This window comes from Lederbergia sp. B243.17 (genome assembly GCF_057657925.1).
This window is the reverse complement of record NZ_JBWBKF010000073.1, coordinates 1-56,946: the sequence shown is the minus strand read 5'-3', so window position 1 is coordinate 56,946 and position 56,946 is coordinate 1. Positions and strand designations below refer to the sequence as shown.

The window sequence follows — 56,946 nt, the reverse complement described above, 5'->3', positions numbered from 1 at the left end:
GAATGTCCGGATGGATCCGTATACCGTGGAGATGGTAAATCGGACGCTATTCACAAGAGAGCCGATCGGCGATATCCAGCCTGCGAAGGAATGGACAAGTGAGTTCCTCGAATGGGCTGAGGAAAACAAAGACCAGAAGCGGAAAATGCAGCCGAATTCGGGATACGAACTCTTACAAGGGTCAGGCATTGTTAAAGGCCGGTTGATCGGCGGCTGCATCGAAGTATTGGAATTCCTGAAAGGGACCGAACTTTGGCCGTCAATGGAGCATTGGGAAAACAGCATTCTTTTCTTTGAAACATCTGAGGAAAAGCCGGATCCGAGCATGATCCGATACTGGCTGAGAAATTACGCAGCACAGGGAATTCTGGAAAAGACAAATGGGATCATCTTCGGCAAACCTCAGGATGAGAAATATTACGAGGAATACAAAACTGAAATCAGAAAGGTCATGAAGGAGTACGGCTTAGAGGAGCTGCCGATCCTGTACAACCTGAATTTCGGCCATACCGAACCGAAGTTTATTTTACCGTACGGCGCGATGGCTGAGATTGACTGCGATAGAAAGGCGTTTGCGATTTTGGAGAGCGGAGTGGAGTGACAAAGCTTCTAATTTGCCATTCGAGTGCGTAAGGATGAAGGGAGCGGTCGTAATCTAAAAACCAACTTGGACGAAAGGATGGCATATACTGGTGAAAATTATCATGAATGCGAGCAGATTGGTGCTTGGAGTCATTTTTTTCGTAGCCGGTATAAATGGATATTTTGTCATCTTCGGACTTGAGCCCTTCATTGCGACAAGTCCGGATGCGATGGCTCTGTTTGAGTTCAAGCATCTGCTGGTGGCTGTAAAAACTTTAGAGGTGATTGGTGGATTTCTCCTGATTATCAATCAATTTATCGCTTTGGCTGCCGCCTTCCTATCTCCGATCGCGGCGAATATATTCATGCTGCATGTGTTCGTTGACCACTCCCTTCTTCCGCTTGCCATCTTACTCGTCTTAGCACATGGGTGTTTATTGTACGGGTTGCTGGATAGTTACCAAGCCCTTTTCCGCAGAAAACCGGACATCAGATCATCGAATATCAAAAGGTGAGAGTGGGCCTCTGTCCCACTCTTTTTTATGTCATCTTTCAACTGATTGGTATACTAATTTTAATATGAAAGAGGGGACGCACATGCCGGTTAAAATCAAGCGCATTTACGAAAAAGCGGAAGCTGCGGACGGACTGCGCATTCTTGTCGATCGTGTCTGGCCGCGGGGGATGAGCAAGAAAGAGACAGCGTTGGATGAATGGCTCAAGGAAGTGGGGCCGAGCAAGGAGCTTCGCAAATGGTTCGGCCACGACCCTGTTAAGTTTGAGCAGTTCAAGAAGAAGTATATGGAGGAACTGGAGACGAACGAAGAGCAGAAACAGGCGCTTGCCAAGCTGATAAGCTGGACAAGCTGTGAGAGCGGAAATGTGACCCTCCTTTTCGGGGCGAAGGATGAAAAACATAATCAGGCAGTAGTGCTCAAGGAATTATTGGAGCACAGCTCGAATGAAAGAGGCAATCCCGACTGAAGCGGAGACGTGAACATTAGGAACGAGTACGTATACAAGTCTGAGGTCCTCAATTGCAGAGGCGATACTATGAAGTTGTTGAAGCTGTTCATGCAGTACGATCTCGATGGGGACCTAGTAGATGTCCCGATTGTTTCCGCTAATCATGTGGTGAACGATAGATTGATTGCCATTTTGCTAAGGAAATGGCTTTATTAAACGAAAAATGAATAAAAGTCCCTATCGTGATTTTGGTTGAGGTGAAGAGAGAAAAGCATATGTCGATGACAAGGGAAGCAAGGGCGGCAAGAATGGCAAAGATAGCAATAACACCAGCACCAGTAAGGGAGGCAAGGAACAGAACGGCGGGGGGAATAATAATGATGGTGACAAAGGCAAGAACTCTGGGAAGGATTTTTCTGACGAGAAGAAGGATGGGGATAAGGGAACTAGTAATACTCTTGCAAAATATGATGTGAAATTTGCCACCAGTAATATGATTAAAAAAGGAAAAATTTCAGTAAATGATTTAAAATCTATGATACCAAAGAATACACCTAATACTTTTAAACCAAGTGAAACCATAAAGAGCGGGCATAAATACAAATTTGAAATTAATGGTCAAAAAGTAGAAGTAAAATGGCATTCACCAGATTTAAATGCAAAACAACTATACCCTAATAGCAACTCAGGTAATACCTGAACTGCCCAGATAAAAATAGGAAAGAAACTTCTAGGAAGTGACGGTAAACTCTACAAAAAACCAAATAATTTAACACATATTCCAATAAAACAGGAGAATGAAAGATGAATTTTTCTCAATTTGAAGAGTTACCCGATTATTTGCCAGTAGATATATTGAAGAAGTATTTCATACAGGTTATTGAATATTACGAAGGGGCGGGGAATGTAAGTAAAATCGATTTATCGGAGGTTATATATCAACTCTCGGAAAGACAGTGGCACACGTACAAATCTTTAGATGAACCTATTAAACAGCAGTTGGATTCAATAATCAAAAATATTATAGATCCACATTCTTATGAAGTAATGGATAATATCACATCAATAATTGCATATTTAGGACTCCCAGAGAGCTTTCAAACATTAAAAGAAATAAATACCACAAATCTAACAGTTGATGTTAAAAAATTGATAGAAGGAACAATAAATGAACTAGATGAAAACATTGATAATCCATATTCGGGTTTAGAGTAATATCTTTTTATCCTTGATTGGCTATAGGCCTTTCAAGGATTCTTCCTGAATTTCTTCTTGATTAATCAATACCAAAAACCCTTGATTGGTTAATGTATAAAGTTAATACTGATGGTTAAAAGAACTCAGATCATATATATAAGACATCGCTGGCAAACTTATCTTATAAGCCACAAAACATAGCGTCCGCTGAATAACAGGCGGACGCTATTTGACGATTAAAGGATAGCTTTTTAATTTGGTTAAAAGGATAATATAGAATGATTTTGGTATAAATAAAAAAATTTTAAAGTTTTTGTAACGAATCATCAAATTCCTGGATATATAAGTGATTCATCCTCATGAGAAAGGAGGTCAACCGTGGATAAAGAAAAGATATATCAAGAACATGGGAACTTTATTTTTAGGTATTTACTAACCCTTACAAAAGATGGTCCATCTGCTGAAGATTTAACACAAGAGACGTTCTATCAAGCCATTAAGTCGATTGACAACTATCAGCATAACGGAAACGCAAAATTTTCAACCTGGTTATGTTCCATCGCCAAGAACGTTTGGTTACAAGAAATGAATCGTGAAAAAAACAAGCGCAAGTTGGTGAACTCATTAAGCGATGAAACCCCTGTTTCCTATAATTTAGAAGATGAGTATTTTAAAAATGAAGAGAAAATTAGTTTTTATAAAAAAGCTCAACAACTAAGTGAGATCAACCGAGAAATTCTTTATCTCAGATTATTAGGTGATCTATCCTTCAAAGAGATTGGCTCCATTTTGGGCGGCACAGAAAACTGGGCAAGAGTAACCTTTTATCGTGCAAAACAGCAAATCAGAAAAGGTGGGAAAAATAATGAATCATAGCGTTTTTAGAGATTTAATTCCGGGTTACATAGAAAATTTAACAAGCGAAGAGACGAATAAACATATAGAAAAACATATGGAACAGTGTGAGGATTGCCGACAATATGTGAAAGACATGCAAGACGACTTGCTGGAAGAACATGTTCGTGAGGAAAAAGTGGAAAAGAAAAATATCGACTTTTTAAAGAAGGTGAGGTCAAAAACCAGGAAAAAGATTTTTATTATTGTGGGATCCATTCTAGCCATTTTCATCGCTGGTTTCTTTTTCTTTACCGATATGTGGATTGCAGATGAAAAGAACATACAAACAACGGTCCAACAACAAGGTACAACGGTTACGTTGTCTTTTAAAACGAAAAACAACAACCGTTTTGTTTTGCCGATGACAATATGGCATCAAAATTCTATCCATGAAATCATTATTTATGAAAAGTGGAATGACTTTTCAGAGGCATCCAAACTCTTGAAAGCGAAAGATGGAAGTCCGGTCACGTTACTGTTTTTAGATGAAAACACTTTATTAGTGGATGGGAAAGAAAAGAAACTGACAGATGAAGACAAAATAACGATCCGATACAAAAATAGTACAGAAGAAATCCGCCTAAAGGGTTTATACAAACCAGAAAATAAGACAAAATGATGTAAATAAGAAAGAACGAGTGGCTGCATTACTTGTTCCAAATCCGTCCCTTTATACATAAGGGACTTTTTTATTGTTTGGTATGTAAAAATGTTACGACTTAGAGATGTTGGAAATTTAGATTAGAAGTTTCGATTGAAAAAGAAGGATGCTGGATAAGAACTTGGAAGTAGCAAGGCTGAGAATGTTTGGTGTGGGGAGGAGTTCTTATGGCATTATAGTAATTAACAATGGCGGAGAATTTTTAAAATTTTTGTTAAATACTTTTGAGAGCTAGGGAGGCAATCAAATGGTTACAGTGGATTTATATACGATGTGTATCGTGCAAGACGGAGATAAAATTTTATTATTAAATCGTCCAAGTAAAATGGGTTTTCCAGGGTACATCGGGGCAGGTGGGAAAGTTGATTTTCCTGAAAGCCTGACAGAAGGTGCAATTCGAGAGGTATGGGAAGAAACTGGACTGAAGGTAAGCGATTTAGTTTACAAAGGTTTAGATGAATATGTTGATCCAAAAAGAAATTATCGATATATGGTTTTCAATTACTTGGCTCAATCATTTGAAGGCCAACTATTAAGCGACCCGCCTGAAGGTGAGTTGCTATGGGTGCCCATTAAAGATGCACTAAATCTTCCGATGCAGTCATGGTTTAAAAGAAGACTGCCTTTATTTTTCGAAGAAGGCACCTTTGAGATATACGAAGTTTGGGATGAGGATGAGCAAATAACCATTAAGGAATCGATTAAGCAGATTTAGTTAGAGGAAAATATAGGGTTTTCTAGAAATGGTGGAGCATGATTATCGCCTTCCGTATAAAGTCCTTTTTTGACGAACCCCTCTTATGTTTTCATATCCTTATTTTATTGGCTGTTTTCTTAAAGGTTATTTATTTTTTCCATAGAAAATATCTGCTATATTCAATTCCTTATAGAATCCGTTAATTTAGAAACCGGATGAGGGTGTTGTCCGTATAAGAATTACTGGTGGTGATACAATGGCATTTCCTTCGAGTAAGGGTATATGTATGGGGATTGTAATTTGGGCTTCGATCGGTTTTTTTCTGTGGGTGTTATATCGCTCACTTTTTGTTCAACTTGATCTATGGGGTATCGTTGCAATGGTACTTCTAACATACTTTTTGGGAACCGTTTGGTTCAATACTAAATATAAAATAGAAAAAGGCAATCTCAAGGTATCGTGTGGTCACTTTAAAAAGTCTATTGATATACAAGAAATCAAATCGATTCGTCATACAAAAAATATGTTTACTGCCCCATCCCTTTCCTTTAATCGCATTGAAATACGTTACGGAAAGTATGAATCAATTCAGGTTTCCCCGAAAGACCAACAAGCATTTATAAGTGAGTTGATCAAGGTGAACCCCAACATTCAACTTGATAGTGAACTCAATAAATGTCTATAAGTCTTTCCCTTTATATGGGGTTTTTTATGCACTTTGAACATTTCAGTTGCTGCAGAATTGGTCTTTACCCTGGAATAAGCATTTGCTCCGCTGGGCTTTAATTGCTATCGAGTGTCGATTGCCTGGTTCCGCATTTTTCCTTAAGGAGACCAGCAAGATCCGAATGAAAAGGGACTGGTTTTCTACGATTGAGTATGTGACAAGTTGCTTAAGCATGGGATTGTGCCGACAGTGATCTATTGGTAAAAAGATGTCATAACGCCAGGCCATCGGCTACCAGCAGGTAAAGCAGAAGAGCGGTTGAATAGGGAGAAGGGTGCCGAATGATTGGTTTCGGCAGCTTTTTCTGTATAAACAATAAAGCCCGTCTGGAAAAATCAGCTCGCTGACTTCCCGGACAGGCCGCTTGGTGATAACTGTTTTGTGCTTAGATAATGACAGCTTCTTCGGATAGTTTTCTCGCTACTTCATCCTTGATCGTAATTCCGGATGCCTCTAATTCTGCAATTTTATCGGCGAATTGAGGTAGGTGATATTTGTGCGCAATCAAGAGCTCATCCAGCACACGTTTTGCCGTTTCGCCGCTTGGGATAAGCGGGTTGATGATGAACGCTTGCAGCGCCAATCCGTAATCTCCGGTCACGGCCGCTTCTTCAACGCATCTTTCCATATTCTTCATGACTTGCAGCCAGCCTTTTTCCGCCGGAGGGAGGGATCCGAACCCGATTGTCCTTGCGCCTGCAGCACCGATATAAGCAGATACTTCTACGACATCGTCCGGCGCCAGGTCAGGGATGGCCCCGTTGTTTTTTGCCGAGACGACCATCTGGGTGTTTTTATTGCCATAGATGGAGGCAATGCTTTCGCATGCTGCGTCCGAGTAGTAGGCGCCGCCGCGTTTGGCCAGCTGTTCCGGCTTATGATCGAGAGCGGGATCTTTATACAGCTCGAACAATTCCGCTTCTGTTTGCTTTACTTGCTGGGCTCTGGTGCCGACTTCGGGATCATTGTATTCCTCAAGCATATGCTTGAGCATTTCCTCATAGCGGTAGTAGTAGCGATGGTAGCCGCATGGAATCAAGTTCATTTGTTTCAGCTGCTCTTTAAAAAACGGGATATCGAATATATTTGCAGGAAGTCCGTTTTCTTCCTCATACAGTTTGTCGATAATTTGCGAAGTGACATCGTTCCCCGCCAGGTCTTGCACCCTGTGCCAGTGGAAATGGTTGATGCCGGCAAATGAATAAACGAGCTCATCGGTCGTTTTTCCGATTAACTGTGGTTCATGCATCATCGCAGTGACAGGAACATTGCATAAACCGATCACTTTTTCCCATTTACCATAGCGGATGATTGCATCGGTCACCATGCCGCTTGGATTGGCAAAATTGATCAGCCACGCATCCGGGCATAGTTCTTTCATATCCTCGACGATGCTTAATATAACTGGAATCGTCCGAAACGCTTTGAAAATTCCCCCTGCACCGTTAGTCTCCTGGCCCACCATTCCATAAGACAAAGGGATTCTTTCATCCTTCACCCTTGCGTCCAGCAAACCGACCCTGAATTGGGTTGTTACAAAATCGGCATCCTTCAATGCTTCACGGCGATCCAATGTTAAATGCACTTTAACATCATATGGTGAAGCGTCCCACATTCTTTGAGCCATTTTCCCTACAATTTGCAGCTTTTCTTTTCCTTCCTCAATATCAACAAGCCACATTTCCCGGATTGGCAATTCTTCATATCTTTTGATAAACCCTTCCATCAACTCAGGAGTGTAGCTGCTGCCACCGCCAATGGTTACAATTTTTACACCTTTTGTCATGTTGGTTTCCTCCTCGTTTTTACAACTGGTAGTGAAAATTTGTAAATGTTTTATTTAAGCCGGAAAGGCTTTTACATTCGCTTCCCTTACTTGTAGTATAAGTTTGTAAGGAAGATAATCAATGGAGTGAAGGAATAATCATTCGATATTCGCACTTTTGTTCACAAGAAACGTTATAATTTGTAAACAGTATTTACAAAATAGGGGGAATGTAAGATGTTGCTGACTGAGAAGATGAAAGACGATATTTTCTCACCGTCGGAAAGAATCATCATCAACTACTTGTTTGAACAAAGAGAGAATGTGAAAGACAAGACGACGAAAGAGATTTCCAAAGAGACGTTTACACATCCGTCTACGCTTGTCCGGATTGCGAAGAAGCTCGGATATGGCGGCTGGGTGGAATTGAAAGAGAAGTTTCTTGCTGAGATGGACTATCTGAATCGCCATTTCACTTCAATCGATGCCAATACCCCTTTTGAAGAGAATGATAGTTTGATGACCGTCGCCAGTAAAATGGCTCTCCTAAACCAGACGACAATCAGTGATACATTGTCTCTTTTGGAACATGAGGAGTTGCAAAAGGCAGCGAATATGCTGGATGAAGCAACAGTGATCAAGGTGTTTGCCGTGCGTCATAATCTGCTCATTTGCCATGATTTTCAAATGAATATGAACCGGATTGGTAAACCTGTCCGCCTCTGCACGGTCGATCCCCATTTTGAAGCGGTCCATTCTGATTCCAATACATGTGCCATTGTGATTTCCTACAGCGGGGAGAGCGAGAATATCGCCGGCTTGCTTCCGCTTTTGAAGAAAAGGAAGGTTCCGATATTAGCCATCACAAGCATCGGGGAAAATACGCTGACAAATGAAGCGGATTGCATATTGCGGATTACGACCCGAGAAAGACTTTATTCCAAAATCGGCAGTTTCAGCTCAATCGATTCGATCTGTTTCCTTCTCGATGTTCTCTATGCCTGTGTTTTTTCAAAAAACTATCAGCATAATCTTGAGTTGAAAACGCATATATCCGAGTACTTTGACCACCGGAAAAGTTCTAATGAAGTGATGCGGGAAACCAAGAAGGAAAAGGGAGTAGTGCAGAGAGAATAATTGTAGAAACCCTTTGATAGCATGAAAGAGGGGAGGGGACTTTGTGCTTCTCAAATTTTGCCTCTTCAGAAAACCCGCTGAACCTAGAGATGGCTGCGATCGTCGGGACTGTCGTAATAAGTGGATACTTATGCGCCATCCCGCTCCCCATCGACTTTGTCTGCGACAGGGAACGTCTCAGCTTTAGTGTAATTTCTTCATGTTTGCTCCTGTCTATTTAGCTATCGAAAACTTTGCTCAATAGTTCACAAAGTTTTCGGTTATGGACCGTTTTTCCAATGATCCGGCTGTTATACTGAACACATAAGGAATTGTATTAAAAATTATAAAAACATGAGGGTGGTCCGTTATGGAAAAAGTGTTCATTTTAGGGGGAACCGGGTTATTGGGGTATCATACGGTCAGAGAATTGCTAAGGAAAGGGTATGAAGTTTCAACCGTATCCCTGCCACCGATGCCGACTGCCGATTTATTGCCTAGGGACGTGGAGTGCAGGCTTGGAAACATTAATGAGATGACAGACGAACAAGTGATGGAACTGCTGCAGGGAAAAGACATGTTCATCTATGCTGCGGGTGCTGATGAACGAGCGCTTCCGGATGCGCCTGCCGTCAAGTTTTTCTATGAGGCGAACGTATTGCCTACACAAAGATTGGCACGCCTAGCTCGGAAAGCCGGCATCAAAAGGTTTGTTGTGCTCGGTTCATATTTTGCCCACTTTGCAGAAAAATGGGCGGATCTCCCCTTAAAGGACGAGCCTTATCCGCGGACACGGCTGTTGCAGGAGCAGGTCGCCATACTGGAAGGGGAGGGCGAAATGGATGTGATGTCAATCCGACTCCCTTATATTTTCGGCACAATGCCAGGCAGGACTCCGCTTTGGAGCATGTTCTTGCCGCAAATTCATGACAAGGATTTTGTGCCGGTGTTGGGCGGAGGAACGACGATGGTCACGGTCAAGCAGGTTGCTCAAGCTACGGTCGGGGCACTGGAACACGGAAAACATGGAGAAACCTATGCAATCGGTGATCTGAATATGAAACACGCTGATTTCTTCCGGTTGATCGCCGAGTTGCTCGGACAGAAAGACACCGTCATCCAGGTCGTTCCGCTGGAGCAAATGAAGCCAGCCTATGCAGAAGCGGATATGCAAACCGCAGAAGCGGGAAAAGAACATGGCATCCATATCGCCATGACAGCTGAGATCCAGAATCGTGATGCCTATATCGATCCGGAGGAAACGATGGCTGCCCTGCATTACGAGAAAGATGACGTAATCGCCGAAATCAAAAAAACAATCGCTTGCTGTATCGAGGCAATGGAGAATTAAGCTTGCCGTTTATCCAGGCACCTTCCATCTGAGAAGGTGCTTTTTATATGGGATAGGCAAACCCTTTCCAACTTAAACTTGTGATAATATAGAATAAAAATCTCAATATACATAAAGTTCGGAGGAGTGGCAGATGAATAGGGTTGGTCTGAAGGAAAAGCTGATACAGGGGTATGACAGAAGGCTGGACAAAGACGGAGTGAGCGGTAACCGGCTTGCGGAGCGGCTGGCAATCCTGGCTGAGATCGGCAGTACGGAGGATGGTGGTGTCAATCGGCCGGGTTATTCGCGTGAGGAGAAGCAGGCAAAGCGACAGGTGATGGAGTGGATGGAGCAGGCCGGGTTTTCTGTACAGGAAGACGGGGCCGGGAATGTGATCGGGCGGTTTACCGGAAAAACGGCTGGGCCGGCATTTGCTTCCGGTTCCCATCTTGACACCGTTCCGAGCGGCGGGAATTTTGACGGAGTGCTTGGTGTCTTGTCCGCTCTTGAAGTGGCCGAGGCTTGGAAACAGGCCGGTTACATCCCGCCCGTTCCATATGAGATGTTCATCTTTTCCGAGGAAGAAGGCTCCAGATTTGGCGCCGGGATTTTGGGCAGTGAGGCGATGATGGGCGAGGTGGACCGGAAAGCTGCTGAAGGGCTTACGGATAAAAACGGGGTGAAGTTTGCCGATGTGCTGGAAGCGTACGGAAGTTCAGTTGAGGCGTTTTTTGAAGCTGCCCGTCCGTTGAATGAAATCGGCTTTTTTGCGGAAGTTCATATTGAGCAGGGGAAACTGCTTGAAGCGGCCGATCTTCCAGCAGGAATCGTGAAGGGGATTGCCGGGCCGTCCGGACTCGAAATCGTTTTTCATGGAGAAGCCGGACATGCCGGGAATACACCGATGGCCGGGCGCCGCGACCCGCTCGTTGCGGCTGGGCGTTTCGTTCACGAAGTAAGTGCGCTGCCACCGCAATTCAGCGATACTGCTGTTGCGACAGTCGGCAGGCTCTATGTATCGCCGAACGGAACAAATGTCATTCCGGGCAAGGTTGAACTGACGGTCGATATCCGTGACATTGATAAAGGACCGCGAGATGCCCTGATCGAAAAGGTCCGGGAAACGGCGGAACGCTGTGCCGAGGATCAGGATGTACAAGCGGATATTTTGCTGTCTTACTCGCTCGATCCTGCTCCAGTGGCGGATGAAGTGCGCAACGAACTCCGGGAAGTGTTCAACGACATGGAGCTCGAACCGATGGAACTTATGAGCGGAGCCGGGCATGATGCAATGTTGCTTGGACGGCATATTCCGATGGCGATGATTTTTGTCCGCAGCAAAGACGGTATCAGCCACAACCCGGCCGAATGGTCGGAACTTGCCGATTGCCTGTATGGCATCCATCTGTTGAAAAAGTTCGCTGAACGCCGGATGGAGAGGATGGCTCGGGAGTAAGCGGCATTTACCCAGGCACAATGAGGAGTAGGTGTTGAATTGGAATTCATAACTGAAAAATTACTATATATCGCTTTGTTCATTTTCATCATCCACTCAATCGAAACACTGGCATATGCTGTTCGATTATCGGGGGCAAGGGTGAAATTGATTGCCTCAGCCCTGTCCCTTTTCAACATCATGGTAATGGTATCGAGATTGGCGAACATGATGCAGCAGCCTTTTACCGGAAGTTTGATTGATAACGCTCCAAATCAGGGTGCGCATGAGTTTGTGGAGATGCAGTTCCGTTTCCTGATTGGGGCATCAACGATCGGAACCTTTTTCGGCATCCTGCTATTGCCGACTTTTATCGCCCTCTTTTCCAGGGCCATCGTTCATTTGTCCGAGGAAAAGGGGTCTGTACCGTCACTGCTGAAAAGGCTGTTCTCCCTGCATTATATAAAGCGGGGCGTTATACATTTCGGTTTGCCGAAGTTTTCCTATCTCCGAGGCACAAAGATAAAAGACATCCCTCTCCGGTTGTTTTTCATCAATATGATCATCACCGCCATCTATACAATTGGTGTTTTCGCGGCATTGTATGCGGCTTTGCTCGTACCTGGCCGTGCTTCAACAGCGATCATGGCATCAGGATTGATCAATGGCATCGCCACGATATTGCTTGTCATCTTTGTGGATCCGAAGGTGTCTGTAGTGGCGGATGACGTCGTGAACGGGAGAGGGAGTTACCAGTCGCTTAAAAATCTCTCCATCATGATGGTCGCTTCCAGGTTTCTAGGCACACTGTTGGCGCAGCTGTTCTTAATTCCGGGGGCCATGTATATTGCCTGGTTTACCAAGTTCATTGCGTAGAGGGATGCTTATTATTACCGAAAAGGAGCTCGAGGCCATTGAACAAACAACTTAGCAGAGGTTCACTGATTGTGATGTTTCTGGGCTTGCTGGTAATGATGTTTGGCCGGGTACGAGGAGATTTGAATGAGCCGATGGTTCTAATTGCTTTTTCACTTTTATTGCTTGGGGTTGTCTTGAGTTTTATTGCGCTATTCAATGGAGAGAAGGGCATCACAAAAGCCATACCGGCATTACTTTTTTTCACTGTATTATTTTATTTTGTTTGGACCGAGCCTTATTCGTTTTTGTATATGATGACTTGGCTGAAAAATATTTTTTAATTATCGGCTTTTTGATGCCGAAGGGCTCGAATTAGGAGAATTGGATTGAAACAAGGAAACACTGAATTTGAGAGGTGGCGCAGGTATATGATCGAATCTCGGTCGATTTCTTTAACAGCGGTTGCAGACCTGCATGATGACATGCAAGGCTACATGCCTGTCTCGATAGCAATCGGTCCCAATTATGAACTATGCTTGTTGTTGACGAAGGAGCGGCCTCCGTTGATACAGGGCATGTTTCCCCAAACGGTTACGGATACTCCGTATGATTACAAAGTAATTATTTTGCAAAAAGGCGGAAAACGGGTTCTTCATTTTCCCGATGAGAGATGGAATTATCATTTCGTCCAGCCGATTGATGAGGGGCATGTTCTGCTTGCCGGTGCTCGTTCGGTTTATCGGAGTGAGGATGATATCGAGCGGAATGGGCGGGTGTTTTCTATGGATAACAAGTGTATCCGCTCTTTTTGCCTGGGGGATGGAATTCAGGACCTATATGTGGCTCGGGATCGTACAATTTGGACGAGTTATTTTGATGAAGGGGTCTATGGCAATTTCGGTTGGGTAGAGCCGATCGGCAGCAAAGGCTTGATTCGATGGGATGCAGACGGCCGCCAGTTGGAGTGGCACGATGGTTCGACCGGATATTTCATCGATGATTGTTATGCGTTGAATGTTATTTCAGCTGATGAAGTATGGTTCTATTTTTATATGGATTTCAAAATAGGAGTACGGAAGAATGGAAAGACCGACTACTACACGCCCGATATAGAAGGATCCAGCATGTTTGCAGTTTATGGGGATACTCTGCTGATGAATGGCGGCTACGGAGACCGGGACAGATTTTATGAGTTGGAACGGGACGGGTTGTCATATAAAACGGTACGTTCAGTAGAGTTTCTGAAGCCGGACGGCAAGCGTTTAACCCCACAGGCAACGAGCAACCGCGGGAGCAGGATGTTGTTCTTGGATGGCAGTGAACTGTTTCTATTTAATATGGCAGAGCATGGCTTCCATTCGAGCTGAAGCCAGGTGTAAAAACGTTGTATGGCTTTACTCTGTTGCTGTGCTATATTGGCAAAATAATAATAGTAAGAGTTAACTATTAAACTAGCGGCCAATGCTGCAGATTGGATGGTAAATGAATGAGACGGAGAATTGTTTGTTTTGGTGATTCCAATACGTGGGGATTTGATGCTGAAACGCTTGGAAGGTTCCCTGAAGATGTGCGATGGACCGGACTTTTGCAGGAAATGCTTGGGGTTGAATATGCAGTGATTGAAGAAGGGCTTTGCGGGAGAACAAGCGTGTTGGATGATCCATTGTTTGAAGGGCTGAGTGGTTTATAATACATACATCCATGCTTAATGAGCCACTCTCCGCTTGAACTGGCAGTCATCATGGTCGGAACGAACGATACGAAGGAGCGTTTTCGTTTAACGCCTTATAATATTGCCCAAGGCATTGCCAGGTTGTCGCTGAAGGCAAAAAACACAGCTGCTGGACTTAATGGCAACCCGCCTAAAGTGCTGGTCGTCGCGCCTCCTTGCATTGGCCAGGAGTACGTGGATACAGATGTCGCTATGTCGATGGGGACAGGGTGTGCAGAAAAGTCGCGTGATTTCCCTGCCTATTTGAGGGAGATGTTATCGGGCACAGGCATTGATTTCCTTGATGCAAGCAGTCTTGTTCAGATGAATCGGATTGATTATATGCACTTGGATAAAGAAGGGCATGCGCAGATGGCGAAGCTGATCGCGCAGAAGATCAGGGAGATTTTTTGATGTTTTTTTATGAGCTGCCAAGGCTGCAATGCCGTGGCGGTTTTTTTGTTTGTAGATCCATTGGGCAGTTTTAAAAGAATAATTGAACGTTTGGTGTATCAGAAAATCCTGTTGGCTGCCGGGTAGACGAAAGGCATTTGGTTGCAGGGAAGTCAACAACCAAATAAAATTATTATGTTAACAAGTTCGGCAAGCGGAGAGAATAATGGGCTCTAATCGAATTACGAATTGTGAGGAATGGGTATGATACAGGCGAATAATTGAAAAGGAAGAGGTGGAACGGACTTGACGAATTCATGGCATGAGCGGTTTTCGGCAGATGAATATGTCTATGGGAAAGAGCCAAATCCTTTTTTGGCGGAGGCTGCTGCGGCTTTGCCAATCGGCGATGTGTTATGCATAGCGGAAGGGGAGGGGCGGAATGCCGTCCATTTGGCCACGCTCGGACACCAGGTGACAACGTGGGATTTTGCACAGGCTGGCTTGGACAAGACGAAGAAACTGGCGGAAGAGAAATCGGTGCATGTGACGACAGAGCTCCGCGATTTATCGACAGTTGTCTGGGAAGAGAGGAAGTGGGATGCCATCGTCCATATTTTCGGACATGTCCCGCCAGAAATTATGCAGAGGACTTGGGAAGGGATCCGTCTTGCTCTGAAACCCGGCGGCTATTATATCAGTGAGCTGTACACGATAGAACAGCTCAGCTATGGTACCGGTGGACCAAAAGAGAAGGCATTGCTCGTCAATCCTGTCGATGAGTTGAATGCATTTGAAGGCTTCTTCATCAAGCATTTCTTTGTCGGTGAAGTTTTCAGGCAAGAAGGGCTGCTTCATACCGGTGAGGCTCATGTCGTTCAAGCTTTGCTTGAGAAAAAATAATCATACTCCATATGTTTGAGCTGCAAATGGAAGGAAAGACTGTTGACAAACAGGCTGATCTGCCCCTATAATGGGGCTAATCAAATACGAGCGTACTTGGAGGAGTCTGTCACCAAGGGATATTTATGTCCTTTGGTTGCAGGCTCTTTTTGTTTTCTTTGCGATGGTATTGATTTCATAGACTATTCTTTACCTATCAATGAGTGGAAGAAAGAGTAGGAGGAGGAGTTGTTTTGTCTGTTTTGCATGTTGTGATTTTGGCGCCACTGTTTCTGGCGTTATTCGTCCCTTTCTTTTATAGGAAAGTAGGCCGTCTTCATACGGGATGGTTTGTGCTCGGGCTTCCGGCCATTTTGTTCATTTATTTTATCCGGCTTCTCCCTGTACTGAAGGATCAAGGGCCGATTCATGAAAGTTTGGATTGGATCCCTTCACTCGGCATCAATTTTACCGCCTATGTGGACGGTCTCGGGCTGTTATTCGCCCTGCTGATTACGGGAATTGGCGCATTGGTCGTGCTGTATTCCATTTTCTATTTGTCGAAGAAGAAGGAGAACCTCGGCACTTTTTATGTCTATTTGCTGATGTTCATGGGAGCGATGCTCGGCGTTGTGCTGTCGGACAATTTGATCGTCTTGTATGCGTTTTGGGAACTGACTTCGTTCTCATCGTTCCTGTTGATCGGGTTTTGGAATGAGCGTGTACGGTCGCGTTACGGTGCACAAAAGTCGATGCTCATCACTGTTTTCGGCGGCCTTGCTATGCTCGGGGGCTTCCTGCTGCTTCATGTAATGACAGATTCGTTCAGCATCCGGGAAATTATCTCGATGGCGGGCGGCATCTCGTCGGAACCTTTATACATAACTGCACTTGTTCTTGTATTGCTCGGTGCTTTTACAAAATCGGCGCAATTCCCTTTTCACATCTGGCTTCCCGACGCGATGGAGGCGCCGACGCCTGTCAGTGCTTATTTGCACTCAGCGACGATGGTCAAAGCGGGGATTTACCTTGTTGCCCGGATGAGTCCGGTGTTTGCCGAACAGGGTTTATGGCTGTGGCTCGTTGGCGGAATCGGACTTTTGACTCTCTTATGGGGTTCGGTCAATGCAGTGAAACAGACCGACCTGAAGGGAATACTCGCTTTCTCCACGATCAGCCAGCTTGGGCTGATCATGTCCCTGCTCGGCGTTGGTGCGGCAGCCCTGCATTTTACCGAGCTCGATGAAAATCTTTACATGGCGGCAACGTTCGCAGCTGTCTTCCACCTGATTAACCATGCGACATTCAAGGGCAGCTTGTTCATGGTTGCCGGCATCGTCGATCATGAAACGGGCACGAGGGATATCCGCAAACTTGGCGGCCTCCTGCATCTGATGCCGATTACAGCGACGATTGCGTTGATCGGAACCTTTTCGATGGCCGGATTGCCGCCTTTCAACGGTTTCTTGAGCAAGGAGATGTTCCTTGAAAGTATGGTTGATATCATGTCTTTGAAACTGTTCAAGCTTGAAACATTGGGTGTCGTTTTCCCTGTGCTCGCATGGGTGGCAAGTGTCTTCACGTTTATTTACAGCATGCTCCTGTTCTTTAAGACATTTGCCGGCAAATACGTTCCTGAGAAATTGAATGCGAAACCTCATGAAGCACCGGCTGGCATGCTTGTTTCTCCGATCATCCTTGCATTGCTCGTTATCGGATTTGGACTGTTTCCGAATGTGCTTTCTGCTTCCCTTATCCAGCCGGCTGCGGAAGCGATTATGCCGGGAGTTGTGGAAGCGGGTCAATCTTTTGACACCCATATTTCCTTCTGGCACGGTTTTACGCCTGCGCTGTATATGACACTTGGCATCATTGCGGTCGGCATTTTGCTGTACCGGACGTTGCCGAAATGGAAAAAGATCTATGGCACTCTGCCGGAAAAGTTTACGCTGAACTCTCTGTATGACAATGGGCTTGCTTCTGTCGTAAAAGGGTCCAATCGGGTGACGAACCTGTATATGACTGGTTCGATCAGAACGTATATGATCTATATTTTCGTCGGCTTCATCGGCATACTCAGTTTTTCGCTTCTGAAAAAGGATGCTTTTGCTTTGGATGCTTCGAATGTGGCACCAATCGGACTCTATGAAATTCTGCTAACCGTCATCATGGTCAGCGCACTGCTGATCATTATTATGGCGAAATCAAGGCTTACCGCCATCATTGCGCTCGGTGCCGTCGGATATACCGTTGCTTTGTTCTTCCTGCTCTTCCGCGCTCCTGACCTTGTGTTGACACAGTTGGTGATTGAAACGATCTCTGTGGCGCTGTTCCTGCTCTGTTTCCGTTATTTGCCCGATCAGAAAAGGAAAGCGGAAAGGACCGGTTTCAACTTGGTAAACGGGGTGATTGCACTTGGAGTCGGTGTTGTAGTGACACTGATTTCGCTCTCCGCGCACAGCACGAAGCTATTCGATTCGATCGCCCATTACTATGTCGAAAATACGGCGGACAAAGCAGCCGGAGGAAATATGGTCAATGTAATTCTCGTTGACTTCCGCGGCTTTGATACGATGTTCGAAATCGCCGTATTGGGGATTGCTGCACTCGGCATATTTGGCATGATTAAACTAAGGCTTGCGGGGAGGAAGAGTGAATGAAATCAAATGATCTTGTTTTACAAACGGCAACGAAGGTGATTTCCTTCATCATTCTGCTGTTTTCCCTCCATATCTTTTTCGCCGGCCATTACAATCCGGGAGGCGGGTTTGTCGGCGGTTTGCTGACTTCGGGGGCGATCGTGCTCTTGCTGCTCGCCTACGATATCAAAACGGTGGCGGACAGCCTGCCGTTTGATTTCCGGATCATGATAGCGGTCGGGCTGTTGTTTGCCATTGGAACGGGGGCAGGCTCACTGCTTTTCAATGTGCCTTTTCTGACGCATGCCTTCGGCGATGTTACGCTGCCGATCATCGGACAAACTTCCCTTCATACGGCATTGCTGTTTGATATCGGGGTATACCTTGTTGTCGTTGGTGCGACGATGACCATTATTCAGACGATAGGGGAGAGTGAATAATGGAGATTTTAATGTCAATTTTAATCGGCCTGCTGTTTGCGAGTGCCGTCTACTTAATGCTTTCAAAGAATATTCTCCGGATCATCATCGGCACAGGATTGCTCAGTCACGGCGCCCACTTGATGCTAATGACGATGGCTGGATTGAAAAGGGGAGCCGTGCCGCTGCTCGGAGAAAAGGCGGCTGCCTATACGGACCCGATTCCCCAAGCGTTGGTTCTGACAGCGATTGTCATCAGCTTTGGAGTCACGGCCTTTTTCCTCGTCATCGCCTATCGGGCTTATCAGGAGCTGGGGACGGACAACTTGGAAAAGATGAGAGGAACGGATGCAAATGAATAATTTACTGATTCTGCCGATACTCATCCCGCTGGTGACCGCGGTGATCCTGATGTTTTTTGCAAAGAATATCGGCATTCAACGGTGGATTTCCGCCATTTCCATGGCTGGGACCTTCATCGTTTCATTGATTTTAATTAACAAAATTGATCATGCCGGCATCCAAACACTCGATCTTGGAAGCTGGCCGGCGCCTTTCGGGATTACGCTTGTATCGGATATGCTGTCTGCGATGCTTGTGGCAACCGGCTCATTCATCGCCCTTTGCTGCATCTTGTATTCCTTCCGTTCAATCGGGGTGGAGCGCGAGAAGTTTTACTACTATTCTATCGTTCAATTTTTGATGGTCGGGGTGAACGGTGCCTTCACGACAGGTGATATTTTCAACATGTTCGTCTTTTTTGAAGTGATGCTCATGTCTTCGTACGTATTGATTGTCATCGGCGGGACGAAGATCCAGCTTCGGGAATCGATCAAGTACCTGCTTGTGAATGTAACCTCCTCAGCATTGTTCGTCATCGCAGTCGCATTCCTGTATTCGATGGTAGGGACGCTGAACATGGCCCATATTTCGGAAAGGATTGCCGAGGCGGGACAGCCGGGGCTGATGACGGTCGTCGCCGTACTCTTTTTGATCGTATTCGGATTAAAAGGTGGGATCTTCCCGCTCTTTTTCTGGCTGCCGGGTTCGTATTCCGCGCCGCCTGCACCAATTATCGCCTTGTTCGGGGCGTTGTTGACGAAGGTGGGGGTCTATTCGATCCTGCGGACGTATACGCTGTTTTTCTATCATGATCAAGGGTTTACCCATGAGCTGCTTGTTGTGTTGTCGCTTATTACGATAGTGCTTGGATCGGTCGCAGCAATTGCGTACAGAGATATGAAAAAGATCATCATTTACAATATTGTCGTTGCGATCGGGGTGATTGCGTACGGCATCGGTACGATGAATGCCGATTCGTTGAGCGGCTCCGTCTTTTACCTGATTCATGACATGATCATTAAGGCGGCGCTGTTCATGATTGCCGGTGTGATCATTGCCGTGACAGGGACCGGAGATTACCGGAATTTCAGCGGGCTGCTGCGTCATTACCCGCTGCTTGGCTGGACGTTCTTCCTATCCATCCTGGCACTTGCGGGGATTCCTCCACTGAGCGGGTTTGTCGGGAAGCTTCTGATTGCCGGCGGCGGTTTTGCGGCGGGGGATGCTGTTGGCGCACTGATTGTCCTCTTCTCCAGTTTGTTTGTCCTGTACTCGCTTATGCGGGTATTCATTAACGGGTTTTGGGGGGATCCGGAGGGGAGCAGAGTGAAGGCGGAAGTGCCGGTCGGGAAACTGCTCATCCCGGTTCTCCTGTTGATGGCCGCCTCCGTAGGTTACGGAGTGTTTTCCGAGTTTGTTCATGGATACGTCTCCCAGGCGGTGGAGGTACTAATCGATCCGGCTCTATACATTGAAGCGGTGTTACGCAAATAAAGGGGGAATGCACAATGGCGTTTCAAATCCTGTTGAATGTATTCCTGGCGTGTTTATGGATGTTTTTTGAGAGCTCTGTTAAGCTGTCCACGTTTTTGACCGGCTATCTGCTCGGGCTGCTCATTATCTTTATCATGCGCAGGTTTCTCTCCTCAAGATTGTATATTTACCGGGTGTTCGCGGTGATCTGGCTAGTTCTATTGTTTTTGAAAGAACTCGTACTTTCGAACATCGCCGTGCTGAAAATTGTCCTGAATCCCAAACTGGATATCCGTCCGGGGATATTTGCCCTGGAAACGCAACTTGAAAAGGATTGGGAAATTACCCTTCTGGCCAATTTGATCACGTTGACCCCCGGTACACTCGTTGTCGATTTGTCGAAAGACAATAAGACACTTTATATTCATTCTGTCGATATTGAAGATGCGGATGAGGCAGCAGAGAGCATCCGGCAATCTTTTGAAAAAGCGATCATGGAGGTGAGCCGCTGATGCTCGATATCGTATTGAAAATCGCCCTTGTCGGCTTCGCACTGTCTTCCGTTATCATTCTCGTTCGGATGGTCAAAGGCCCATCGACGCCGGACCGGATTGTCGCACTGGATGCGATGGGCATCAATTTGGCGGCGATCACCGGCCTCATGTCGATGATTTTCCACACGAAGGCTTTCCTGGACGTAATTCTGCTTTTCGGCATCCTGTCGTTTATCGGCACGGTCGCCTTCTCAAAATTCCTGGAAAAAGGAGTGATCATCGAAAATGAGCGCCGCAGCTGAATGGGCGATTGCCATTTGCGTCCTGATCGGCACATTCCTGAGCCTCGTATCTGCATTCGGCATGTACCGGCTCCCGGATGTGTATACAAGAAATCACGCAGCATCCAAATCAACGACCCTTGGGGTATTGTTCACCTTGCTGGGAACATTGATTTACTTCTATGCTTTTGACGGGGAATTCAACGCAAGAGTCGTCCTTGGGATCATTTTCATCTTTATCACTGCTCCGGTTGCCGGGCAATTGATCAGCCGGGCTGCATATTATACAGGAGTGAAAATGTCGGAACGGAGTGTAAGGGACGATTTAAAATTGAAAAGATAAGAGAGAGCTGTCTGGATCTATGCCGGACAGCTTTTCAAAATTCTTCGCGGGGAGGGCAAAGGATGAAACAAGCTGATGATAAAGGGATCTCTGTTCTTAGCTATTTCAAAGTAAAAAGGTTCATCGAGTTCAATGTCCAAAAGGTTGTGAGGACAGAGCACAGCTTGATTTTGTCCAAACAGGCCATTTCTGCAGAACACCAGCAGTTTCCGATCGTAGACATTTTTGATTTATCGTATAAGCCTTTCTCGGACAACTCCGGTCTTCTGTACTTGCACACCAGACAGGGCGTATTTGCCTTTGATGTGGACACCAATCCGAGTGTTTTCATGGAGAAAGCCCTGCAGCAAATCAAAAATGGAGGCTCTGGTTTATAGGCAGGCATCCTTAAAATGGCAGGTCTTGGGGTTCTCGGGTTCCGTTTTCGGGTATACCAATGGTGCAGCTTTCTTTCAAGCTAGTTGAACTCATACTTGAACAGAAGGATATCTATTGGAAAGGAAGTGGGCACATGACGAGAAAACTTTGGTTCCAGACCGGGGTCGCTCTCCTGCTGGCCATCTTGATCATCAAGTACTTTTTGGAGATCAATTATCTCTTTTCGCCGATCGGCATTATCGTTAAGACGATTCTTCTGCCTGTCATTTTCGGCGGTGTGCTTTTTTATTTGGCTGAGCCGGTGCAGCGCAGGCTTGAAGCGAGCAAAGTGCCTCGCTGGGGCAGCATTTCGATCATTGTTGTCTGCCTTGCTGTCATTGTTTGGGTGTTCTTTGCGCTGATCGGGCCAAAGGTTTCAACCCAGGTGAACAGCCTGATTGAAAATGCGCCAAAGCTGTCAAGAGAGTTGAGCGAGATTCGCATCAATGTCATGCAGCAAAAGGAAAATTTGCCGGAACAACTCCAAGATTCGCTAGACAGTGCGCTTGATTCATTGAAATCAGCCGCGGTAAAGTTCGGCGTTTGGGTATGGCAATTTTTGCAATCATTGGTTCAGGCCGTTGTGCTGCTTGTCCTCGTCCCGTTTTTCTTCATTTTCATGTTGAAGGACCACGAGAAGTTTGCTCCCCGCATTTATAACTTGTTTAGAGGAGAGAAGAGGGAATGGGTGAAAAAGACGCTGAACGATATCGACAACGTCTTGCGCTCTTATATTCAGGGGCAGCTGCTGATCAGTACGATCCTAGCCCTGCTCATTCTAATCGGCTACCTGATCATCGGGCTTGAATACGCATTGCTGCTAGCAATATTCGCCCTTTTCATGAACGTCATTCCGTTTCTCGGCCCGTGGATTGCTTTCGCTCCCGCCGTTATCATCGGCTACTTGCAGGACCCGAAGCTTGTCATCTGGGTATCCGTCGTAACACTTGCTGCCCAGCAGATTGACAGTCATCTCATCACGCCGAACATCATGGGGAAGACGCTCGACATCCATCCGCTTACTGTCATCACCCTGCTTTTGGCAGCTGGAAGCATCGCGGGTTTCTTTGGCATCCTTCTCGCCATCCCAACATACGCAGTCATCAAAGTAGTAGTCATCAATATATATGAACGGAGAAAAGAGATCAAAGGTGCTGCCACAAAAGAAATATAGCCTCGGTTCAGGGATGTCCGGAATGTCAGTGGATACTGATATCCGGACATCCTTTTATTTTTGTTTGCTGAAAAACAAACGTTCAGCTTATTTGTTTGTTTTATTTATTGACCGAATGCCGACAAAATGGTAAAGTTATGGCTGAAGAGTAAACAAAATATCGTTTTGTTTATAAATATAAAGGGTGTGTAAAGAGAACATGGGAAAATCGGAATTGTTTTGGGATGCCGATTTGGCAGAGCTGAAGAGAGGGTATGCCGAGGAGGGGGAATCGTATCGTTGCCTCCTTTGCGGCCATCAAACCGAAAAGGGGATCGTTTACCCTTTTCAAGACGTTCTTTATGATGCGGAACGATTCATGCGGATCCATATTGAAGTGACCCATCAATCGGTATTTGAATCTTTGCTGGAGATGGATAAAAAACTGACAGGGTTGACCGATCATCAAAAAGGACTGCTGCGGCTATTTTATCAAGGGAAAAGTGACAAGGAAGTCCAAGAGGAGCTGGAAATCGGCAGTGCGTCGACTATTCGCCATCACCGTTTTTCTTTAAAGGAGAAGGAGCGCCAGGCGAAGGTGTTTCTGGCGATCATGGAGCTGTTGAAGGAAAAGGATGCCTATGCCCCTGCCTTCGTTCCGCCTCATCAGAATGCAACAATGGTAGATGATCGTTATGACATCACCGGTGAGGAGCAGGAGGAAATTATCCGGAAATTCATGCCGGAAGGAGCTTCGGGCCGCCTGAAGAAATTTCCGCCGAAGGAAAAGCAAAGACTTGTCGTGCTTCGAGCTGCAGCAAAAAGACTGGAGACTGGCAGAACCTACTCTGAACGGGAACTAAACAGGATACTGGGGGACTTCTTCGAAGATTATGTTCTCGTCAGAAGGTATTTAATCGACTATGGTTTTCTCGACCGAACAAAAGACGGCAGGGAATACTGGCTGAAGGACTATTGAAAGGGAGAGAGTCATGGATCGTAAAAAACAGCTGAAGCAAGAGTTTAAAGAAGTTGCCGTGGAGGCAGGAGTTTATCAGATCAGAAACAATGTAAACGGAAAAACCTTTATCGGCCGGACACGGAACATTAAAACGCTGAATGGCGTGAAATTCACTCTCGTCAATGGCACTCATATCAATAAGCTGCTCCAATCCGAGTGGAAAGAATATGGTGGGGATGCATTCACGATTGAAGTGCTTGAAGTCGTAAAGAAATCTGACGATCCGTATTTCAATGAAAAAGAGGCGTTGGCAGAGTTGGAGCAAAAATGGCTGGAGAAACTGCAGCCATATGGGGAGAAAGGATATCATGGATGAAGAACGGGGGACCAGCTGGCACGCTGGTCCCCCGTTTTTTCGTCCTCTTAATTAGCATGTTGGATCTGGATCTTTTTCATGATGAATGAAGCAACCATCCAGCTTGCGACGAGAGCCAACCCGGATGCAATCCTCCCGCCGGCAGCCGGCAGGTTCGGCATGGCTGCGCTGATGACGATCAAAAAGAAAGCAAAGGTTGCTGCAAGTAAAAACAGTTTTACGACTAACCCTTTCATCCTGCACCCCTCCAATCTTTCATCTCCTTAATTTTACCAAATGCCAAACTGCAATACCACCATTTGTCAGACTTGAAAAAAGATTTGTTTTATTTGTAATATATTCTTTACATAATGTAAAAAATATATTACTCTGTATACAGGAGGTGGGGGAAGTGCCAAACGGTCAGGAATATAAAATCAGCAACCGGATTGCCATTTTGAGGGCGGAGAAAGGACGGTCGCAGAAGGAAGTGGCGGATGCCCTCGGTGTGAGCCGCCAAACGATCATCTCATTGGAGAAAAATCGTTACAATCCTTCTCTTCGTTTGGCCTTTGAACTTGCGGTTTACTTTCAAGTCGATTTACACGAAGTTTTTCAATACGAAAGGACGGAGGACTGAAACATGATCAAAATCTTGACGCTCATCTATATCATCATTTTCTTCTGCGCCGTTTTCCTTTCCTTGAAATTTGAATGGGGAAAGGAAGGAAAGGATGAACGGGGCAAAGGGATTATCAGCCAATCATATCGCCTCGTTTTCCCGGTACTGCCGCTTGGGTGGCTAGCGCTTGAGATGTACAGCGACTATGTAAATGAACTTTCGTATGCGGCTTATAAAATGGCGATCTGGCTCATTTTGACAGCGATGATGATTTTGCATGCGTTGACGATAGAAGTGTTGAAGAGAAGATATTGAAAAAGGGGGAGCTGTTGTGAATCTTTTTGTCTGGACCATCCTTGCTTTGGCCGCGCTTTACGTACTTTGGCCCTTGCTTCGGAAGGAGAAGCGGATAAAAGGTGTTTTGAAAAGAATGGTGGTTGTTGCGGCGATTGTTCTCGGTACCATCATCGGGGCTGCTGTACTGGGGATGTCCATTCCGGGCGGGATTATCATTGGTTGTGTAATTTCGATATTACTGGACCGGAGGACGTATACGAAAAATCGTCTGATCGTATATGGTGCAGGCATTGTCCTTTTAGCGGTTTCCGCATTTCTGTTTATACGAGACAATCCCGCTTATGTGCTCAAGCATCTGGAGAAGAACCCGGATTCGTCCTCGTTCTACCTGTCTCAAAATGGGGAACCGCTTGTAAGCTATCAATCTGATGCGATCCGGCCGCTTGCGAGCACCGTGAAAATTGCGATTGCTTACGAATATGCGAATCAGGTTGCAGATGGCCGGCTTGATCCGGAGCAGCCGGTTTCATTAAAGGAATTGGAGCGTTTTTATATTGAAAGGACGGATGGCGGAGCGCATGAGGCCTGGCTTGAAGAAATGGAGAATGAGGGGAAAACCGATAATGGCGAGGTCTCTTTGCAAGAAGTGGCAAAAGGGATGGTCAAGTTCAGCTCGAATGCGAACACAGACTATCTGACGCGATTGCTCGGCAGTGACGCGATTAATGAAAGTGTGCGCTCTTTCGGCCTGTCAAACCACGAGGAAATCTATCCAATTGTGGGTGCGTTGCTCGTTCCGGAAAGGGTTAGAGAAGCCGGGTGGGACGATAAGGAGCTCATTCAGGAGCTGGAAAAAATGCCGATGGATCGGTACCGTTCTCTCGCCTTTGAATTGGACGGAAAATTGGCGGCAGGGGAAGCGGATAAAAACAACTTGGCCTTGCCGTTCGATGTCCAGAAGGTCTGGTCGGATCGCCTGCCTGGAGCGACTGCGGCTGAATACGGCCGGCTCATGTCCGCTGTTTCAAAAGAGGAATTTCCGCCAGCGGTCAATGAAACAATGCGGGAGCTGCTCGAGTGGCCGATGGAATTCAATCCTGGGAATAAGGAGAGATTTCGCCACCTAGGGATAAAAGGCGGATCGACGGCCTTTATTTTGAATCAGGCAATGTATGCCGAGACATTGGAAGGAGACAAGTTTGAAATTGTCGTGTTGACGGATGAACTGAATGAGATGGAATCGCGTCTCCTCACCAAGAATATGAATTCCTTTGTGTCCAAGATCATCGGAAGCGAAGAATTCCGCAAAGAAGCGGAGAAGCGGTTGGGAGCAGCAAAGGAATGAGGAAGAACATAACAATGAAATTTACAAATGGTATAATGGAAGTAACAAAGTTTTGGTGAGGCGAAAAGTGTGTAAAGACGCAATCTGAGCAGTACTGACCGATACACATTCATTTAAATAGGATGAAAAAGCATCTGCCCAGGTGCTTTTTCTGTTTTTCGATTTACATAGTATAGGAGGCGGATTCGATGAAATACAACTGGTGGAAAGTGTTTGATTTGAAGTATCCGATTATTCAGGCACCGATGGCAGGCTCCACCCCGCCGGAATTTGTTGCAGCTTGCTGCGAAGCGGGCATTCTTGGATCCCTCGGGGCGGGTTATATGACCGCAGAGGCAACCCGAAAAGCCATCAAGGGCATTCGTTTGCTGACAGATAGGGCATTTAATGTGAACCTTTTCGTCCCGGAAAATGCCGAGCGGGATTCAAACATCATCCATGAAGCACATACAGCTCTTCGGCCATTTCGGGAAGAACTCGGTCTGCCGGATGAACTGCCCGCGTTAAGCGAGAGTGAATTTGCCGAACAAGTTGATGTAATAATCGAAGAGCAGGTCCCTGTCGTGTCATTCACATTTGGCTTGCCGGGTGAGAGGACGGTTTTCCAGCTGAAAGCAGCAGGTGCCTTCCTCATTGGAACGGCGACAACACCAGAAGAGGCTGCGCTTGCCGAACAGGCCGGGATGGACGCGGTTGTGCTGCAAGGCAAGGAGGCGGGCGGCCACCGCGGATCATTCGAAGGAAAGGACAGGTTCCTTCCACTGGCAGAGCTATTGGCGGTGACAAGAGGACGGATCCCAATCATTGCTGCCGGCGGTATGTATGATGCTGAGACGGTCAAGCGGGCACTTAATGGCGGTGCTTCTGCCGTTCAGGTTGGCTCTGCGCTCCTCGTCTCGGAAGAAAGCGGGGCAAACCCGCTCCACAAGCAGGCCATCCTCAATTCCGCTCCTGATGCTACGGTAATCACAAAGGCATTCAGCGGAAAAAATGCAAGAGGGCTGGAGAATTGCTTCACACGTGACATGGCCGAAGCGACAGTTGCTCCTTATCCGATCCAGAATGACCTGACAAAAACAATCCGTACGGAAGCGGCTCGGCAAGGAAATCGGGAGCTTCTGTCCCTTTGGTGCGGAGAAAATGGCTGGAGGAGTCAAGCTGGCACGGTCGCCGAAATTGTCAGGCGGCTTGCGGGTGAAGATGAGGCGGACTGATAATAGAGGGGTATGTTCCGAGGGCAGGTGGAGAAGATGATGTCAGATATGGATTGGGCACTGGGTGATTTGTCCGGCGATGTTTACTTCAGCTTGATGTATTTCTCTATTGATGGGGAAATCTTGTCCTTGATCATTGACGTAACTTATGAAGATGATGACGAGGTTTTGCAAAAATGGGAGGTTCAATGCTTCGATTTTCAAGACCATCAACTGGATCTCTATAACGTTGAAGAGATTGAAGAAGTGGAGGAGCATCCGAAACTTTGGAGGTACAATCAGCGGAGTGTTGACTTGTTTTTCAAAGGGAAGCCGGCAAACATCCATGAGCTGATCGGAGAGCTGTATGTCGGCCAGCAACGGCTTACCGGCGGAATGCTTCTTCTCGAGACCTTCCTGAACTGCAATAAAAATGGCAGCGGCGATTTGGAGTGGCTCCTTTCCTGTGGGCAGGGGCAGTTTTCGCAAGCGCCTCAAGAGCTATCCTCGCTTTATGAAAAAATATTGCTGAAGCACGGCATAAAAACGTCCGGACTGTCTTGCAGCCAACAGAAACAGAATAAGCGGTACAGGCTGCTTTTGTTCGGCGATTCCTATGTAATAGCAGAAAGGTTTGTGGCGAAGCGTTTGAGTTGAGAGGCCGAACGTATTGAAGCCCAAAAGAAAGCCGCAGATGCCAAAAAACCGACACATCTTTATGGTGAAAGTAGCGCTTCTCATTGACATCTAAATCTCATCTCTATAATATGATTCGTATGCGATGTATCGTGTACGATTCTTTTTTTGTTAAAGGGGGGAACCGGATTGGAAAAAGCTGATTTTATTGGCGATTCGATTGATTTTTTGCATCGATATACGATGAAAAGTCTGCAGAAGACGGCGGAAGAGCATGGGGTAACGATTCCTCAGGTGCGCGTCATTGGTGAGGTGTTCGCCCACCAGACTGTGAGCATTAAGCAGCTTTCACAAAACTTGAAAATGACGCAAAGCACCGTTTCGGATATTGTCGAAAGGCTGATTTCCAAAGGGTTTCTCGTGAAGAAGCCAAATGAGAAGGATAAGCGGCTCGTCGATATCACGCTGTCTGAAAGGCTGGCGAAAGAGATCGATGAAAGTGTGGCCCAGCTGCAAAATCAGGCTATCACAAGTGCTTTGGCTTTGTTGGAGCCGCAGGAACAGGAGATTGTCGAGCAGGGAATGAAATTATTGGTCTCCGCTGTCAAAGAGAAGATGGCAGTTGAAGGGATGGGCAATTATGAGTTCTTTGATATCTTGTACTTCTCCGAAAAGGATAAGAGGAAGAAATAAACAGAAAATCGGGGGATGTCAAGATGAGGAACATTATAAAAGCGCGCTGGGCGATTTTGGTCATTTGGCTCGTTGCCACTATCGTGTTGACCGTCATTCAGCCGGATGTCAATGCCATCCTGCGTGACCAGGGCCAGGAAGGCACAAGCAAAGACAGCCCATCTGTCAGGGCAAGTGACATATTGAAGAAAATGGATACGACGAAAGGGACGGACAACCTGATCGTTTTCCATGACAAAAATAAAATTTCCGATGCGGAAATGAAGAAAATCGAGAAAGCAGTCGATTCTGTCCGTGATGACAGCTCGAAGCTCGGCATTGCGAACATGATCGATCCGTTCAGCATGCCGGATGCGAAAAGCTCTCTAGTATCCAAGGACGGCACGACCGTCATGGTGAGCTACAAGCTCGATAAAAAGGACAGGGAAATCGATGACATCAAGGCGCAGTTGGAGAAGACGATCGGCAACGTTCCGGTCGACTACTATTTGAGCGGCGAGGATTTCATCAATAATGATTATTTGAAGGCAACCCAGGCAGGCGTCGAGAAAAGTGCCGCGCTGACGGTCATCTTTATTTTGGTCGTGCTGATTATTGCGTTCCGTTCGGTAGTGACGCCGTTCGTATCGCTGATTGCTGTCGCGTTTTCCTATCTCGTCTCGATGGGGATTGCCGCCCAGCTGATCGACAAAGCTGGTTTTCCGATTACGAGCCTGACCCAAATGCTGCTCGTGCTCATTCTTTTCGGAGTCGGAACAGATTACAATATTCTGCTTTTCAACCGGTTCAAGGAAGAATTGGCGCATGGCCATTCGATCGATGTCGCGATTGTCACAACATACCGGACGGCAGGAAAAACCATTGCCTACAGCATTTTGACTGTATTCATCGCATTCCTTGCACTCGTTTTCTCGGAATCGCCGATCTATCAGTCCGGTGTAGTCGTCGTCATTGGTGTTTCGATCTTGCTGCTTGAAATTTTGACGTTGACGCCATTTATCATGAAAGTGCTCGGCAAAAAACTTTTTTGGCCATCAAAGAACGCTGGCGGCCACAAGGAAAATAAATTCTGGAGTGTAGCCTCGATCGCCGGCACAAAGCACCCGATCATCATTACGCTGATCGTCCTGCTCATTGTCGGGCCAATGGTTATCTTCCATGAAGAAAAATTGAATTTTGATACGGTCGGGGAGCTAGGAAACAAATATCCTTCCTCGAAAGCGATCAATCTTGTTTCCGAACACTTTGGCAAAGGGCAGTCGATGCCTGCCACTGTCGTGATTGAAACGAAAAAAGGAATGGACAACAATGAGTCCCTTGCGGTCATTGACAATATTACGGAAAGATTGAAAGGCTTGAAAGGGGTCAAGCAGGTATCCTCTGTAACCCAGCCGCTTGGAAAAAGGATTGACGAGTTTTATGTGAGCGGCCAGATGGGAACGGTGACGGACGGATTGTCACAAACCCAAAACGGAGTGGATGCCATTTCAGAAGGAATGAAAGAGGCCGAAGAGCAGCTTGGCCAAGCTGATTTTTCCGAAGTCGGCCAGCTCGTTGACGGCACGGCGGAACTCCAGAACGGCGTATCCGCAATGGAAGACGGCTTGAAGAAAATCCAAGCGGGCATCGATGATGGAACGGGCAACCCGCAGACGATTGCCAACGGTCTTGCTGCGATTGAAACGAATTTGGCCAAAATGGGCAGCGGCGTTTCGCAGCTTGCGGATAATTACGGAAAAATGCAGGCTGGTTATAAGGAAATCGGCACGCATTACCAAGGAGCAGTCCAAGCCCTTCTCGGTGTGAAAGATGCTATTGCGCCAATGCAGGGGATGGTTGCGGGCCTCGGAAGCAGCTATCCGGAACTGGCGGCCGATGAACAATACCAGAGCCTGAAAGGGACATTGGATGGATTGGCTTCTTCGCTTAGTGCCATTACGCCGGAAAGCATGAGAGGGTTGAATGAGCAATACAATGCATTGACTGGCGGTTTCGGCACAGCCAATCAAAACCTTGCCGGCATTAGCAGCGGCATGCAGCAAATGTCAGCTGGACTCACAAAGCTGAAAGCGGGGCTCGGCGAAGCGTCAGCCGGAATCGGTACGATCGCAGCCAATATGGGCAGTGTCAATGAAGGCCTGGAGCAGATGAAAAACGGCCAGAAACAGCTTGCCGACGGATTGAACGGCTTTGGCGAGTTCGGAAGCCAGTTGTCGGAAGTGACCGGCGGTCTGGAATCCATCTCAGACGGAATCGGCCAGACAAACGGTTATCTGTCCCAGCTGAACACGAACAAAAACTTCTTCATCCCTGAAGAAGCATTGACAGCGGATGAGTTCAAAGGCTCTTTGGATGCTTTCATGTCTGATGACAGAACAGTCACGAAGATGACGGTCATTTTGAATGATGATCCATATTCAAATGATGCATTGAAAACCGTCGACAAGATCAATTCGACGCTTGCAACCGGTCTGAAAGGGTCGGTCCTCTCCGATGCGAAGTATGGTACGGCGGGATCCAGTGCAACAACGAAGGACATGAACGACATTCTTTCGAGGGACTTGAACAAAACGACCATCATCGTCATTGCCGGCGTCTTGCTTGTATTGTTCGTTGTCATCCGGTCGTTCTGGACACCGGTATTCATTACGGCTTCCCTTTTAGGGGCATACTACGCGGCGATGTTCATCGTCAAAACGATTTTCATCGATTGGCTCGGATATGCGGGACTCTCTTCCTTTGTCCCATTCTTCTCCTTCATCATCATCGTTTCACTGGGAGTGGATTACAGCATCTTCCTGATGATGCGCTTCAAGGAGTATCCGGATCTGTCGCCTAAAGAGGCGATTGTCCAGGCTTCCAAGCATATCGGCGGCGTCATCATCTCTGCCGTCATCATCCTTGGCGGCACATTCGCGACCCTTATCCCGGCGGGAATCGTCCTGCTGACGGAACTCGCACTCGCGGTCATCATCGGCCTGATCGTCCTTTGCTTCATCCTCTTGCCTGTCTTCCTGCCGGCGTTGATCGCCTTGCCGGAAACATTGGCAAAAGTAGCTGAAAAAAGAGGGAAAGACGTAAGGGTCGGAGAGAAAACGATCTGAAAATAGAGTAAAAATGAATAGAAATAAGAAGCAGGCTCTGCCGGGTGCAGAGTCTGCTTTTTTATATGATTGAAGTCTGAATTTTCTCTCGGATGATGGTATCATTATAGGTTAAGGAGGCGATTGATTTGAAAATCAGGCGAGTGACTTTGCGAACGCATAAAGTAGACGAATTGAAAGAATTTTATGGAGGAAAACTGGGGTTTGCCCTTCAAGAAGATACACCGGATCGTTTTCACTTCCAAATCGGAGAGAGTACGCTGGAATTTAGCGGAGAGCATGTGGCTGGAGAGCCTTATTATCATTTTGCTCTTACAATCCCAGCCGATCAATTCAAGGAGGCAAAGGCGTGGGCGCAGGGAAAAGCAACGCTTTTGCGGGAAGATGGAGAAGACGAGGTGTACTTTACAAATATAAAAGCACATTCCTGTTATTTTGAAGATCCGGCAGGAAATATTGTTGAACTCATTGCCAGAATCCAACCCCATCCCCCTTATGAATTGCCATTCTCAGAGAAAAACATGTTGACGATCAGTGAAATCGGCCTCGTTGTAAAAAATCCGCAGGAAGTTGGAAAGACATTCATCGGAGCGGGCATTTTTGAAAGAGATCGTGACCCAATTTCCTCCACTTCCTTAAACTTTATGGAAGTGGAGAAAGACGGAGCCTTCATTCTTCTTGCAGGTCCTGGACGCAGGTGGCTTTTTTCAGAAAAGAAATCGAAAATTTTCCCGTTGAACATAACGCTAACAAATAATATGGAAGTCGGCGTCGATGAAGCGGGCGAGTTTTATATGATTCCTGGCCTGGGAGATATTCATAGTGAGGAGGAGCAACGTGGATCTTCAACTGTATAAGGAAGCTTTGCCCTATTTCAAGCAGACGGTAAGGGGAGAGACAGCAGACCCGGAAATTGCACTGACAGAAGAAGACTCGATGGTGCAAGTGGATTTTGTTGATGACCTGATCATTACTTTTTTAGTTGATGATCCTGCTGCCGGGCTTTTCAAGTATGTTCAAAATGGCGAATTGCCTTCGGGCGGTGAGGAACTGTTAAATTTTGCTGTCGGCAATCTTTATCGGCTTGTAGAGGAACACGGTTTGAGAATGCGAGAGTTGGGCGATGACTGCTTTGCGCTGCTCCTCGACGGGAATTTTGAAGCGTCCCTGCTTTTGCTCGATGATGTATGGGATCATACATTGATCCAGTTTGCCCCTGACGGCTATGCGGCAGCTATTCCATCCAGGGATGTCCTTGCCTTTTGCAACGCTGGATCAGACAAAGGAACTCGAAAGCTGGAAAGCATCATTTGTTCGGTTTGGGAAAACGGCGACTATTTATTAAGCGACAAGGTGCTGAAAAGAGAAGAGGGGAAGTGGTTGTGCCGATGATGCGGTATGTACATACAAAACGGAGAGGGTTGCGATGAGTAGTGAATCGACCAATGAACAAAGGGGCAAGCGAAACGGAGATAGCAGATGTTGAAGTTCGGATGAATGCAGTTTTTCCGGCAGTGTTCAAAGCATTTTTATCCTGCACAAACGGCGTTTCCATCGGCGGCGGAGTGTTGATCTATGGCACTGAAGAGCTCGCTGAACGAAATGAAACTTGGGAAGTGGCCGAATATGCGCAAGGATTTGTCGCAATCGGGGATGACGGCGGCGGCCGGGTCTTATTGATGAAACAACAACCCGATGAGAAACAAGTATGGATGGCAGATGCGGGTGATATGAACCCGGGTCATGCTGAGGTCATTACAGAGGATTTTAACGAGTGGGTGAAGCAGGGCTGTGCAGTTGCACCGGATTTGGATACAATCGCTAATCCATCCGAGCGTTGCCGCATCTTGCTGGTGCGTATGCCTGAGGGAAAGATGAACGATTTGTTGGAGATGAAGAAGGTTTTCGGATTGAAGACCTCAGCGGCCGACCTGCTAAAGGGAACAAGAAACCTTCCTTACGTAGTAACGGAAGGAATCTCATCCAGTAAGGCAAAAAAACTGATTGAGAAATTGGGGCCGGCTGGCCGAGCCCTGAAAATCGAGCCTGCTAATGAATAGCTGGCAGACAAATGGAAATTCCCTTTGTCAGTGTACGCCAAAAGTGGAAGCGGCTTTTGGTGTGGACGGCAACTGGGGATTTTTTTGTTTGAGTGGATATGAGCGCAAGAGGCGGCAGGAGAATATCCACTCATGCCTTCTTGTCTACTCTCTTGAGCCTTCCTCCTTGGAAACTCCCCCCTTCCTACCTTTTCCGGAACCATCCTAAAACACCCCCGCCTGTTCTGCAATTTCATCGGACAGGCATACATATTCAAGGCTGTCCCGCATATTTATTAGATAGTGAATGTGAACTAGCGGAGGTGAGGACGTGAAGACGATACTGTCCATGCTGCCGGGCGGGGTTGCCGGGATGATTTCCGCCTTGCCGGAAGGCGTCGTTTCCGAGATAGAGGAGATCCGCTTTAGAGTCGGCCGTCCGGTCGAAGTCTCCGCAAGAGGAAAGCCGCAATTTCTGCCTTATGTCTTTTCAAAAGAGGATGCCGAACGATTAATCGGGAAATTGTCGAACCATTCATTGTACGCCATGGATGAGGAATTAAGGATGGGCTATGTCACGATCGAGGGCGGCCACCGGGTCGGACTTGCCGGGAAAGTCATTTTGGAAGGCGGGTCTGTCAAGGCGATTCGGCATCTCTCCTCTTTCAATATTCGGGTGGCACGGGAGAAAATCGGGATTGCCGATCCGCTGATCCCGTTACTGTTTGAAGGACGGTGGCTAAATACGATGATTATCGGGGCCCCACAAACCGGCAAGACGACCTTGCTTCGGGATTTGGCGAGATGGATTTCTCTCGGCAGCTCTACTATCCGATCCCATAAAGTCGGCATTGTCGATGAACGGTCCGAAATCGCCGGCTGTGTCGGCGGTGTCCCGAGCCTGCAGTTCGGACCGCGTGTCGATGTGCTGGATGCGTGCCCGAAGGCTGAAGGGATGATGATGATGATCCGCTCGATGAGCCCCGAAGTGCTCATTGCTGACGAAATAGGGCGTCGGGAAGACAGTGAAGCGATTATGGAAGCGGTCAATGCCGGAGTCGGATTTATGATGACGACACACGGCAGCAGCTTGGATGAAATAAGGATTAGGCCACTATTGCGCCGGATCATCGAGGATAAGGTTTTCTCAAGATTTATTCTGCTGGCAAGAGGGAGCGGCCCGGGAACGGTTAGCATGGTCCTGGATGGAGAGGGACGGCCGTTGAAGCTGCAGCCGCAGAGGGTCTCCCATGCTTAAGTGGCTGGGGGCCGCCCTGATTCTTGGCGGTGCAACGTGGGGAGGGTTCGAGTTATCCCGCTCGCTCCGCGAAAGACCCGCCCAGCTGCGCCTTCTCCGCAACAGCCTGCAGACACTTGAAGCTGAAATCATGTTCGGGCATACACCCGTCAAAGAGGCGGCCGTAAAAATTGCAGCAGGGATCTCTGAGCCGGTTTCCGGTTTTTATCGCTACTTTGCCGAACGGCTTGACGGGGAAAGGACAGTTCAGGACGCATGGGAAGAGGCGCTTGAACATGCTTGGGAACATTCCTCGTTTAAAGCGCCTGAAAGGGAGATTATGTTCCGGTTCGGCGAAAATCTCGGCAAGCATGACCGCCACCTGCAGCAAAAGCAGATCATGCTCGCCCTCAATCATCTCGAACGGGAAGAGACGGCGGCACGGGAAAAACAAACACATTATGAAAACATGGTGAAAAGCCTCGGGTTTTTGGGCGGGCTGCTCTTTATCATTTTGCTTTTATAATGTTCAGGGGGTAAACCGATGGGCATTGATGTGGATACGATTTTCAAAATTGCGGGCGTCGGCATCGTCGTAGCTTTTTTGCACACCATTCTGGATCAAGTCGGAAAAAAGGAATACGCCCAGTGGGTAACGCTGTTCGGCTTTATCTATATCCTGTTCATGGTCGTCACGATTGTGGACGGGCTGTTTCAGAAAATCCGCTCGGTGTTTTTATTCCAGTAAAGGGGTTGCGGAATGTTGGCCATTCTCCAAATCGCAGGCATCGCGTTGATCGCCACCTTTCTGGCCTTGATCATCAGAGAGCAAAAGCCTGCGTTTGCTTTTTTGCTTATCCTTTTTGCCGGCACGGGCATTTTTCTATATTTGATCGAGCAGATCGGCCTCATCCTTGTGATGATTGAAAAAATCGCGGCAAGTACAAGCGTCAATACGCTGTATGTGAAAACAATCTTGAAAATTATCGGCATCGCTTATATCGCCGAATTTGCGGCGCATATTTCGAAGGATGCAGGGATGGGGGCGATGGCTTCCAAAGTGGAGCTTGCCGGAAAAATTCTCATTCTTGCCCTTGCGGTACCGATTTTGACGGCATTGATTGAAACAATTATTCAGATGATGCCGGTCAAATAGGGAGGTGAGCATGATTAAAAGGTTCAGAGCTATTGCCTGCCTGCTGCTATTCCTGCTTCTTCCGCTTGCTGTCCATGCGGAGGAAGGAGAAGCTGCGCCGGGTGGAGAGAAGCTCGACGTATTGGAAAAATACAAACAGATTCAGCTTGAGCAGTTAGGGATTGATGAACTCCAGACCCATTGGGATAAAATTGTTGAGGAATACGGCGGGTTCCTTCCCGAGGCAGAGAAAGCGAGTTTAATGGACTTCCTTAAAGGGGATGCATCCTTTTCCATCACCGGCTGGTTCAAGGGCATAGCCGGCTATGCTTTTCAGGAATTGGCGATGAACGGCAAGCTTCTCGGGTCCCTCATCCTCTTGACCATTTTCAGCGTTTTTCTCCAATCCCTCCATAATGCTTTTGCAGATGGAGCTGTCAGCAAGGCGGCATATGCCGTTGTCTTTATCGTCCTGATCCTGATTTCCTTGAACAGTTTCCGCGTCGCTTCCGATTATGCGCTTGGGGCGATCGACAGCATGACGCACTTCATCTACGCGCTTCTTCCTCTTTTGCTTGCGCTGATTGCGGCGACAGGCGGAGTTGCCACCTCTGCATTTTTTCATCCGATCCTCCTCTTCCTGATCAACACAAGCGGGCTGCTCATCCGCAATATCGTATTGCCGCTTTTGTTTTTTTCGACCCTATTAAGCGTGACAAGCGCCGTAACAGGCCAGTTCAAGGTGACCCAGCTGTCAGGGCTTCTTAAAAAGGCGAGCATCGGGCTTCTCGGCGTCTTTACGACAGTCCTTCTCGGTGTTATTTCACTCCAGGGAACGGCTGCTGCGGTCGCAGACGGTGTCGCAGTCAAAACAGCGAAGTTCGTGGCGGGGAATTTCGTACCGGTTGTTGGGCGGATGTTCACCGATGCAGCCGATACAATCATCTCCGCTTCGCAGCTTCTGAAAAATACAATCGGACTGGCCGGAGTAGCGATTGTCCTGGCGATTGCTGCGTTTCCGGCTGTGAAGATTTTTGCCATCGCCCTCATCTACAAGCTGGCGGCAGCGCTTTTGCAGCCGCTCGGCGACGGTCCGGTAATCAAATGCCTGGACACGGTAAGTGCAAGCATGATGTATGTGTTCGCCGCATTGGCCATCGTTTCATTTTTATTTTTTTTAAGCATAACGATCATCATCACTTCAGGGACGATAACGATGATGGTCCGATAAGGGGGGATACTTGTGGGGCTGATCAGCGGCTGGGTCACCAATATTATCGTTTTCATGCTGCTGTTCATGGTCGTCGATATGCTTCTGCCGGATAACGGGATGAAAAAATATGTGAAGGTGGCTGTGAGCCTGCTCCTGTTTTCAATTATTCTCACTCCATTATTCGGGCTGTTCTCAGCAGATTTTGAAGACATTGCCGCCTCTTTCCAGGAATCTTTCCAGTCCGGGGAAGGTGTCATTTCGATTGATGAGAAAAAAAGAGAAATACAAGCCTCCCAGCATGCATATACATTAAAGCAACTGGCTGTCCAAATGGAAGAACTTGCTGAAAAGGAGCTGATGGAAAGGTTTGGGATGAAGATCACAGAAATCAGCCTGCTGGCAAAAGGGGAAGAAATCGATCAAGTAACCGTCTTTTTGCAAGAAGGCGGAAAAAAAGTGGCAACCATTGAACCTGTCGACATCTCCGTGAAAAAACAGCGGGGCAGCAGTGGCTCTATCGCACAGGAGGAAGAGCTGAAAGCCTATCTCTCCTCGTGCTGGGACATACCCGAGGCAAAACTGGTTATGGTCGCTGAGGGGAGGAGTGACTTATAGCAGAAAAGGATCAAGAGAGCTTAACCGATAAGGCAAAAGCTTTCATTGGTAAAATAAATGGGCCTTCTCCTCCTGGGAAGAAGCCGAATAAGCAGCTGTATCTCGTTGCCGCCGTTCTTCTCGGCATTGTCCTGATGGTGGCTGGCAATCTATTCGCAAAGCCGAAGATGGAAAGCAAGCCGGCAAGTCTGATGGTTGAGGAGGCTGGCAGCGTGCAGGAGGAAGAAGCATTCAGCCAGAAAGCAGAACCGAAATCAAAAGATATGAAGGCAATGGAAGAAAGGTACGAAGAAAAACTGAGATTGCTCCTTAATGAAATTGCCGGCGTTCAGAACGTCTCTGTTTTTGTAAATGTGGAATCGACTGAAAGAAAGGTATATGAGAAAAACCGCTCGCACAAAAATCAAATGACGAATGAAGAGGACCAGGAAGGGGGCAAGCGGTCGATTGAGGAACAGACAGTGGATGAACAGCTCGTGACCATCCGTGATGGAAATGATGACAAGCCGGTGCTGCTTGAAACAAGAAAGCCGGAGATCAGCGGAGTGCTCGTCGTTGCGGGCGGGGCTGAAAAGATCCAAGTGAAGAAATGGATCATTGAGGCGGTCACCCGGTCATTGGACGTCCCAAGCCATAAGGTGGCCGTCATGCCGAAAAAATCGAAGGGGGATTCATAAGATGCTTTTGAAAAAACAAACTGTTTGGCTGCTCACGATGCTGAGCCTCGTTGTAGTGTTATCGGTTTATTACGTTACGCTTGACCCGGCGAAAAGTGATCTGGCTGCGACTGAAGAAAAAGGGTCAGAGACGCCTGCAGCAGGCAAGGGCGGGGAAAATGGCGCTAAGGTTGTGACGGAAGCAGCGGGAGATGAAGCGTTTGAAACGATGCGCCTCACGATCCAAGACAAAAGAAGCAAGCAGAAGGCGGACATGACGGCACAAGTGGCATCCCCTGAGCTGACTGCAGATGAGAAGGATAAGCTATACACGGAAATGCAGGCGCTTGACGATTTGACGTTGAAGGAGCAGGCGCTCGAAAGCCAGATTATCGCTCTCGGATACAGTGACGCACTGGTAAGGACAGAAGGCAGCCAGGTGATGATCACAATCAAGCATGACGAAGAGCATTCCCGCGCAGAAGCTGCGGAAATTATTAAAATGGCGAGAGAGGAAATCGGCACGAATATGATTCCTGCAGTGGAATTCCAGGCGGGCGAGAAAGCGGATTTGGGGGAAAAGTGATAGAGATCCGGGGCGGAAGGGGCAACCTTTCCACCCCTTTTTTTATAGGCAGAAAGCCGCTGGAAGGATTGGGGATTGTGTTTATACCGAGTATTATATTATGATAATAGCAGCTACTCATAATTTATTTAGGGAGTGTAGAAGGATGCTTAAAATCCAGGAAATCCGCGAAATTATAAAGCTGATTGATCAATCCGATATTGAAGAATTTACATTTGAGCATGATGGCTCCAAACTGAAATTAAAGAAAAACGGCACGGTCCAAGTGGTCCAGCAAGCACCATCCCAGAGCTTCGCTGCCCCGCAGGCCGCTATCCAGCCTCCTGCACCTCAGGCACAGCCGGCACAACCGGCAGCAGCTCCGGCAGCAGAACAGCCTGCAGCAGCACCTGCCCCTCAGGAAGATACAAGCAATTTACATAAGATTACTTCTCCGATGGTCGGTACATTCTATGCGTCACCGTCGCCTGAAAGCGGCCCGTATGTGACTTCAGGATCTGCAGTGAAAGCCGATTCGGTCGTCTGTATCGTCGAGGCAATGAAACTGTTCAATGAAATCGAAGCAGAGGTCGAAGGCGAAATTGTGGAAGTACTCGCAAAAGACGGCCAATTGGTTGAATTCGGCCAGCCGCTATTTTTGGTTAAGCCCAGATAAGGAGCGATTAGGATGATAAAGAAGCTATTGATTGCCAACAGAGGAGAGATCGCTGTACGCATCATCCGGACATGCAAGGAGATGAACATCGAAACGGTTGCTGTTTACTCAGAAGCGGACCGGGAAGCACTCCATGTGCAGCTCGCAGATGAAGCGTACTGCATCGGACCTAACGCATCCAAGGACAGCTACCTGAACACCGCGAATGTGATCAGCACAGCAAAGCTTACCGGCTGCGATGCGATCCATCCGGGATACGGCTTTCTGGCCGAGAATGCTGACTTTGCCGAGCTCTGCCGCGAATGCAACATCATCTTTGTCGGACCGAGCCCTGAAGCGATCTCCAAAATGGGCACAAAGGACGTAGCAAGAGAGACGATGAAAGATGCGGGAGTTCCGATTGTCCCGGGTTCACACGGCATCGTGAAGGATGCGGAGGAAGGCGCAAAGGTTGCAGCCGAAATCGGTTATCCGGTCATTATCAAGGCGACAGCCGGCGGCGGCGGGAAAGGCATCCGTGTCGCTGAGGATGAAGAGGCGCTGATTAAAGGGATCAACATTACCCAGCAGGAAGCGTTGACGGCTTTCGGCAATCCGGGCGTCTATATTGAGAAATATATTACCGATTTCCGTCATGTCGAAATCCAAGTTCTTGCAGACAGCCACGGCAATGTCATACACTTGGGAGAACGGGATTGCAGCATCCAGAGACGCCTTCAAAAACTGCTTGAAGAAACACCGTCCCCTGCCATTACCCCGGAAATGCGGGAAAAAATGGGACAGGCGGCAGTAAATGCAGCAAAAGCAGTTGATTATGAAGGTGCAGGAACGGTAGAATTCATTTATGACCACCATCAGCACAAATTTTATTTCATGGAAATGAACACGAGAATCCAGGTCGAGCATCCGGTGACGGAAATGGTGACCGGCGTCGATTTGATCCGGGAACAGATTCTTGTCGCTTCCGGTGAAAAGCTCACTCTTTCCCAAGAGGATGTAGAGTTCCGGGGCTGGTCGATCGAATGCAGGATCAATGCGGAAAACCCTGAAAAGAATTTCATGCCTTCCGCGGGAAGAATCGAGATGTATCTTCCGCCGGGCGGACTTGGCGTCCGGGTTGACTCAAGCGTGTATCCCGGCTATTCCATCCCGCCTTACTATGATTCCATGGTGGCCAAACTGATCACCTACGGCAAGACACGAGAAGAAGCGATTGCCAAAATGAAGCGGGCGCTTGGCGAATTTGTCATCGAAGGCGTTAAGACAACCGTTCCGTTCCATCTGAACCTTCTGGAAAACGAAACCTTCGTTTCCGGAGACTTTAACACGAAGTTTCTTGAACTTCATGATGTCATGAACGGAAAATAATCAGGGGGGGTAAGAAAATGGAAGATCAATTGAACATGCTGGAAATGAACACGGATCAATCTGACAATCAGGGGAAAATCGAGATTGCTCCAGAAGTAATTGAAGTCATTGCGGGCATCGCAGCGTCCGAAGTGGAAGGCGTCGCACAAATGCGCGGCAATTTTGCTGCAGGTGTCGTGGAGAGACTCGGCAAAAAAAATCATGGAAAAGGCATCCGGGTCGAGTTGTCAGAGGAAGGCATCAAGGTCGATGTGTACTGCGTTATGAATTTCGGCGTATCCATTCCTTCTGTCGCACAGGAAGTGCAGGACAATATCCGCCAGACCTTGCTGAACATGACGGCGCTTGAAGCGGAAGAGATTAATGTCCATATCGTCGGCGTCGCGTTTGAAACCCAGAAGCAGGACAGCGGGTTGATTGAGGAATAAAAGGAGGAGCCAGAGGCATTTGCCCTTTGGCTTTTTTCCGCTGCCGGCCTGAAGAATGCTGTTTGCGGTTACTTAAAGAGTAAAAGGAGTATCGAACATGAAAAGAAGATTGGCACGGGAAAAGGCCATGCAGGCTCTATTTCAAATGAACATCAGCGGACTGGACAGCGGGGAAGCTGTCGAAAACGTCCTTGAAGAAGAAAAGGAAGATGCATTCTTGACGGGACTCGTCAATGGCACAGTGGACCATCTTGACGAAATAGACAAGGAGATCCGCTTGCATCTGGAAAACTGGTCGATCGACCGACTTAGCAAAGTCGACTTGACCGTCCTCCGCCTTGGGGCATACGAGCTCATGTACGAAAAAGACACCCCTGCCAACGCGGTGATCAATGAGGCGGTTGAAATTGCCAAACGATTTGGCGATGAGAAATCCGGAAAGTTTGTCAACGGCATTTTATCAAAAATCAAAGGCGAGTAATGCTTACTTGCGGGACGGGAGAAATGAAAGTGGCAGCAACCATTATTGACGGAAAAGCAATTTCAGGCGCTATAAAAGAAGAATTGTCGAAAAAAGTGGAAGCCCTGATCGGACAAGGCATCACCCCTGGGCTTGCCGTAATATTGGTGGGCGATAATCAGGCCTCCAGGACGTATGTGAGAAACAAGCAAAAAAGCTGCAAAGAAATCGGGGTCGCCTCGTTTTTATCCGAGTTTCCGGGAGACTTGGCCGAAGAGGCCTTGCTTGCAGAAATCGAGAGATTAAACCAGGACGATACCGTTCATGGCATTCTCGTCCAGCTGCCGCTTCCGGATCATATTTCCGAGAGGAAGGTGATCGAAGCGATTTCACCGGACAAGGACGTGGATGGTTTCCATCCGCTGAACATCGGAAAGATGATGACCGGCCAGGAGACGTTTTTGCCTTGCACACCGTTCGGGATTATGAAGATGCTTGAATATGCGGACATTCCGGTTGCTGGAAAGCACGCAGTTGTCGTCGGCCGCAGCAACATCGTCGGCAAACCTGCAGGTCAATTGCTGCTTAATGAGAATGCGACGGTCACATACTGCCATTCGAAAACAGCAGACCTCGGGGAGCAGACGAGGCAGGCAGACATTCTTGTCGCTGCAGTCGGAAAAGCAAAGATGATCAAAGCCGAGCATATAAAAGAGGGTGCCGTCGTCATTGATGTCGGCATGAATCGGGACGAGAACAATAAATTATGCGGCGATGTCGATTTTGCCGAAGTGGCGGAGAAGGCAGGCCAAATTACGCCTGTGCCCGGCGGCGTCGGTCCGATGACGATTGCGATGCTTCTCTACAACACGGTCGCATCCGCCGAAAAACAGCATAAACATCGCAATATCGGTTGATTTTTAGTAGAATAGAGTGTAGATAAAGAAGCTGTCATCCTCTCCGAGCGGATGCAGCTTTTTTCTTGAAAAGTAGGTGTGAGAATTGAATCAGCCGCAGTATTTGACCGTAAGAGCACTGACGAAATACATAAAGAGGAAGTTCGATGCCGATCCGCATCTCGCTGATGTGTTCGTTAAGGGAGAAATCTCCAATTTCAAGCGGCACACAAGCGGGCATCTGTATTTTACGCTCAAGGATGAAAGTGCAAGGATCATGGCCGTCATGTTTTCAAGTGCGGCAAAATCCGTCCGGTTCAAGCCTGAAAATGGGATGAAGATTTTGCTGCGCGGGAGCATCACGGTCTATGAATCGAGCGGCCAGTACCAGATGTACGTGAAGGAAATGCAGCCGGACGGGATCGGGGACTTGTTCCTCGCGTTCGAGCAGCTGCGGGAAAAGCTTGATAAAGAAGGCTTGTTCGCGCAGGAGCGAAAGCGCAGGCTGCCGGCATTCCCAAGGACGATCGGTGTGATTACGTCTCCGACAGGAGCAGCCATCCGTGATATTGTCACGACGATTCAGCGAAGATTTCCGATCGGAAAAATTTTGCTCATCCCGGCTCTAGTGCAAGGCGAACACGCTGCGGAGGCAGTGGCATCTTCCATCCGCAAAGCGAATAAACACGGGGAAGCGGATGTACTGATTGTCGGCCGTGGAGGCGGCTCGATCGAGGAGCTGTGGGCCTTCAATGAAGAAAAGGTGGCAAGGGCTATTTTCGAATCGGCGATTCCAGTTATATCGGCCGTCGGGCATGAGACAGACTTTACTATTGCAGACTTTGTCGCAGACGTCCGCGCGGCGACCCCGACTGCGGCAGCCGAGCTTGCCGTTCCGCATATCGAGGACATTATGGAAAGACTGCTGAACATGCAGAACCGGCTGTTCCGCGGGATGGCGGAAATCAGCCGTGACAAACGGAGAAGACTGGGATATTTGGAGCAATCGTATATTTTTCGCAACCCGCATAAATTGTACGAGCAGAAATGGGAAGCGGCCGACCGGATGACGGAAAGGCTGCATGAAGGGAAGGAGCGCCTGCTCCGGATCAAACGCGAAGCACTGAATAATAGAGAAAGAGTGCTGGTGAAACACCATCCTGCCATGAAGCTTGAACTGGCCAAGTCGCGGTTATCACGGGCACAGCACGGCCTTCAGCAGCAGGCTAAACACGGCATCCAAAACAAGTCTAGGGACTTTGCAAAGCTGGCGGCGACACTTGAGGCGCTAAGCCCGCTCGCCATTCTCGGCAGGGGATACAGCGTTGCTTATACGGACGAAGGCAAGCTGTTCAAGCATGTTGAGCAGGTGGCGCCTGGAGACGCGCTCAAAGTGAAGGTTGGAGACGGAACCGCTCATTGCACGGTCGATCAAATTGAAAAAGGTGAGAACTAATGGATGAAAAGATGACATTCGAATCGGCGATGGAACAATTGGAAACGATCGTCCAACGGCTGGAAGAAGGGGATATTCCGCTGGAGGAAGCGTTGGATATTTACAAAAAAGGGATCGAACTGTCCAAGCTTTGCCATAACAAGCTAAAAAATGCCGAGGAGCAGCTGACGAAAGTGCTGCATGAGGATGGAGAAGAAGATTTCCAGCTTGAGGAGGAGAAGGATTGACGATGAACTATCCGCAATTTGCCGATCACTACATACATTTGCTGGAATCCCGGCTGAGCGAAGAGGTTGCCCGTCTGGAAGCCCCTGAATCGCTGAAAAAAGCGATGGATTACTCGCTTCAGGCTGGGGGCAAGCGGATTCGTCCGATGCTGCTTTTCGCAGCTGTCGAATCATTAGGCGAAAATCCTGAGAAGGGATTGAGCACAGCCGCAGCCCTTGAGATGATTCATACGTATTCTTTGATTCATGACGATCTGCCAAGTATGGACGATGACGACCTTAGACGGGGAAAGCCGACGAACCATAAAGTGTTCGGAGAAGCGGTCGCGATTCTTGCTGGTGATGCGCTGCTTACGTTAAGTTTTGAGCTGGTCAGCTCTGATGCCGCCCTGGATGCTGAGAAAAAAGCCAGGCTGATTGGATTTTTGGCAAAAAGCGCCGGGCCTGAGGGGATGGTAGGAGGGCAGGTCGCTGATATTGAAGGGGAAAACAAGAGGCTGACCTTGCCAGAACTCGAATACATTCACTTACATAAGACCGGAAAGCTTCTTACGTTCAGTGTAATGGCAGGCGCGATCATCGGCGGAGCGGACGAGGCGCAGCTCGCCCTTTTTGAGGACTTCTCCAATCATCTCGGACTTTCGTTCCAAATCCGTGACGACATTCTAGATATCGAAGGAGACGAAGCGCTGCTTGGTAAGCCGGTCGGAAGCGATGCCGGGAAGATGAAGAGCACCTACCCTTCGCTGCTTACGATGGAAGGTGCAAAAAAGCAGCTTGCCTTCCATACTGCTGAAGCAAGGACAGCACTTGACAAGCTCAACCTGGATACGGAAAATCTCGAGTATTTGACCGGCATGATTGCCGGGCGAGAGTACTGATCTTTTTCCTATATATGGTGTTCCATTGAAGTGGAGACATGAGTATGTTAAAATATTGTCAGACTGCCGGATGGTGCAGTATTCTAGTCAATCCACCTGTTCCGAAGGTGGGCCTAAAAATCCACTAAAGGGCACATCGATGAAGTTCCTTGTTCCGGCTTGAGGCGCCCAGCCTTGGGTCGGAGCTGGGAGTAAAGGCGGAAGGGCGATCCACAAAGGCATGTGGGCGATGACCCTTCGCCGCGGAGGCTTCGTTTGTTTCGGCTAGCTGAAAGCATGCAAAAACAGCGGAGTATAGACCTGCAAGGTGATCAGGGCATCACTGAGCAGCGTAGCCTGCCTTGCGTGAAGCTTGAGGGGATTATGGTTATAAGAATCCGGTTCGGTTGGCCATCGTTCCGCTTTCTTCCGTCCATATGAAATCGGCTTTGCAAAAGAGGCTAAGAACATGGTTAAGGGTTGTTGAGGAAATCTCCTAGACTGTTCAATGGACATAATTTGAGGATTACAGTGCGGACTAAGTGGCAATCCAGTCTGGCAGCTGGCGACACTGCCAAGGCAGGTTTAAAGGGAAACCGCCAGAGTGGCGACATTCGGTACTTGCTTGGGAAATCCTACTGGACCTAAGCCGTAATGTTTACTCATTTTATGACCATCCGGTATAATTTTAATAAATGGTGATTAACACAAATTATGAAAGAACTTATTCGACAATCTACTAAATGGAGCATAAGCATTGCCGTTATCACATTTGTGTTAGCGGCTATTTTTTCAATCGCTTCCAACGGCGTATTAAATGGTGTTCCGTGGTCGGTCGGGCTGCTCGTCGTGCTGGCAATCGTATTGGTCGGAATCCTCTTCGACATGATTGGGATAGCGGCCACGGCGGCAGATGAAACGCCTTTCCATTCAATGGCTGCAAGAAAAATCAAAGGGGCCAAGCATGCGATCAGAATTGTCAGGAATGCCGACCGGGTCGCAAGTTTTTGCAACGATGTTATCGGCGATATTTCAGGCATTATCAGCGGGACGGCCGGTGCGCTCGTCGTCATCCAGCTTGTGCAGAGCATCGGCGCTGGAAGCGGCACCCCGGTTGAATATGCTGTCAATGTCGGCCTGACAAGCTTGATCGCCGCCGTGACGGTAGGCGGGAAGGCGTTCGGCAAATCATTTGCGATCAACTATTCACGTGATATTATTTACCATGTGGGCCAATTGCTTTATTTACTTGAAGATAAATTCCACATTGCGATCATGAAAGACAATAAGAAGAATAAGAAGAAGCAAAAATCCAAGAAATGAAAGTGAGTGGTCCAGGTTGGATCTGATGACTATCAAAGACCCTTCTTTTCTAAAGAATATGGATATAGAGGAACTGAATGCATTAAGCGAGGAGATCCGCACGTTTCTAATCGAGAAGCTGTCGGTCACGGGCGGGCATATCGGCCCGAATCTCGGTGTCGTTGAGTTGACGATCGCTCTTCATAAATGCTTTGACAGCCCGCAGGATAAAATCCTCTGGGATGTCGGCCATCAATCCTATGTTCATAAAATACTGACGGGAAGGGCTTCCCAGTTTGACACGCTCCGTCAATACAAAGGGCTGTGCGGGTTTCCGAAAATGTCCGAAAGCGAGCATGACGTCTGGGAAACGGGCCATAGCTCCACCTCGCTGTCAGCGGCGATGGGAATGGCGATCGCCCGTGATATAAAGGGAGAGAATTCTTTCGTTATACCGGTAATCGGCGACGGAGCCCTTACAGGCGGTATGGCGCTCGAGGCGCTCAACCATATCGGAGACGAGCAGAAAGACATGATCGTTATCCTGAACGACAATGAAATGTCGATCGCCCCGAACGTCGGTGCCTTGCACCATGTGCTTGGAAAGCTGCGGACAGCAGGCAAGTACAAGTGGGCGAAGGAAGAGCTTGAATTGCTGCTGAAGAAGATTCCGGCTGTCGGGGGCAAGCTCGCCCAAACGGCAGAGCGGGTAAAGGACAGCTTGAAATATTTGCTTGTGTCGGGCGTATTTTTTGAAGAACTCGGCTTTACGTATTTGGGACCGGTTGACGGGCATGATTATGAATCGCTGCTCGAACAGCTCCAATATGCGAAAAAGACAAAGGGGCCTGTTCTGCTCCATGTCATTACCAAGAAAGGGAAGGGCTTCAGCCCGGCAGAACAAGACCGGGTCGGCACATGGCACGGCACCGGTCAATACAAGATCGATACCGGAGACCTGATCAAATCCGTTAACGCGGGTCCTGCGTGGAGCTCCCTTGTCAGTGAAACGGTGAGGAGGCTTGCAAGAGACGACAAGCGGATTGTCGCGATTACGCCTGCGATGCCTGTCGGTTCGAAGCTTGAGAAATTTGCTGAAGAGTTTCCGGACCGGATGTTTGATGTCGGAATCGCTGAGCAGCATGCGGCAACAGTCGCAGCCGGCTTGGCAACGCAGGGGATGAAGCCGTTCCTTGCGATTTATTCAACTTTCCTGCAGCGGGCCTATGATCAGGTCCTCCATGATATTGCCAGACAGAACCTGAATGTGTTCATCGGCATTGACCGTGCCGGCCTAGTCGGAGCCGACGGGGAAACACATCAGGGCGTATTCGATGTAGCTTTCATGCGAAATCTGCCGAATATGGTCGTCATGATGCCGAAGGATGAAAATGAAGGGCAGCATATGGTTTATACAGCGATCAAATACGATGACGGCCCGATTGCCATGCGCTTCCCGCGCGGCAACGGCTACGGCGTAAAGATGGATGAAGAGCTTCATGAGATTCCGATCGGCTCATGGGAAGTGCTGAAGCCTGGTAAGGATGCAGCCATCCTTACATTCGGAACGACGATTCCAATGGCGATGGAAGCAGCGAAAAAGCTTGAAAAACAAGGAATATCCGTCCAGGTTGTCAATGCGCGCTTCATCAAGCCGCTTGATGAAGGCATGCTGCATGATCTTCTCGGACAAAACATGCCGCTGCTCACCTTGGAAGAGGCAATCCTTGAAGGCGGATTCGGCAGCGCGGTGCTCGAGTTTGCGCATGATCACGGGTATCATCACGCAACGATTGACCGCATCGGCATTCCGGACCGTTTTATCGAGCATGGCAGCGTAAAAGAGCTGCTGAAGGAAATCGGCATGACGGCAGATCATGTGGCTGCAAAGCTGCAGACGATTCTGCCGAAAAAACAAAAGAGAGCGTAATGAGAATGAAAGTAAATAAACAGCGTCTGGACATCCTCCTCGTTGAAAGAGGTCTGGCCGAGACTAGAGAAAAAGCAAAACGCGCAATCATGGCCGGTATCGTCTTTTCTAATGAAACAAGATTGGAAAAGCCCGGCGAGAAAGTACCTGAAGACATCCCTTTGTCCGTTAAGGGAAAAACAATGCCATATGTCAGCAGGGGCGGCCTGAAGTTGGAAAAGGCGCTCAAAGTGTTTGATGTGTCGGTTCAAGACAAAGTGCTGCTTGACATTGGTGCCTCAACCGGCGGATTTACCGATTGTGCGTTGCAAAACGGGGCGAAAATGTCCTATGCACTTGATGTTGGCTACAACCAGCTTGCCTGGAAACTACGCAACGATGACAGGGTCGTCGTGATGGAAAGGACAAACTTCCGTTACGTGAAGCCTGAGGATCTGGAAGGAGAAATGCCCGATTTTGCGTCAATCGACGTGTCGTTCATTTCCCTCACACTGATTCTTCCGGTTCTGAAAACATTGCTTGTTCCCGGCAGCGACGTCATTGCGCTCGTCAAGCCTCAATTCGAGGCGGGAAGAGAGCAGGTCGGGAAAAAAGGGATCGTCCGCGATCCAAAGGTCCATCTGGAAGTTATCCGCAAAATCACCGATTTTTCGGTTGGTCTTGGGTATGACGCCTGCAATCTGTCCTACTCGCCGATCACGGGAGGAGAAGGGAACATTGAATTCCTCCTCCATCTCCGCTGGCCGGGTGAAAAAGAGGTGGCAGGCGAGATCCGCTTTCCAGATCCGATCGAACAGGTTGTCGCGGAGGCACATCAGCAGCTGAAATAATTGTGTACTATAAGAAAAGGGCAGCCAAATAGGTTTGCCCTTTTTCCGCTTGTTCATTATAATTGTGAATAAAGCGGTATAAAAATACAGCCGGCTTGCTATTTTGAGGGGTGGGTATAGTATGACCAAGGGTCAGCGCCATATTAAAATCAGGGAACTGATCGGCACACAGGAAATTGAAACGCAGGATGACCTCGTCGACCGTTTGAAAAAGGACGGATTCAACGTTACACAAGCAACGGTCTCTCGTGATATCAAAGAGCTTCATCTTGTAAAGGTGCCGCTTGCGGACGGCCGGTACAAATACAGCCTGCCTGCCGACCAGCGATTCAATCCTCTTCATAAACTGAAGAGAGCACTGACCGATTCTTTTATCGCCATTGAATCGGCGCAAAATCTGCTTGTAATGAAGACTTTGCCGGGGAACGCGCAGGCGATCGGTGCATTGATCGACCATCTTGACTGGGGCCAGATTGTCGGTTCGATTTGCGGGGACGATACATGCTTGATCATTTGCAAAACGGTGGACGATGCTGAAGAAATTCAAGATAAATTTATTTCCATGTTGTAGGAAAGCGGGTGAATGGGTCCGTGTTGCAGGAACTATCAATCAAAAATTTTGCGATCATTGATCAGATTTCGGTTTCATTTGACCGGGGGCTGACCGTACTGACAGGGGAAACCGGCGCCGGCAAATCCATCATCATCGATGCGGTACATCTATTGGCAGGCGGTCGCGGTTCCTCCGAATTCGTCCGCCACGGCGAAAAAAAGGCTGAAATTGAAGGGCTTTTTTTTCTGGGGGATGGACATCCTTGCTTTCGCCGGCTTGAGGAATTCGGAATTGAAGCGGATGAAGGAATGGTTGTGCTGCGCCGGGAAATTTCCGTGTCAGGGAAGAGTGTATGCCGAGTCAATGGCAAGCTCGTCACCATCTCCGGCCTAAGGGAAATCGGCTCTACGCTCGTGGATATCCATGGCCAGCATGAACATCAGGAGCTTATGAACGAAGCACTTCACCTGCCGCTTCTCGATGAATTCGGCAAAACCGAGATCGGGAAAGCGCTCCGTCATTATGAAGAACTGTATGTCCAGTACGACGAAGTGACGAAAAAGATAAAAAGCTTGAGCGAAAATGAACAACAGATGGCACATCGTCTCGATTTGCTTCAGTTCCAGCTGAAGGAGATTACTACTGCGGATCTGAAGATCAATGAAGACAATGAACTGATGGAAGAACGGCGGCGCCTGATCAATTTTGAAAAACTGTTCGACTCGGTGAAGTCAGCATATGAAGGGCTGCGCGGAGAACAATCGGGGCTTGATTTTGTCGGGCATGCGATGGGGCATTTGGAGTCAGCAGCAGAGCTTGACGACAAATACAGCGAAATTCAGGAATCCGTGGCAAATTGTTTCTTTATCCTGGAAGATGCAGCAGCCTTTTTGCGGAGCGAACTTGACGGGCTTGAATTCGATCCGCTGCGCCTGAATGAAATTGAATCAAGGCTGAATGAAATTAGCGGTTTAAAACGAAAATACGGTTCTTCCGTTGAGGAGATCCTCGAATACAGCTCGGCAATTGAGGAAGAGATTGAAATGATCACAAACCGGGAAAGCCGCATCAGTCAGCTGGAGACAAAGCAGGCATCCCTTCATGCGGATCTGCTGCTTGAAGGCAAGCAGTTGAGCGATCTTCGCAGAAAATGGGCCGCCAAGCTGGAGAAAGCGATTTTGCGGGAGCTGAAGCAGCTTTATATGGACAAGACCTTGTTTCAGGTGAATTTCCTTACCTCTTCAGAAACCGGCGGTCCAATTAAAAAGGACGGCCTTGATACAGTTGAGTTCTACATCTCGACAAATCCCGGCGAGCCGCTCAAACCGCTGTCGAAAGTAGCGTCAGGCGGTGAGTTGTCGCGGATCATGCTGGCGATGAAGACCATTTTCTCCAAGCATCAAGGGGTAACATCGATTATTTTCGATGAAGTGGATACCGGTGTGAGCGGACGTGTGGCGCAGGCGATTGCCGAGAAGATTCACCAGGTCGCCATTCATTCACAAGTGCTCTGTATCACCCATCTGCCTCAGGTGGCAGCCATGGCGGATACCCATCTGTATATCTCAAAGTCAGTGGAAAAGGGCAGAACGCGCACGAAGCTGACGGTGCTCGATCAGGAGCAGAAGATTAACGAAGTCGGACGGATGATCGCCGGAGCGGAAATTACCGATCTGACGAAGCAGCACGCTCGAGAATTGCTAGAACTTGCCTATACAATCAAAGATACATGAAAAGCTATCCTTCTTTGGACAGCTTTTTTCATTCTCCCGGGTTATATTTGCCCCTCATCGGGGTCAAATTAAAGATGTGAAAGAGAAAGGCGAGGAGAGTGAAAAATGACTGTTGACCAAATTAGAAAATGTATCGGTGGAATTCTCCTTGTTTCACTACTGCTCCTTGGGTTTTCAAAACCCTTTCAACAATATATGCAGCTTCCCTCAGCGATCACGCTGTTCGAGGGACAAGAACTGAGTTTTGGCAAAGCGCAAGCTGTTACAGTCGCCTCACAGCCTGATGGAAACGGGACGCTTGCGGTGAAGGAAGAGGCGGATGCCGTCACAGTTGCCGCTAAAAATATGGGTGACGACAAACTTGTGCTTGAGCTCGCCGGTTTTCCGATAAAAAAGGTGGATGTCAATGTCTTAAAGGATTTCAAAATTTATCCGGGCGGACAGTCGATCGGCGTGAAACTGAATACTCTCGGCGTTCTCGTTGTCGGCCATCATCTTGTTGAGGGAGCCGACGAAAAAACGTCTCCGGGAGAAACGGCCGGTATACAGGTCGGTGATATTATTGCCAAGATTGACGGAAATCATGTCGGGAACATGATGGATGTCGCACCGTATGTCGATGAAGCGGGAAAGAGCGGAAAGCCTCTCCAGCTGACCATCCACAGAGGGAAGGAAATATTCGATGCGAAACTGGAACCGAAACTTGATAAGCAAGAACAGAAATACAAAATGGGGCTTTATATCCGCGATTCGGCTGCCGGCATCGGCACAATGACATTTTATGATGGACAGTCGAAGAAATACGGGGCACTCGGCCATGTCATTTCAGATATGGATACGAAAAAGCCGATTGTGGTCGACAACGGACAGATTGTCAAATCGACCGTCACATCGATTGAAAAAGGGAAAAATGGCACACCGGGAGAAAAACTGGCCAGGTTTTCGACAGACCGGGAAGTGATTGGGAATATTACGAGGAACAGCCCGTTCGGCATTTTCGGCAGACTGAACACCACAATTCAAAACGGCGTTTTGGACAAGCCGATGCCAATCGCGCTTGCGAACCAGGTAAAGGAAGGACCAGCGCAAATCCTCACAGTAGTCGCGGGCAACAAAGTCGAAGCGTATGACATTGAAGTGGTCTCCACCGTTCCGCAGAAATTCCCGGCAACGAAGGGAATGGTCATCAAGGTGACCGACCCGAAACTGCTTTCCAAAACGGGCGGGATCGTCCAGGGGATGAGCGGTAGCCCGATTATCCAGAATGACAAAATTATCGGTGCTGTTACTCATGTCTTTGTAAACGACCCGACTTCAGGCTACGGCGTCCATATCGAATGGATGCTGCATGAAGCAGGAATCGACATTTATGCAAACAGCAAAGCTGGCTAAAGGGGCGAAAAACGCCTCTTTTTTTTGTCTTTAAATGGACGAGACGTTTACATAACAGGTAAAATGTGGTAGTCTGAAGAAAATTCGACAAAAGGATGTCTCTTTATATTCTTTTAAGTCGAAAACGGAAGATAATCGACGTAATAAGGAGCATACCGGTTGTTTTAAAATAAAAATGAAATAATTTAAAGGGATTTCGCTTACTTTGGCGTATTTATCTGTTAGAATAAAAATTACCGAATAATTACCTAAAGGGACTTGAGGAGGAAATCTGCTTGAAAAATATTAAAGTTTGCATTGTTGATGACAATCGGGAACTCGTGAACCTGCTGGATGAATTTATTTCCGAGCAGGAGGATATGGAAGTGATCGGAACGGCGCATAATGGACAGGACTGTCTGCGGATGCTGAGGGAGATGGAACCGGATGTGCTGATCCTTGATATTATCATGCCGCATTTGGATGGACTTGGCGTATTGAGCAAATTGCGGGAAGCCGACGATATCGTTTTTCCGAACGTAATCATGCTAACGGCATTCGGGCAGGAAGATGTGACGACGAAAGCAGTGGAACTTGGCGCAGCCTATTTCATCCTCAAGCCATTCGATATGGATCATCTTGCAAACCAAATTCGCCAGGTCAGCGGCAAACAAAGCAAACCGTCAAGAAGTGCCCAGAGACCGCAGCAGCAGGAGCCGAAAAAACCGCGGAATCTGGAAGCAAGCATCACATCCGTCATCCACGAGATTGGTGTACCCGCTCATATTAAAGGCTATATGTATTTGCGGGAGGCGATTACAATGGTATACAACGACATTGAGCTTCTTGGCTCGATCACAAAGGTGCTGTATCCGGACATTGCCAAGAAATTCAACACAACGGCAAGCAGGGTGGAACGGGCGATCCGCCATGCGATCGAAGTCGCCTGGAGCCGCGGCAATATCGATTCAATTTCCTCGCTATTCGGCTATACCATCAGCATGTCGAAAGCAAAACCCACAAATAGCGAATTCATCGCCATGGTCGCAGACAAGCTGAGGCTTGAGCACAGGGCGTCATAACCATTGGCATAATGAGGTTTGTCGAAACGGGCAAACCAACGAATTCTTGAAATCCCTACTGAAAATCAATTTCTAAACCAATAAACTTTTTATCAAATGGCCGACGAACTTTTTAATTCGTTGGCCTTTACTTATTTTGTGAGGAGTTGACAAAAGTGAAGCCTGCCAAAGGGGGATTTTATACTAAAAATCAAAATCAAGATGAATTAGGAATCTGTATTCAATCCCAATCGACTGCTTGTTTTGGTAAACTTCTGTTATTGAAGTATTTATAAAACAGTTCATGAAGAAGTTTCTGTTTTTCTTTATTGTTCACTTCTTGAATTGATTCGAGAATATCATCGGCTGTGATTTCAATTTTGTCAAAAGTTCATCCATTTTATTTACTCCCAAAATTCAACTACAGTCTCAAGATTACCTCGAATTAGAATGATCTTTGAAACAGACATTTGATCCAATTCCATACCTTCACTATTCTAAAGTAAACTCTTCGCACTAAAGTGGGTCAATCATTTGCGGCTCTTTTTCCTAAAATCCACGAAGTGATTAAAATGGAGGAGATCTTAAAAGCATTACAACGTCTTAAGAAAAGAATGGAAAATGACTTTAAAGACATACATGATAAATAAGGAGACTCTGGATTTAACAAATAGATGAAAGATTTAAAAAAGTAAATCCGAGGCTCGATAAAGTTGCTTCAACGCTTTAAGGAATTTTGCATGCCCGTCTGCGCTCCTAATACTTTTTCTATGTAATTGACACCTTCCTAAGGTAATTTCAAAAAAATTTACAGAAAATGTGTTATCTTTAGAGGTATATAATTTTTTGGAAACATATTGAAGAGGTGAAGGCGTGTGGAGGATATAATTAATGGTATAAACCACTGGATACAAACAATGCCGAATATATATGGCTCAATGTCAGAAATGGAAATATCAAGTCGACCTTTACCAAATAAATGGTCCAAAAAGGAGATTTTAGGACATTTGTGTGACTCTGCAATAAATAATATCAATAGTTTTATAAAGATACAGTACGAAGAACAACCATTTGTTATCCAATCATATAATCAAGAAAAATGGGTAACACTTCAGAAATATCAAGAGAGGCCACTTGATGAGATATTAAACCTTTTTTTAGCATTAAATAAGCAAATTGTAAATATTATATTGGCTATCCCGAAGGACAGATTATCAATTCTATGTGATATAGGAAATAATCAACAAAAAACATTAGAGTGGCTCGTGAAAGATTATCTTAAACATATGGAACATCATATTAACAACCAAATCATAATTAAAAATAACGTCTAATGTTGATACTGCTTCTTTAACTAATGTGGGCATTAGTTCTGACTAATGTTTTGAATCTGAATGAAGCGAACGAAAGGGCTTTCGATCGAGTACCTGGCATCCTGGGAGCGGTCCTTCTGAACATATTTTCACGATGAAAGGGAAAGAGTTTTTTTTGAAGAAAATATAAAAGATGTGAGTAATAAGATCTGTTCTTATGGATGGTGTAGAAAATCACCCAAGACAGGAGAGTCTACAAAAGCGACAAAAGATTATCCGGTCTGGGGCTGCCATTCATTAATCATTTTCCAAGCCGAACCGACGAGCAACTTATTCGTCGGTTTTTGTTTTTAGTGTGGACAGTATCGAGGAAACACATGGGATGTCACAAACGCTTTATGGAAAATGGTGGATTTATATACAATTAATTGTTAACATAAAATTAGACATCCAGGGAATGTGAAAAAGGTTAATGACCGGAGGTTTTAAAATGAAGAAAAAACTGATCATTGGGACTTCTGCAGCTATTGTCGTATTGTTATCATCCTCTATCTTCCTTTACTCAAGTGATTTTGGCGGAAAAGGGACTATAAAAGAAGCAAAACCAAAAACACAATCGGTCTCTTCTGTGGCAGAAAGGATGGAAGAGGAGCAGACTAAACCTTCTTACGAGGTGCCTTCAGCAGACGTAGACAGGGCAGCAAACGAAATCGGGGAAGTGAATGATGAAAAGACGTTAGCGCACAATATGATGATAATCGCGATACAAAAGGTACAACTCAAGGAGCATGAAAATTTTAATATTTATGGTACTGCAGAAATAGAGAGAATCCAAATTAGTAAAGAAAATATTCAGTATCTAAAAGAAAGAGCGAATCAACTTCATGCAGATCCTTGTGACTGCTAAACTAAAGTTAACAGTTCTTGCTAAACAGGAATAAACACTCTTCTATCAAATATCACTCCTGTTAAGTTATGCTTGTGCTTCAAGATAACTTAGCTGGGGGCTTGGAGAGATGGAGAAGATATTATTGT

Annotated in this window: 67 protein-coding genes (1 of these 67 only partly in view); 65 read left to right on the top strand and 2 right to left on the bottom strand. The window is 47.2% G+C overall.

Translation table 11 applies throughout. The features are described from left to right. The 10 genes from AC0TWI_RS13705 to AC0TWI_RS13660 form a co-directional block, all read left to right on the top strand. On the top strand, positions 1–601 hold the 3' portion of the coding sequence (locus AC0TWI_RS13705; RefSeq protein WP_488126904.1) for a S66 family peptidase. Its footprint begins 431 nt before the window's first position; only the last 601 of its 1,032 coding nucleotides appear in the window; its start codon lies beyond the left edge, outside the window; the stop codon is at positions 599–601. 91 nt (positions 602–692) lie between these two features. Further along, positions 693–1,097: a hypothetical protein gene (locus tag AC0TWI_RS13700; protein WP_488126903.1), complete on the top strand. Its 405-nt coding sequence runs from the start codon at positions 693–695 to the stop codon at positions 1,095–1,097. 82 nt (positions 1,098–1,179) lie between these two features. Continuing rightward, positions 1,180–1,566 (top strand): DUF488 domain-containing protein, encoded by a 387-nt coding sequence (locus AC0TWI_RS13695; protein WP_488126902.1) that lies wholly within the window; start codon positions 1,180–1,182, stop codon positions 1,564–1,566. 69 nt (positions 1,567–1,635) lie between these two features. Continuing rightward, positions 1,636–1,764: a hypothetical protein gene (locus tag AC0TWI_RS13690; protein WP_488126901.1), complete on the top strand. Its 129-nt coding sequence runs from the start codon at positions 1,636–1,638 to the stop codon at positions 1,762–1,764. A gap of 26 nt (positions 1,765–1,790) precedes the next feature. Further along, on the top strand, positions 1,791–2,024 hold the full coding sequence (locus AC0TWI_RS13685; RefSeq protein ID WP_488126900.1) for a hypothetical protein: 234 nt from the start codon (positions 1,791–1,793) through the stop codon (positions 2,022–2,024). Positions 2,025–2,352: 328 nt separating this feature from the next. Then, entirely contained in the window at positions 2,353–2,763 is a 411-nt protein-coding gene (locus AC0TWI_RS13680; RefSeq protein ID WP_488126899.1) for a hypothetical protein, read from the top strand. Positions 2,764–3,123: 360 nt separating this feature from the next. Continuing rightward, entirely contained in the window at positions 3,124–3,621 is a 498-nt protein-coding gene (locus AC0TWI_RS13675; protein WP_488126898.1) for an RNA polymerase sigma factor, read from the top strand. After that, the gene (locus AC0TWI_RS13670; protein WP_488126897.1) at positions 3,575–4,261 is read left to right on the top strand and encodes a zf-HC2 domain-containing protein; all 687 of its coding nucleotides are present in this window, start codon (positions 3,575–3,577) and stop codon (positions 4,259–4,261) included. Before AC0TWI_RS13675 ends, AC0TWI_RS13670 begins: the two co-directional genes overlap by 47 nt. Positions 4,262–4,550: 289 nt before the next feature. Continuing rightward, positions 4,551–5,018: an NUDIX domain-containing protein gene (locus AC0TWI_RS13665; RefSeq protein WP_488126896.1), complete on the top strand. Its 468-nt coding sequence runs from the start codon at positions 4,551–4,553 to the stop codon at positions 5,016–5,018. 268 nt (positions 5,019–5,286) lie between these two features. Continuing rightward, positions 5,287–5,685, top strand: a complete 399-nt coding sequence (locus AC0TWI_RS13660; protein ID WP_488126895.1) for a PH domain-containing protein — start codon at positions 5,287–5,289, stop codon at positions 5,683–5,685. Positions 5,686–6,112: 427 nt separating this feature from the next. Here AC0TWI_RS13660 and AC0TWI_RS13655 read toward each other — a convergent pair whose 3' ends face one another. Next, on the bottom strand, positions 6,113–7,513 hold the full coding sequence (locus tag AC0TWI_RS13655; protein WP_488126894.1) for a 6-phospho-beta-glucosidase: 1,401 nt from the start codon (positions 7,511–7,513) through the stop codon (positions 6,113–6,115). Positions 7,514–7,729: 216 nt separating this feature from the next. Between AC0TWI_RS13655 and AC0TWI_RS13650 the strand changes: the two genes are divergently transcribed. The 20 genes from AC0TWI_RS13650 to AC0TWI_RS13555 all read left to right on the top strand — a co-directional run bounded on the left by AC0TWI_RS13650 (position 7,730) and on the right by AC0TWI_RS13555 (position 24,118). Then, entirely contained in the window at positions 7,730–8,629 is a 900-nt protein-coding gene (locus AC0TWI_RS13650; protein ID WP_488126893.1) for a MurR/RpiR family transcriptional regulator, read from the top strand. A 349-nt stretch (positions 8,630–8,978) separates the two neighbouring features. Next, positions 8,979–9,959 carry an NAD-dependent epimerase/dehydratase family protein gene (locus AC0TWI_RS13645; protein WP_488126892.1) on the top strand — a complete coding sequence of 327 codons (981 nt, stop codon included), beginning with the start codon at positions 8,979–8,981 and terminating at the stop codon, positions 9,957–9,959. A gap of 133 nt (positions 9,960–10,092) precedes the next feature. After that, positions 10,093–11,397 (top strand): M20 family metallo-hydrolase, encoded by a 1,305-nt coding sequence (locus AC0TWI_RS13640; protein WP_488126891.1) that lies wholly within the window; start codon positions 10,093–10,095, stop codon positions 11,395–11,397. A gap of 39 nt (positions 11,398–11,436) precedes the next feature. Then, a complete protein-coding gene (locus tag AC0TWI_RS13635) occupies positions 11,437–12,252 on the top strand; it encodes a lipid II flippase Amj family protein (RefSeq protein ID WP_488126890.1) in 816 nt (271 codons plus the stop codon). A gap of 38 nt (positions 12,253–12,290) precedes the next feature. Continuing rightward, positions 12,291–12,575, top strand: a complete 285-nt coding sequence (locus AC0TWI_RS13630; protein WP_488126889.1) for a hypothetical protein — start codon at positions 12,291–12,293, stop codon at positions 12,573–12,575. Between the two features lie 87 nt (positions 12,576–12,662). Further along, positions 12,663–13,601, top strand: coding sequence for a hypothetical protein (locus AC0TWI_RS13625; protein ID WP_488126888.1), 939 nt, complete (start codon positions 12,663–12,665; stop codon positions 13,599–13,601). Positions 13,602–13,720: 119 nt separating this feature from the next. Continuing rightward, positions 13,721–13,924 carry a hypothetical protein gene (locus tag AC0TWI_RS13620; RefSeq protein ID WP_488126887.1) on the top strand — a complete coding sequence of 68 codons (204 nt, stop codon included), beginning with the start codon at positions 13,721–13,723 and terminating at the stop codon, positions 13,922–13,924. A gap of 18 nt (positions 13,925–13,942) precedes the next feature. Next, positions 13,943–14,359 (top strand): SGNH/GDSL hydrolase family protein, encoded by a 417-nt coding sequence (locus tag AC0TWI_RS13615; protein WP_488126886.1) that lies wholly within the window; start codon positions 13,943–13,945, stop codon positions 14,357–14,359. Positions 14,360–14,644: 285 nt separating this feature from the next. Next, on the top strand, positions 14,645–15,241 hold the full coding sequence (locus AC0TWI_RS13610) for a class I SAM-dependent methyltransferase (protein WP_488126885.1): 597 nt from the start codon (positions 14,645–14,647) through the stop codon (positions 15,239–15,241). Between the two features lie 233 nt (positions 15,242–15,474). Then, a complete protein-coding gene (locus AC0TWI_RS13605) occupies positions 15,475–17,880 on the top strand; it encodes a Na+/H+ antiporter subunit A (RefSeq protein WP_488126884.1) in 2,406 nt (801 codons plus the stop codon). Beyond that, on the top strand, positions 17,877–18,299 hold the full coding sequence (locus AC0TWI_RS13600; RefSeq protein WP_488126883.1) for a Na(+)/H(+) antiporter subunit B: 423 nt from the start codon (positions 17,877–17,879) through the stop codon (positions 18,297–18,299). Before AC0TWI_RS13605 ends, AC0TWI_RS13600 begins: the two co-directional genes overlap by 4 nt. Beyond that, a complete protein-coding gene (locus AC0TWI_RS13595) occupies positions 18,299–18,640 on the top strand; it encodes a Na(+)/H(+) antiporter subunit C (RefSeq protein WP_488126882.1) in 342 nt (113 codons plus the stop codon). Before AC0TWI_RS13600 ends, AC0TWI_RS13595 begins: the two co-directional genes overlap by 1 nt. Next, positions 18,633–20,114, top strand: coding sequence for a Na+/H+ antiporter subunit D (locus AC0TWI_RS13590; protein WP_488126881.1), 1,482 nt, complete (start codon positions 18,633–18,635; stop codon positions 20,112–20,114). The genes AC0TWI_RS13595 and AC0TWI_RS13590 overlap by 8 nt, the downstream gene beginning before the upstream one ends. 14 nt (positions 20,115–20,128) lie before the next feature. Further along, a complete protein-coding gene (locus AC0TWI_RS13585) occupies positions 20,129–20,605 on the top strand; it encodes a Na+/H+ antiporter subunit E (protein WP_488126880.1) in 477 nt (158 codons plus the stop codon). After that, positions 20,605–20,889, top strand: coding sequence for a Na(+)/H(+) antiporter subunit F1 (locus AC0TWI_RS13580; protein ID WP_488126879.1), 285 nt, complete (start codon positions 20,605–20,607; stop codon positions 20,887–20,889). The genes AC0TWI_RS13585 and AC0TWI_RS13580 overlap by 1 nt, the downstream gene beginning before the upstream one ends. Next, positions 20,873–21,211, top strand: coding sequence for a monovalent cation/H(+) antiporter subunit G (gene mnhG / locus AC0TWI_RS13575; protein WP_488126878.1), 339 nt, complete (start codon positions 20,873–20,875; stop codon positions 21,209–21,211). The genes AC0TWI_RS13580 and mnhG overlap by 17 nt, the downstream gene beginning before the upstream one ends. Positions 21,212–21,273: 62 nt before the next feature. Further along, entirely contained in the window at positions 21,274–21,588 is a 315-nt protein-coding gene (locus AC0TWI_RS13570; protein WP_488126877.1) for a hypothetical protein, read from the top strand. A 134-nt stretch (positions 21,589–21,722) separates the two neighbouring features. After that, a complete protein-coding gene (locus tag AC0TWI_RS13565) occupies positions 21,723–22,802 on the top strand; it encodes an AI-2E family transporter (protein WP_488126876.1) in 1,080 nt (359 codons plus the stop codon). A gap of 199 nt (positions 22,803–23,001) precedes the next feature. Then, entirely contained in the window at positions 23,002–23,760 is a 759-nt protein-coding gene (locus AC0TWI_RS13560; protein WP_488126875.1) for a DUF2087 domain-containing protein, read from the top strand. Positions 23,761–23,773: 13 nt separating this feature from the next. Then, entirely contained in the window at positions 23,774–24,118 is a 345-nt protein-coding gene (locus AC0TWI_RS13555) for a GIY-YIG nuclease family protein (RefSeq protein ID WP_488126874.1), read from the top strand. 47 nt (positions 24,119–24,165) lie between these two features. On the opposite strand, the gene AC0TWI_RS13550 is transcribed toward AC0TWI_RS13555, so the two are convergent. Further along, positions 24,166–24,354 carry a hypothetical protein gene (locus tag AC0TWI_RS13550; RefSeq protein ID WP_488126873.1) on the bottom strand — a complete coding sequence of 63 codons (189 nt, stop codon included), beginning with the start codon at positions 24,352–24,354 and terminating at the stop codon, positions 24,166–24,168. 155 nt (positions 24,355–24,509) lie between these two features. On the opposite strand from AC0TWI_RS13550, the gene AC0TWI_RS13545 reads away from it, so the two are divergent. The 35 genes from AC0TWI_RS13545 to AC0TWI_RS13375 all read left to right on the top strand — a co-directional run bounded on the left by AC0TWI_RS13545 (position 24,510) and on the right by AC0TWI_RS13375 (position 56,818). Next, positions 24,510–24,737, top strand: a complete 228-nt coding sequence (locus AC0TWI_RS13545; RefSeq protein ID WP_488126872.1) for a helix-turn-helix transcriptional regulator — start codon at positions 24,510–24,512, stop codon at positions 24,735–24,737. 3 nt (positions 24,738–24,740) lie between these two features. After that, the gene (locus AC0TWI_RS13540) at positions 24,741–25,034 is read left to right on the top strand and encodes a hypothetical protein (RefSeq protein WP_488126871.1); all 294 of its coding nucleotides are present in this window, start codon (positions 24,741–24,743) and stop codon (positions 25,032–25,034) included. Between the two features lie 16 nt (positions 25,035–25,050). Then, entirely contained in the window at positions 25,051–26,361 is a 1,311-nt protein-coding gene (locus AC0TWI_RS13535; protein ID WP_488126870.1) for a serine hydrolase, read from the top strand. A 188-nt stretch (positions 26,362–26,549) separates the two neighbouring features. After that, the gene (locus AC0TWI_RS13530; protein ID WP_488126869.1) at positions 26,550–27,575 is read left to right on the top strand and encodes an NAD(P)H-dependent flavin oxidoreductase; all 1,026 of its coding nucleotides are present in this window, start codon (positions 26,550–26,552) and stop codon (positions 27,573–27,575) included. A gap of 39 nt (positions 27,576–27,614) precedes the next feature. Beyond that, the gene (locus tag AC0TWI_RS13525) at positions 27,615–28,211 is read left to right on the top strand and encodes a hypothetical protein (protein ID WP_488126868.1); all 597 of its coding nucleotides are present in this window, start codon (positions 27,615–27,617) and stop codon (positions 28,209–28,211) included. Between the two features lie 168 nt (positions 28,212–28,379). Beyond that, complete coding sequence (locus AC0TWI_RS13520) at positions 28,380–28,883, top strand: MarR family winged helix-turn-helix transcriptional regulator (protein ID WP_488126867.1); 504 nt, start codon at positions 28,380–28,382, stop codon at positions 28,881–28,883. Positions 28,884–28,906: 23 nt separating this feature from the next. Further along, positions 28,907–31,987, top strand: coding sequence for an MMPL family transporter (locus tag AC0TWI_RS13515; RefSeq protein ID WP_488126866.1), 3,081 nt, complete (start codon positions 28,907–28,909; stop codon positions 31,985–31,987). A gap of 128 nt (positions 31,988–32,115) precedes the next feature. After that, entirely contained in the window at positions 32,116–32,844 is a 729-nt protein-coding gene (locus AC0TWI_RS13510) for a VOC family protein (protein WP_488126865.1), read from the top strand. Next, entirely contained in the window at positions 32,825–33,379 is a 555-nt protein-coding gene (locus AC0TWI_RS13505; protein ID WP_488126864.1) for a DUF1444 domain-containing protein, read from the top strand. The genes AC0TWI_RS13510 and AC0TWI_RS13505 overlap by 20 nt, the downstream gene beginning before the upstream one ends. Positions 33,380–33,420: 41 nt before the next feature. Continuing rightward, positions 33,421–34,047: an SMI1/KNR4 family protein gene (locus tag AC0TWI_RS13500; protein ID WP_488126863.1), complete on the top strand. Its 627-nt coding sequence runs from the start codon at positions 33,421–33,423 to the stop codon at positions 34,045–34,047. Positions 34,048–34,357: 310 nt separating this feature from the next. Further along, a complete protein-coding gene (gene spoIIIAA / locus AC0TWI_RS13495) occupies positions 34,358–35,284 on the top strand; it encodes a stage III sporulation protein AA (RefSeq protein ID WP_488126862.1) in 927 nt (308 codons plus the stop codon). After that, complete coding sequence (gene spoIIIAB, locus AC0TWI_RS13490; RefSeq protein ID WP_488126861.1) at positions 35,277–35,789, top strand: stage III sporulation protein SpoIIIAB; 513 nt, start codon at positions 35,277–35,279, stop codon at positions 35,787–35,789. The genes spoIIIAA and spoIIIAB overlap by 8 nt, the downstream gene beginning before the upstream one ends. Positions 35,790–35,807: 18 nt before the next feature. Next, the gene (gene spoIIIAC, locus AC0TWI_RS13485; protein ID WP_488126860.1) at positions 35,808–36,011 is read left to right on the top strand and encodes a stage III sporulation protein AC; all 204 of its coding nucleotides are present in this window, start codon (positions 35,808–35,810) and stop codon (positions 36,009–36,011) included. A gap of 12 nt (positions 36,012–36,023) precedes the next feature. Next, on the top strand, positions 36,024–36,419 hold the full coding sequence (gene spoIIIAD, locus AC0TWI_RS13480) for a stage III sporulation protein AD (protein ID WP_488126859.1): 396 nt from the start codon (positions 36,024–36,026) through the stop codon (positions 36,417–36,419). A 10-nt stretch (positions 36,420–36,429) separates the two neighbouring features. After that, positions 36,430–37,629 (top strand): stage III sporulation protein AE, encoded by a 1,200-nt coding sequence (gene spoIIIAE / locus AC0TWI_RS13475; protein WP_488126858.1) that lies wholly within the window; start codon positions 36,430–36,432, stop codon positions 37,627–37,629. 12 nt (positions 37,630–37,641) lie between these two features. After that, a complete protein-coding gene (gene spoIIIAF / locus AC0TWI_RS13470) occupies positions 37,642–38,226 on the top strand; it encodes a stage III sporulation protein AF (protein ID WP_488126857.1) in 585 nt (194 codons plus the stop codon). Further along, positions 38,223–38,903 (top strand): stage III sporulation protein AG, encoded by a 681-nt coding sequence (spoIIIAG, locus tag AC0TWI_RS13465; RefSeq protein ID WP_488126944.1) that lies wholly within the window; start codon positions 38,223–38,225, stop codon positions 38,901–38,903. The genes spoIIIAF and spoIIIAG overlap by 4 nt, the downstream gene beginning before the upstream one ends. A 1-nt stretch (position 38,904) precedes the next feature. After that, on the top strand, positions 38,905–39,468 hold the full coding sequence (locus tag AC0TWI_RS13460) for a SpoIIIAH-like family protein (protein ID WP_488126856.1): 564 nt from the start codon (positions 38,905–38,907) through the stop codon (positions 39,466–39,468). A 145-nt stretch (positions 39,469–39,613) separates the two neighbouring features. Next, positions 39,614–40,123: an acetyl-CoA carboxylase biotin carboxyl carrier protein gene (gene accB / locus AC0TWI_RS13455; RefSeq protein WP_488126855.1), complete on the top strand. Its 510-nt coding sequence runs from the start codon at positions 39,614–39,616 to the stop codon at positions 40,121–40,123. Between the two features lie 12 nt (positions 40,124–40,135). Then, positions 40,136–41,491, top strand: coding sequence for an acetyl-CoA carboxylase biotin carboxylase subunit (gene accC, locus AC0TWI_RS13450; RefSeq protein ID WP_488126854.1), 1,356 nt, complete (start codon positions 40,136–40,138; stop codon positions 41,489–41,491). Positions 41,492–41,508: 17 nt separating this feature from the next. Then, entirely contained in the window at positions 41,509–41,919 is a 411-nt protein-coding gene (locus AC0TWI_RS13445; RefSeq protein ID WP_488126853.1) for an Asp23/Gls24 family envelope stress response protein, read from the top strand. Positions 41,920–42,016: 97 nt separating this feature from the next. Continuing rightward, positions 42,017–42,400 carry a transcription antitermination factor NusB gene (gene nusB / locus AC0TWI_RS13440; protein WP_488126852.1) on the top strand — a complete coding sequence of 128 codons (384 nt, stop codon included), beginning with the start codon at positions 42,017–42,019 and terminating at the stop codon, positions 42,398–42,400. Between the two features lie 29 nt (positions 42,401–42,429). Continuing rightward, positions 42,430–43,296, top strand: coding sequence for a bifunctional methylenetetrahydrofolate dehydrogenase/methenyltetrahydrofolate cyclohydrolase FolD (gene folD, locus AC0TWI_RS13435; RefSeq protein WP_488126851.1), 867 nt, complete (start codon positions 42,430–42,432; stop codon positions 43,294–43,296). An 85-nt stretch (positions 43,297–43,381) separates the two neighbouring features. Next, entirely contained in the window at positions 43,382–44,731 is a 1,350-nt protein-coding gene (gene xseA / locus AC0TWI_RS13430; RefSeq protein ID WP_488126850.1) for an exodeoxyribonuclease VII large subunit, read from the top strand. Next, entirely contained in the window at positions 44,731–44,958 is a 228-nt protein-coding gene (xseB, locus tag AC0TWI_RS13425; protein ID WP_488126849.1) for an exodeoxyribonuclease VII small subunit, read from the top strand. The genes xseA and xseB overlap by 1 nt, the downstream gene beginning before the upstream one ends. Positions 44,959–44,960: 2 nt before the next feature. Then, on the top strand, positions 44,961–45,839 hold the full coding sequence (locus AC0TWI_RS13420; RefSeq protein WP_488126943.1) for a polyprenyl synthetase family protein: 879 nt from the start codon (positions 44,961–44,963) through the stop codon (positions 45,837–45,839). A gap of 693 nt (positions 45,840–46,532) precedes the next feature. Continuing rightward, positions 46,533–47,141 carry a hypothetical protein gene (locus tag AC0TWI_RS13415; protein ID WP_488126848.1) on the top strand — a complete coding sequence of 203 codons (609 nt, stop codon included), beginning with the start codon at positions 46,533–46,535 and terminating at the stop codon, positions 47,139–47,141. A gap of 25 nt (positions 47,142–47,166) precedes the next feature. Then, positions 47,167–49,050: a 1-deoxy-D-xylulose-5-phosphate synthase gene (gene dxs / locus AC0TWI_RS13410; RefSeq protein WP_488126847.1), complete on the top strand. Its 1,884-nt coding sequence runs from the start codon at positions 47,167–47,169 to the stop codon at positions 49,048–49,050. A 5-nt stretch (positions 49,051–49,055) separates the two neighbouring features. Next, the gene (locus tag AC0TWI_RS13405; protein WP_488126942.1) at positions 49,056–49,880 is read left to right on the top strand and encodes a TlyA family RNA methyltransferase; all 825 of its coding nucleotides are present in this window, start codon (positions 49,056–49,058) and stop codon (positions 49,878–49,880) included. 121 nt (positions 49,881–50,001) lie between these two features. Then, positions 50,002–50,451, top strand: coding sequence for a transcriptional regulator AhrC/ArgR (gene ahrC, locus AC0TWI_RS13400; protein WP_488126846.1), 450 nt, complete (start codon positions 50,002–50,004; stop codon positions 50,449–50,451). Between the two features lie 20 nt (positions 50,452–50,471). After that, complete coding sequence (recN, locus tag AC0TWI_RS13395) at positions 50,472–52,166, top strand: DNA repair protein RecN (RefSeq protein ID WP_488126845.1); 1,695 nt, start codon at positions 50,472–50,474, stop codon at positions 52,164–52,166. Positions 52,167–52,271: 105 nt separating this feature from the next. Further along, complete coding sequence (gene spoIVB, locus AC0TWI_RS13390; protein ID WP_488126844.1) at positions 52,272–53,558, top strand: SpoIVB peptidase; 1,287 nt, start codon at positions 52,272–52,274, stop codon at positions 53,556–53,558. 275 nt (positions 53,559–53,833) lie between these two features. Continuing rightward, positions 53,834–54,619, top strand: a complete 786-nt coding sequence (gene spo0A, locus AC0TWI_RS13385; protein ID WP_488126843.1) for a sporulation transcription factor Spo0A — start codon at positions 53,834–53,836, stop codon at positions 54,617–54,619. A gap of 854 nt (positions 54,620–55,473) precedes the next feature. Further along, complete coding sequence (locus tag AC0TWI_RS13380) at positions 55,474–55,932, top strand: DinB family protein (protein ID WP_488126842.1); 459 nt, start codon at positions 55,474–55,476, stop codon at positions 55,930–55,932. 469 nt (positions 55,933–56,401) lie between these two features. After that, positions 56,402–56,818, top strand: a complete 417-nt coding sequence (locus AC0TWI_RS13375) for a hypothetical protein (protein WP_488126841.1) — start codon at positions 56,402–56,404, stop codon at positions 56,816–56,818. Positions 56,819–56,946: the final 128 nt, after the last annotated feature.

Coding starts and splice junctions, on each gene's coding strand:
- AC0TWI_RS13525 (WP_488126868.1), top strand. CDS start 27,615: ATGTCAGATATGGATTGGGCACTGGGTGATTTGTCCGGCGATGTTTAC.
- AC0TWI_RS13590 (WP_488126881.1), top strand. CDS start 18,633: ATGAATAATTTACTGATTCTGCCGATACTCATCCCGCTGGTGACCGCG.
- AC0TWI_RS13690 (WP_488126901.1), top strand. CDS start 1,636: ATGAAGTTGTTGAAGCTGTTCATGCAGTACGATCTCGATGGGGACCTA.
- spoIIIAC (WP_488126860.1), top strand. CDS start 35,808: ATGGGCATTGATGTGGATACGATTTTCAAAATTGCGGGCGTCGGCATC.
- accC (WP_488126854.1), top strand. CDS start 40,136: ATGATAAAGAAGCTATTGATTGCCAACAGAGGAGAGATCGCTGTACGC.
- AC0TWI_RS13375 (WP_488126841.1), top strand. CDS start 56,402: ATGAAGAAAAAACTGATCATTGGGACTTCTGCAGCTATTGTCGTATTG.
- AC0TWI_RS13515 (WP_488126866.1), top strand. CDS start 28,907: ATGAGGAACATTATAAAAGCGCGCTGGGCGATTTTGGTCATTTGGCTC.
- AC0TWI_RS13540 (WP_488126871.1), top strand. CDS start 24,741: ATGATCAAAATCTTGACGCTCATCTATATCATCATTTTCTTCTGCGCC.
- AC0TWI_RS13570 (WP_488126877.1), top strand. CDS start 21,274: ATGAAACAAGCTGATGATAAAGGGATCTCTGTTCTTAGCTATTTCAAA.
- AC0TWI_RS13585 (WP_488126880.1), top strand. CDS start 20,129: ATGGCGTTTCAAATCCTGTTGAATGTATTCCTGGCGTGTTTATGGATG.
- AC0TWI_RS13615 (WP_488126886.1), top strand. CDS start 13,943: ATGAGCCACTCTCCGCTTGAACTGGCAGTCATCATGGTCGGAACGAAC.
- AC0TWI_RS13460 (WP_488126856.1), top strand. CDS start 38,905: ATGCTTTTGAAAAAACAAACTGTTTGGCTGCTCACGATGCTGAGCCTC.
- nusB (WP_488126852.1), top strand. CDS start 42,017: ATGAAAAGAAGATTGGCACGGGAAAAGGCCATGCAGGCTCTATTTCAA.
- dxs (WP_488126847.1), top strand. CDS start 47,167: ATGACTATCAAAGACCCTTCTTTTCTAAAGAATATGGATATAGAGGAA.
- AC0TWI_RS13550 (WP_488126873.1), bottom strand. CDS start 24,354: ATGAAAGGGTTAGTCGTAAAACTGTTTTTACTTGCAGCAACCTTTGCT.
- AC0TWI_RS13405 (WP_488126942.1), top strand. CDS start 49,056: ATGAAAGTAAATAAACAGCGTCTGGACATCCTCCTCGTTGAAAGAGGT.
- AC0TWI_RS13655 (WP_488126894.1), bottom strand. CDS start 7,513: ATGACAAAAGGTGTAAAAATTGTAACCATTGGCGGTGGCAGCAGCTAC.
- AC0TWI_RS13620 (WP_488126887.1), top strand. CDS start 13,721: ATGAGACGGAGAATTGTTTGTTTTGGTGATTCCAATACGTGGGGATTT.
- AC0TWI_RS13645 (WP_488126892.1), top strand. CDS start 8,979: ATGGAAAAAGTGTTCATTTTAGGGGGAACCGGGTTATTGGGGTATCAT.
- AC0TWI_RS13595 (WP_488126882.1), top strand. CDS start 18,299: ATGGAGATTTTAATGTCAATTTTAATCGGCCTGCTGTTTGCGAGTGCC.
- AC0TWI_RS13530 (WP_488126869.1), top strand. CDS start 26,550: ATGAAATACAACTGGTGGAAAGTGTTTGATTTGAAGTATCCGATTATT.
- AC0TWI_RS13660 (WP_488126895.1), top strand. CDS start 5,287: ATGGGGATTGTAATTTGGGCTTCGATCGGTTTTTTTCTGTGGGTGTTA.
- AC0TWI_RS13625 (WP_488126888.1), top strand. CDS start 12,663: ATGATCGAATCTCGGTCGATTTCTTTAACAGCGGTTGCAGACCTGCAT.
- spoIIIAD (WP_488126859.1), top strand. CDS start 36,024: ATGTTGGCCATTCTCCAAATCGCAGGCATCGCGTTGATCGCCACCTTT.
- AC0TWI_RS13600 (WP_488126883.1), top strand. CDS start 17,877: ATGAAATCAAATGATCTTGTTTTACAAACGGCAACGAAGGTGATTTCC.
- spoIIIAE (WP_488126858.1), top strand. CDS start 36,430: ATGATTAAAAGGTTCAGAGCTATTGCCTGCCTGCTGCTATTCCTGCTT.
- AC0TWI_RS13665 (WP_488126896.1), top strand. CDS start 4,551: ATGGTTACAGTGGATTTATATACGATGTGTATCGTGCAAGACGGAGAT.
- AC0TWI_RS13650 (WP_488126893.1), top strand. CDS start 7,730: ATGTTGCTGACTGAGAAGATGAAAGACGATATTTTCTCACCGTCGGAA.
- AC0TWI_RS13560 (WP_488126875.1), top strand. CDS start 23,002: ATGGGAAAATCGGAATTGTTTTGGGATGCCGATTTGGCAGAGCTGAAG.
- mnhG (WP_488126878.1), top strand. CDS start 20,873: ATGAGCGCCGCAGCTGAATGGGCGATTGCCATTTGCGTCCTGATCGGC.
- AC0TWI_RS13680 (WP_488126899.1), top strand. CDS start 2,353: ATGAATTTTTCTCAATTTGAAGAGTTACCCGATTATTTGCCAGTAGAT.
- accB (WP_488126855.1), top strand. CDS start 39,614: ATGCTTAAAATCCAGGAAATCCGCGAAATTATAAAGCTGATTGATCAA.
- AC0TWI_RS13640 (WP_488126891.1), top strand. CDS start 10,093: ATGAATAGGGTTGGTCTGAAGGAAAAGCTGATACAGGGGTATGACAGA.
- AC0TWI_RS13420 (WP_488126943.1), top strand. CDS start 44,961: ATGAACTATCCGCAATTTGCCGATCACTACATACATTTGCTGGAATCC.
- spoIIIAB (WP_488126861.1), top strand. CDS start 35,277: ATGCTTAAGTGGCTGGGGGCCGCCCTGATTCTTGGCGGTGCAACGTGG.
- AC0TWI_RS13695 (WP_488126902.1), top strand. CDS start 1,180: ATGCCGGTTAAAATCAAGCGCATTTACGAAAAAGCGGAAGCTGCGGAC.
- AC0TWI_RS13565 (WP_488126876.1), top strand. CDS start 21,723: ATGACGAGAAAACTTTGGTTCCAGACCGGGGTCGCTCTCCTGCTGGCC.
- ahrC (WP_488126846.1), top strand. CDS start 50,002: ATGACCAAGGGTCAGCGCCATATTAAAATCAGGGAACTGATCGGCACA.
- AC0TWI_RS13415 (WP_488126848.1), top strand. CDS start 46,533: ATGAAAGAACTTATTCGACAATCTACTAAATGGAGCATAAGCATTGCC.
- AC0TWI_RS13445 (WP_488126853.1), top strand. CDS start 41,509: ATGGAAGATCAATTGAACATGCTGGAAATGAACACGGATCAATCTGAC.
- AC0TWI_RS13580 (WP_488126879.1), top strand. CDS start 20,605: ATGCTCGATATCGTATTGAAAATCGCCCTTGTCGGCTTCGCACTGTCT.
- spoIVB (WP_488126844.1), top strand. CDS start 52,272: ATGACTGTTGACCAAATTAGAAAATGTATCGGTGGAATTCTCCTTGTT.
- AC0TWI_RS13555 (WP_488126874.1), top strand. CDS start 23,774: ATGGATCGTAAAAAACAGCTGAAGCAAGAGTTTAAAGAAGTTGCCGTG.
- xseB (WP_488126849.1), top strand. CDS start 44,731: ATGGATGAAAAGATGACATTCGAATCGGCGATGGAACAATTGGAAACG.